General features: G+C 43.9%; 57 protein-coding genes and 9 tRNA genes. 36 read left to right on the top strand and 30 right to left on the bottom strand.

Annotation, left to right across the window (positions count from 1 at the left end; all coding sequences use genetic code 11):
- Positions 1–36: 36 nt before the first annotated feature.
- Positions 37–600, top strand: a complete 564-nt coding sequence (locus tag Q0394_RS10065; protein WP_298947364.1) for a CheB methylesterase domain-containing protein — start codon at positions 37–39, stop codon at positions 598–600.
- Positions 593–1,399, top strand: coding sequence for a protein-glutamate O-methyltransferase CheR (locus Q0394_RS10060; protein ID WP_298947362.1), 807 nt, complete (start codon positions 593–595; stop codon positions 1,397–1,399). Before Q0394_RS10065 ends, Q0394_RS10060 begins: the two co-directional genes overlap by 8 nt.
- Positions 1,400–1,535: 136 nt before the next feature.
- On the opposite strand, the gene Q0394_RS10055 is transcribed toward Q0394_RS10060, so the two are convergent.
- Both Q0394_RS10055 and Q0394_RS10050 read right to left on the bottom strand, forming a co-directional pair.
- The gene (locus Q0394_RS10055; protein WP_298947360.1) at positions 1,536–2,738 is read right to left on the bottom strand and encodes an MFS transporter; all 1,203 of its coding nucleotides are present in this window, start codon (positions 2,736–2,738) and stop codon (positions 1,536–1,538) included.
- A gap of 39 nt (positions 2,739–2,777) precedes the next feature.
- Positions 2,778–3,230 carry a copper resistance protein NlpE N-terminal domain-containing protein gene (locus Q0394_RS10050; protein WP_298947358.1) on the bottom strand — a complete coding sequence of 151 codons (453 nt, stop codon included), beginning with the start codon at positions 3,228–3,230 and terminating at the stop codon, positions 2,778–2,780.
- Positions 3,231–3,337: 107 nt separating this feature from the next.
- Between Q0394_RS10050 and Q0394_RS10045 the strand changes: the two genes are divergently transcribed.
- The 3 genes from Q0394_RS10045 (at position 3,338) to Q0394_RS10035 (ending at position 5,032) form a co-directional block, all read left to right on the top strand.
- Positions 3,338–4,258 carry an SPFH domain-containing protein gene (locus Q0394_RS10045; protein WP_298947356.1) on the top strand — a complete coding sequence of 307 codons (921 nt, stop codon included), beginning with the start codon at positions 3,338–3,340 and terminating at the stop codon, positions 4,256–4,258.
- The gene (locus Q0394_RS10040) at positions 4,255–4,653 is read left to right on the top strand and encodes an NfeD family protein (RefSeq protein WP_298947354.1); all 399 of its coding nucleotides are present in this window, start codon (positions 4,255–4,257) and stop codon (positions 4,651–4,653) included. Before Q0394_RS10045 ends, Q0394_RS10040 begins: the two co-directional genes overlap by 4 nt.
- Before the next feature lie 181 nt (positions 4,654–4,834).
- Complete coding sequence (locus Q0394_RS10035; protein ID WP_298947352.1) at positions 4,835–5,032, top strand: hypothetical protein; 198 nt, start codon at positions 4,835–4,837, stop codon at positions 5,030–5,032.
- A 288-nt stretch (positions 5,033–5,320) separates the two neighbouring features.
- Here Q0394_RS10035 and Q0394_RS10030 read toward each other — a convergent pair whose 3' ends face one another.
- A complete protein-coding gene (locus Q0394_RS10030) occupies positions 5,321–5,692 on the bottom strand; it encodes a hypothetical protein (protein WP_298947350.1) in 372 nt (123 codons plus the stop codon).
- Positions 5,693–6,003: 311 nt separating this feature from the next.
- Between Q0394_RS10030 and Q0394_RS10025 the strand changes: the two genes are divergently transcribed.
- From Q0394_RS10025 to Q0394_RS10015, 3 genes are read left to right on the top strand one after another with little or no spacing between them, the layout of a single operon-like run.
- Positions 6,004–7,053: a dehypoxanthine futalosine cyclase gene (locus Q0394_RS10025; RefSeq protein WP_298947347.1), complete on the top strand. Its 1,050-nt coding sequence runs from the start codon at positions 6,004–6,006 to the stop codon at positions 7,051–7,053.
- Positions 7,053–8,276, top strand: a complete 1,224-nt coding sequence (locus Q0394_RS10020; RefSeq protein ID WP_298947345.1) for a pitrilysin family protein — start codon at positions 7,053–7,055, stop codon at positions 8,274–8,276. Before Q0394_RS10025 ends, Q0394_RS10020 begins: the two co-directional genes overlap by 1 nt.
- Positions 8,266–10,182 carry a DEAD/DEAH box helicase gene (locus Q0394_RS10015; RefSeq protein ID WP_298947512.1) on the top strand — a complete coding sequence of 639 codons (1,917 nt, stop codon included), beginning with the start codon at positions 8,266–8,268 and terminating at the stop codon, positions 10,180–10,182. Before Q0394_RS10020 ends, Q0394_RS10015 begins: the two co-directional genes overlap by 11 nt.
- 1,196 nt (positions 10,183–11,378) lie before the next feature.
- Here the strand turns inward: Q0394_RS10015 and Q0394_RS10010 are convergent.
- The 18 genes from Q0394_RS10010 to Q0394_RS09925 form a co-directional block, all read right to left on the bottom strand.
- Positions 11,379–12,284 (bottom strand): hypothetical protein, encoded by a 906-nt coding sequence (locus Q0394_RS10010; protein WP_298947343.1) that lies wholly within the window; start codon positions 12,282–12,284, stop codon positions 11,379–11,381.
- A gap of 155 nt (positions 12,285–12,439) precedes the next feature.
- The gene (locus Q0394_RS10005; protein WP_298947341.1) at positions 12,440–12,976 is read right to left on the bottom strand and encodes a hypothetical protein; all 537 of its coding nucleotides are present in this window, start codon (positions 12,974–12,976) and stop codon (positions 12,440–12,442) included.
- A 152-nt stretch (positions 12,977–13,128) separates the two neighbouring features.
- Positions 13,129–13,434, bottom strand: coding sequence for a hypothetical protein (locus Q0394_RS10000; protein WP_298947339.1), 306 nt, complete (start codon positions 13,432–13,434; stop codon positions 13,129–13,131).
- A 59-nt stretch (positions 13,435–13,493) separates the two neighbouring features.
- Positions 13,494–14,312, bottom strand: coding sequence for a hypothetical protein (locus Q0394_RS09995; protein ID WP_298947337.1), 819 nt, complete (start codon positions 14,310–14,312; stop codon positions 13,494–13,496).
- Between the two features lie 10 nt (positions 14,313–14,322).
- Positions 14,323–14,850: a hypothetical protein gene (locus Q0394_RS09990; RefSeq protein WP_298947335.1), complete on the bottom strand. Its 528-nt coding sequence runs from the start codon at positions 14,848–14,850 to the stop codon at positions 14,323–14,325.
- A gap of 107 nt (positions 14,851–14,957) precedes the next feature.
- Positions 14,958–15,536 carry a hypothetical protein gene (locus Q0394_RS09985; protein WP_298947333.1) on the bottom strand — a complete coding sequence of 193 codons (579 nt, stop codon included), beginning with the start codon at positions 15,534–15,536 and terminating at the stop codon, positions 14,958–14,960.
- Positions 15,537–15,837: 301 nt separating this feature from the next.
- The gene (locus Q0394_RS09980) at positions 15,838–16,233 is read right to left on the bottom strand and encodes a hypothetical protein (RefSeq protein ID WP_298947331.1); all 396 of its coding nucleotides are present in this window, start codon (positions 16,231–16,233) and stop codon (positions 15,838–15,840) included.
- 157 nt (positions 16,234–16,390) lie between these two features.
- Positions 16,391–16,465, bottom strand: a tRNA-Glu gene (locus tag Q0394_RS09975).
- 20 nt (positions 16,466–16,485) lie between these two features.
- Positions 16,486–16,561 (bottom strand) — tRNA-Lys (locus Q0394_RS09970).
- Positions 16,562–16,564: 3 nt separating this feature from the next.
- Positions 16,565–16,641, bottom strand: a tRNA-Asp gene (locus Q0394_RS09965).
- An 8-nt stretch (positions 16,642–16,649) separates the two neighbouring features.
- A tRNA-Val gene (locus Q0394_RS09960) sits at positions 16,650–16,725 on the bottom strand.
- A 20-nt stretch (positions 16,726–16,745) separates the two neighbouring features.
- A tRNA-Lys gene (locus Q0394_RS09955) sits at positions 16,746–16,821 on the bottom strand.
- 3 nt (positions 16,822–16,824) lie between these two features.
- Positions 16,825–16,901: transfer RNA gene (locus Q0394_RS09950), tRNA-Asp, on the bottom strand.
- Positions 16,902–16,909: 8 nt separating this feature from the next.
- Positions 16,910–16,985, bottom strand: a tRNA-Val gene (locus tag Q0394_RS09945).
- Positions 16,986–17,000: 15 nt separating this feature from the next.
- Positions 17,001–17,076, bottom strand: a tRNA-Glu gene (locus tag Q0394_RS09940).
- 12 nt (positions 17,077–17,088) lie between these two features.
- Positions 17,089–17,164 (bottom strand) — tRNA-Lys (locus tag Q0394_RS09935).
- A 209-nt stretch (positions 17,165–17,373) separates the two neighbouring features.
- The gene (gene glnA, locus Q0394_RS09930) at positions 17,374–18,804 is read right to left on the bottom strand and encodes a type I glutamate--ammonia ligase (protein ID WP_122874147.1); all 1,431 of its coding nucleotides are present in this window, start codon (positions 18,802–18,804) and stop codon (positions 17,374–17,376) included.
- A gap of 85 nt (positions 18,805–18,889) precedes the next feature.
- Positions 18,890–19,669, bottom strand: a complete 780-nt coding sequence (locus Q0394_RS09925; RefSeq protein WP_298947329.1) for a histidinol-phosphatase — start codon at positions 19,667–19,669, stop codon at positions 18,890–18,892.
- A 126-nt stretch (positions 19,670–19,795) separates the two neighbouring features.
- Between Q0394_RS09925 and Q0394_RS09920 the strand changes: the two genes are divergently transcribed.
- The 25 genes from Q0394_RS09920 to Q0394_RS09800 all read left to right on the top strand — a co-directional run bounded on the left by Q0394_RS09920 (position 19,796) and on the right by Q0394_RS09800 (position 42,429).
- Complete coding sequence (locus Q0394_RS09920; RefSeq protein WP_298947327.1) at positions 19,796–20,524, top strand: chemotaxis protein; 729 nt, start codon at positions 19,796–19,798, stop codon at positions 20,522–20,524.
- Positions 20,521–21,780 (top strand): peptidase U32 family protein, encoded by a 1,260-nt coding sequence (locus Q0394_RS09915; RefSeq protein WP_298947325.1) that lies wholly within the window; start codon positions 20,521–20,523, stop codon positions 21,778–21,780. The genes Q0394_RS09920 and Q0394_RS09915 overlap by 4 nt, the downstream gene beginning before the upstream one ends.
- Positions 21,777–22,274: a 5-(carboxyamino)imidazole ribonucleotide mutase gene (gene purE / locus Q0394_RS09910; RefSeq protein ID WP_298947323.1), complete on the top strand. Its 498-nt coding sequence runs from the start codon at positions 21,777–21,779 to the stop codon at positions 22,272–22,274. Before Q0394_RS09915 ends, purE begins: the two co-directional genes overlap by 4 nt.
- 10 nt (positions 22,275–22,284) lie before the next feature.
- The gene (locus Q0394_RS09905; protein WP_009494133.1) at positions 22,285–22,758 is read left to right on the top strand and encodes a DUF3972 domain-containing protein; all 474 of its coding nucleotides are present in this window, start codon (positions 22,285–22,287) and stop codon (positions 22,756–22,758) included.
- A gap of 2 nt (positions 22,759–22,760) precedes the next feature.
- A complete protein-coding gene (locus tag Q0394_RS09900; protein WP_298947320.1) occupies positions 22,761–23,177 on the top strand; it encodes an effector binding domain-containing protein in 417 nt (138 codons plus the stop codon).
- A 6-nt stretch (positions 23,178–23,183) separates the two neighbouring features.
- Entirely contained in the window at positions 23,184–24,722 is a 1,539-nt protein-coding gene (locus Q0394_RS09895; RefSeq protein ID WP_298947318.1) for an AbgT family transporter, read from the top strand.
- 19 nt (positions 24,723–24,741) lie between these two features.
- Positions 24,742–25,626: a glycine--tRNA ligase subunit alpha gene (gene glyQ / locus Q0394_RS09890; protein WP_002946299.1), complete on the top strand. Its 885-nt coding sequence runs from the start codon at positions 24,742–24,744 to the stop codon at positions 25,624–25,626.
- Between the two features lie 6 nt (positions 25,627–25,632).
- Positions 25,633–26,370 carry a Nif3-like dinuclear metal center hexameric protein gene (locus Q0394_RS09885; protein ID WP_002946302.1) on the top strand — a complete coding sequence of 246 codons (738 nt, stop codon included), beginning with the start codon at positions 25,633–25,635 and terminating at the stop codon, positions 26,368–26,370.
- Positions 26,371–26,379: 9 nt separating this feature from the next.
- Complete coding sequence (locus tag Q0394_RS09880; RefSeq protein ID WP_002946305.1) at positions 26,380–27,090, top strand: zinc ribbon domain-containing protein; 711 nt, start codon at positions 26,380–26,382, stop codon at positions 27,088–27,090.
- Positions 27,091–27,099: 9 nt separating this feature from the next.
- The gene (waaA, locus tag Q0394_RS09875) at positions 27,100–28,239 is read left to right on the top strand and encodes a lipid IV(A) 3-deoxy-D-manno-octulosonic acid transferase (protein WP_298947316.1); all 1,140 of its coding nucleotides are present in this window, start codon (positions 27,100–27,102) and stop codon (positions 28,237–28,239) included.
- A complete protein-coding gene (locus tag Q0394_RS09870; RefSeq protein WP_298947315.1) occupies positions 28,236–28,994 on the top strand; it encodes an RluA family pseudouridine synthase in 759 nt (252 codons plus the stop codon). Before waaA ends, Q0394_RS09870 begins: the two co-directional genes overlap by 4 nt.
- Positions 28,995–29,061: 67 nt before the next feature.
- On the top strand, positions 29,062–30,402 hold the full coding sequence (gene ffh / locus Q0394_RS09865; protein WP_298792127.1) for a signal recognition particle protein: 1,341 nt from the start codon (positions 29,062–29,064) through the stop codon (positions 30,400–30,402).
- Positions 30,403–30,470: 68 nt separating this feature from the next.
- Positions 30,471–30,701, top strand: a complete 231-nt coding sequence (rpsP, locus tag Q0394_RS09860) for a 30S ribosomal protein S16 (protein WP_002951203.1) — start codon at positions 30,471–30,473, stop codon at positions 30,699–30,701.
- Between the two features lie 6 nt (positions 30,702–30,707).
- Positions 30,708–30,950, top strand: a complete 243-nt coding sequence (locus Q0394_RS09855; RefSeq protein WP_298792125.1) for a KH domain-containing protein — start codon at positions 30,708–30,710, stop codon at positions 30,948–30,950.
- Complete coding sequence (gene rimM / locus Q0394_RS09850) at positions 30,943–31,470, top strand: ribosome maturation factor RimM (protein ID WP_298792123.1); 528 nt, start codon at positions 30,943–30,945, stop codon at positions 31,468–31,470. Before Q0394_RS09855 ends, rimM begins: the two co-directional genes overlap by 8 nt.
- Positions 31,470–32,174 carry a tRNA (guanosine(37)-N1)-methyltransferase TrmD gene (gene trmD / locus Q0394_RS09845; RefSeq protein ID WP_002946328.1) on the top strand — a complete coding sequence of 235 codons (705 nt, stop codon included), beginning with the start codon at positions 31,470–31,472 and terminating at the stop codon, positions 32,172–32,174. The genes rimM and trmD overlap by 1 nt, the downstream gene beginning before the upstream one ends.
- Entirely contained in the window at positions 32,171–32,527 is a 357-nt protein-coding gene (rplS, locus tag Q0394_RS09840) for a 50S ribosomal protein L19 (RefSeq protein WP_002951216.1), read from the top strand. The genes trmD and rplS overlap by 4 nt, the downstream gene beginning before the upstream one ends.
- 138 nt (positions 32,528–32,665) lie before the next feature.
- Complete coding sequence (locus Q0394_RS09835; protein WP_298947312.1) at positions 32,666–32,998, top strand: cupin domain-containing protein; 333 nt, start codon at positions 32,666–32,668, stop codon at positions 32,996–32,998.
- Between the two features lie 884 nt (positions 32,999–33,882).
- Entirely contained in the window at positions 33,883–35,283 is a 1,401-nt protein-coding gene (locus Q0394_RS09830) for an aspartate ammonia-lyase (protein WP_298793058.1), read from the top strand.
- A 90-nt stretch (positions 35,284–35,373) separates the two neighbouring features.
- Positions 35,374–36,717: an anaerobic C4-dicarboxylate transporter gene (locus Q0394_RS09825; RefSeq protein ID WP_298947310.1), complete on the top strand. Its 1,344-nt coding sequence runs from the start codon at positions 35,374–35,376 to the stop codon at positions 36,715–36,717.
- A 63-nt stretch (positions 36,718–36,780) separates the two neighbouring features.
- On the top strand, positions 36,781–37,464 hold the full coding sequence (locus tag Q0394_RS09820) for an amino acid racemase (RefSeq protein WP_298947308.1): 684 nt from the start codon (positions 36,781–36,783) through the stop codon (positions 37,462–37,464).
- Positions 37,465–37,548: 84 nt separating this feature from the next.
- The gene (locus Q0394_RS09815) at positions 37,549–38,307 is read left to right on the top strand and encodes a hypothetical protein (protein ID WP_298947306.1); all 759 of its coding nucleotides are present in this window, start codon (positions 37,549–37,551) and stop codon (positions 38,305–38,307) included.
- A gap of 318 nt (positions 38,308–38,625) precedes the next feature.
- On the top strand, positions 38,626–40,998 hold the full coding sequence (locus Q0394_RS09810; RefSeq protein WP_298947304.1) for a hypothetical protein: 2,373 nt from the start codon (positions 38,626–38,628) through the stop codon (positions 40,996–40,998).
- Positions 40,999–41,332: 334 nt separating this feature from the next.
- Positions 41,333–42,202: a hypothetical protein gene (locus tag Q0394_RS09805; protein WP_298947302.1), complete on the top strand. Its 870-nt coding sequence runs from the start codon at positions 41,333–41,335 to the stop codon at positions 42,200–42,202.
- 20 nt (positions 42,203–42,222) lie between these two features.
- Positions 42,223–42,429: a hypothetical protein gene (locus Q0394_RS09800; protein ID WP_298947300.1), complete on the top strand. Its 207-nt coding sequence runs from the start codon at positions 42,223–42,225 to the stop codon at positions 42,427–42,429.
- Between the two features lie 408 nt (positions 42,430–42,837).
- Here the strand turns inward: Q0394_RS09800 and Q0394_RS09795 are convergent, their stop codons facing one another.
- From Q0394_RS09795 to alaS, 4 genes are all read right to left on the bottom strand, one after another.
- A complete protein-coding gene (locus tag Q0394_RS09795) occupies positions 42,838–44,763 on the bottom strand; it encodes a PBP1A family penicillin-binding protein (RefSeq protein ID WP_298947298.1) in 1,926 nt (641 codons plus the stop codon).
- Positions 44,760–45,305: a septum formation inhibitor Maf gene (maf, locus tag Q0394_RS09790; protein ID WP_298947296.1), complete on the bottom strand. Its 546-nt coding sequence runs from the start codon at positions 45,303–45,305 to the stop codon at positions 44,760–44,762. Before maf ends, Q0394_RS09795 begins: the two co-directional genes overlap by 4 nt.
- A complete protein-coding gene (locus Q0394_RS09785; protein WP_002952473.1) occupies positions 45,305–45,799 on the bottom strand; it encodes a hypothetical protein in 495 nt (164 codons plus the stop codon). Before Q0394_RS09785 ends, maf begins: the two co-directional genes overlap by 1 nt.
- A gap of 253 nt (positions 45,800–46,052) precedes the next feature.
- Positions 46,053–48,602 (bottom strand): alanine--tRNA ligase, encoded by a 2,550-nt coding sequence (gene alaS / locus Q0394_RS09780; protein ID WP_298947294.1) that lies wholly within the window; start codon positions 48,600–48,602, stop codon positions 46,053–46,055.
- Between the two features lie 180 nt (positions 48,603–48,782).
- On the opposite strand from alaS, the gene Q0394_RS09775 reads away from it, so the two are divergent.
- The 3 genes from Q0394_RS09775 to Q0394_RS09765 are packed head-to-tail and all read left to right on the top strand — an operon-like array spanning position 48,783 to position 51,068.
- Complete coding sequence (locus Q0394_RS09775; RefSeq protein ID WP_298947292.1) at positions 48,783–49,643, top strand: Gfo/Idh/MocA family oxidoreductase; 861 nt, start codon at positions 48,783–48,785, stop codon at positions 49,641–49,643.
- The gene (hemH, locus tag Q0394_RS09770) at positions 49,640–50,572 is read left to right on the top strand and encodes a ferrochelatase (protein ID WP_298947290.1); all 933 of its coding nucleotides are present in this window, start codon (positions 49,640–49,642) and stop codon (positions 50,570–50,572) included. Before Q0394_RS09775 ends, hemH begins: the two co-directional genes overlap by 4 nt.
- Before the next feature lie 40 nt (positions 50,573–50,612).
- Positions 50,613–51,068 (top strand): response regulator, encoded by a 456-nt coding sequence (locus Q0394_RS09765; RefSeq protein ID WP_298947288.1) that lies wholly within the window; start codon positions 50,613–50,615, stop codon positions 51,066–51,068.
- A gap of 361 nt (positions 51,069–51,429) precedes the next feature.
- On the opposite strand, the gene raiA is transcribed toward Q0394_RS09765, so the two are convergent.
- From raiA to Q0394_RS09740, 5 genes are read right to left on the bottom strand one after another with little or no spacing between them, the layout of a single operon-like run.
- Complete coding sequence (gene raiA / locus Q0394_RS09760; protein WP_298947286.1) at positions 51,430–51,963, bottom strand: ribosome-associated translation inhibitor RaiA; 534 nt, start codon at positions 51,961–51,963, stop codon at positions 51,430–51,432.
- Positions 51,964–52,006: 43 nt separating this feature from the next.
- Complete coding sequence (locus tag Q0394_RS09755; RefSeq protein ID WP_298947284.1) at positions 52,007–52,480, bottom strand: hypothetical protein; 474 nt, start codon at positions 52,478–52,480, stop codon at positions 52,007–52,009.
- Complete coding sequence (locus tag Q0394_RS09750) at positions 52,456–53,373, bottom strand: type II secretion system protein (protein ID WP_298947282.1); 918 nt, start codon at positions 53,371–53,373, stop codon at positions 52,456–52,458. Before Q0394_RS09750 ends, Q0394_RS09755 begins: the two co-directional genes overlap by 25 nt.
- Positions 53,373–53,978 carry a type II secretion system protein gene (locus tag Q0394_RS09745; protein WP_298947280.1) on the bottom strand — a complete coding sequence of 202 codons (606 nt, stop codon included), beginning with the start codon at positions 53,976–53,978 and terminating at the stop codon, positions 53,373–53,375. Before Q0394_RS09745 ends, Q0394_RS09750 begins: the two co-directional genes overlap by 1 nt.
- Positions 53,979–53,982: 4 nt before the next feature.
- Positions 53,983–57,330, bottom strand: coding sequence for a hypothetical protein (locus Q0394_RS09740; RefSeq protein ID WP_298947278.1), 3,348 nt, complete (start codon positions 57,328–57,330; stop codon positions 53,983–53,985).
- Positions 57,331–57,430: the final 100 nt, after the last annotated feature.

Here is a 57,430-nt window from a genome sequence, read left to right as displayed (position 1 = left end):
AATAGCCGTAAAATTAACTCAAAAAACGGAATAAATTTGAAACAAAAATTGGTCTTAGTCGGCGCCTCGACAGGCGGTCCGGGACATTTAAAAAGGCTTTTTAAGGGGCTTGATCTAAACGGTGCTAGCGTCGTTATCGCGCAGCATATGAGTTTAGCGTTTATCCCTAGTTTTATCTCGCAGTTTGACAAGGAGTGCGCGGCGGAGGTGGTGATGCTAGGGGCACCCACGCAGCTAAAAAGCGCGATATATATCTGCGAAAAAAACTCCGAGATAATCTCCGCTAGCCCCCTAATGGCGGGCATGTGCTCGCCTATGAAAGAGACCACGTATAACCCCAACGTGGACGTGCTTTTTCACTCGGGCGTTCAGGCTTGTAAATTTGCCGACGTCATGGCTATACTGCTAACTGGCATCGGCGACGACGGCGCGCGCGGACTAAACGAGCTATACAAAGCCGGCGCCAAATGCGTCGCCGAAAACGAGGAGAGCGCGATCGTCTACGGCATGCCAAAACGCGCGAAAGAAATCAATGCAAATTTAAAGTCGCTACCCATCGGCGGTATAAGAGCGGAATTAGAAAGGTTTTTACATGGTTGAAAATGCAAATTTGACGCCCGCTCCTAGCGATGCGGCGGGGCTAAATAAATTCGTCGAAGTCATCAAAAATATGTGCGGCGTGGATCTGGAGTCCAAAAAGGACATGATAAAACAGCGCCTAATAAATTTCTGCCAAGCAAACCGCATCCCAAGCTTTGAAGCTCTAAGCTCAAAAGTCCTCGTAGACCGCTTTATGAGGCAAGAAATCGTAAATTTGATCACCACTAACGAGACTTATTTTTACAGAGAGTTGCCGCAGCTACAAGCCGCGATCTACTACGCCAGAGAGGAGCTTGATAGCGTACGGATACTGTGCGCACCGTGCTCGACGGGCGATGAGGCGTACTCGCTAGGTATGCTAGCGCACTCAAATTTGCTCGACGTAAATCGCGTCAGCATCGTGGGTATAGACATAAACTCCGAGGCTATTGATAGCTGTAAAAAGGGCGTTTATAACGAGCGCTCACTGCACCGCTTAAACGACAATCAAAAAAATATATACTTTACAAAACGCGACGATAAGTACGAAATCAAGCGCGAGATGCTGCCTAGATGCGAGTTTAGCGTGGCAAATATCTTTGACGACGCGATATTTAAACTCGGTAAATTCGACATTATTTTCTCGCGAAATATGATGATTTATTTTAACGAGGAATTTAAGCTAAAAACGGTCGAGCGCTTTCATAAAATTTTGAGCGATCACGGTAGGCTCTACGTAGGACACGCCGATCTGGTGCCGTTTACGACGCTTTATAAAAAGCATATTTCAAATGGAACGACTTATTACGCTAAAGCCTGAGCGGGGTAAATTGCCGTTAAATTTGATTGATAAATTTGACGTGACGAGACGGCTGCATTTTTGACGCGGGCGGCAAATTTATTTGGTCAAATTTGATTAAATTTGCCACTTGCCAAACCAGCGCCGCAAAGCAAATTTACGCTAGCTCGTCTCTGTAAATTTTACGCACGAAGAGCCAATAAATCGCTCCCGCAAAAAACATACAGCCTATTAGAGCCGTGATCAGTGAGAGGCTGAGTCCTAGCTCAAAAAGAAGTCCTATGCCGCTAGAGATCACCGCCGCGACGCCCAGATAAACCATATCGTTATAGGCTATTATACGGCCGTAAAACGCCGGATCGCACTTTTGCTGGATGAGCGTATAGGTGTAGCTCCAAAGCGTCGATGTGAAAAATCCCGCGCAGAAAATCCCGATAAATCCGATATAGAAGTTAAACTGTAGTGCGCTCCACGCGATGACGCCAAGCCCGTGCCCGACGTAGATATAGACTAGGTTGGCGTTTGAGACGAATTTGCTAAGCACGAGCGGGCCGACGATAAGGGCGACGGCGCGGCAGGCGTTGATGTAGCCGATGATGAGAGATGCCGAGAGCAGACCCGCGTACGGGTAGTCGGCTAGCAAAGCCACGAGCGCGTCATAGCTGGTAACACCTACAACCGCGTGTAGCATGATGAGGTGCGCGATGAGGGGATTTTGTTTTACGTATTTTAGGCCGTTTTTTAGCATCTCGCGGACTTTTTCGCCGCCTTTTTTGGCTCGCACGGCGATATCTGTTTTAAGTAGGACTATGAGCGCTACTGCGTAAAGACCGCAGTCTAGCAAAAAGGCGCTTTTTATCCCGAAAAAATGGATATAAATGCCCGCTAGCCCCATGCCCGCGGTGTATGAAAACGCCCAGATGAGCGAGTGGATCTCGTTTGCGGTTTTTATCTCGTCTTTGTTTAAAATTTTGGGAAACAAGCTCATCTCGACCTGAAAATACGTTCCTCCGGCTCCGACTCTGATAAATATTATCACAAATAGTAGCCACATCAAGGAGAGCTTGTTGATAAAAACGAGCATAAAAACCGTCGCCATCTCCACGACCGTGAGCGCTATTAGCATTGGTTTGGGGCTAAATTTATCCACCACGATACCGCTAAAAGGCGATAGTAGAACTCCCGGCACGAAAGCTAGCGCAGCTGCGGCCGTGATCGCCCAAACTGGCGCGTCAAGCTCGATAAGCAGCGTAAAAATGCCCGTGTGCGAGAACCAAACGCCAAAATAACAAATCAGCTGTATGAGCGAGAGGCGCGCGAAAACGGGCTGGGTTTTTAGTAGGTCGATAAATTTACTCATTTTGGGCTTTGGGTTAAATTTGAGCGCTAAATTTGCCGCTTAGTTTGCTTCTAGCTTTTTGTAGATGCGCTCCTGGGCGAAATTTTCTTTGATAAAGCTGTTTTGGTTGCCTATCTGGCGAAGCGTATCGCCGTTAATCTCGAAATTTAGCTTTTCGCGGTACTGATTCGTCGCGTTTAGGGTGTTGCCTGATATCTCGTATTTGCCATTTTGCATCTCTCTTTGCGCGATCTTTTTTTGATAAACGGTGTCGATTTTAAACGTGCCGTCCGCGTTGAGTGTTAGCGTACTTTTTGAGTTTTCGCTACAACCGTCGCAAAACACCTTAGCCTCATAAACTCCGATCAAATTTTCCTTATCTATCTCGGCGCCGCACGTTTCAAAAACCTCCGTGCTGCCGCATTTTTTGCTATTTACCGTGCTTGTGCCGCCGCTTGCCGCACAGCCTGCAAATATCATCGCAGCCGCGGCTAAAAATAAAATATTTTTCATGATTTATCCTTAAAATTTTGGCTAATTATACTAAAAAATTTCCGCTAAAATGGCGATTTTTTAGCAAAAAGCGGCTAAAATGATGAAAAATATTTTAAGGAGTAGTCATGGAAGAGAGCATCCCGTTTATCGTATTTGCCGTGGTTGTGCTGGCCTTTGCAGTCTTGTTTTTAAAAGCCGGTATTAAAATCATCTCGCAGTCTGATATCTACATCGTCGAGCGTTTGGGTAAATTTCACAAGGTGCTTGACGGCGGTTTTCATATCATCATCCCTTTTGTCGATCAGATCCGCGCCGTGATCACCGTGAGAGAGCAGCTAGTAGATATCACGAAACAGCAAGTCATCACAAAAGATAACGTAAACATCAGCGTCGACGGCATCGTGTTTTTAAAGGTCGTGGATGGCAAAATGGCTCTGTATAACGTCGATAGCTACAAGCGCGCGATCGCAAATTTAGCCATGACGACGCTGCGCGGCGAGATAGGCGCTATGAACCTCGATGACACGCTTAGCTCGCGCGACCGCCTAAACTCCGCATTGCAAAGAGCGCTCGGAGACGCCGCCGATAACTGGGGCGTAAAGATCATGCGCGTCGAGATCTCCGAGATCTCCGTGCCTCAAGGCATCGAAGAAGCGATGAATCTACAAATGAAAGCCGAGCGAGAAAAACGTGCGATCGAGCTAAAAGCGCAGGCTGAAAAAGAGGCGCTCATCCGCAACGCCGAGGCGTTAAAGCAAGAAAAAGTATTGCAAGCCGAAGCCATCGAGCGTATGGCCGATGCGAAAAAATACGAGCAAATCGCGCTAGCCACGGCTCAAAAAGAGGCGATGGATATGATAAACGAAAGCATGGCGCAAAACGCAAAAGCCGCCGAGTTCCTGCTCGCGCGCGACCGCGTAGGAGCCTTTAACGAGCTAGCCAAAAACGGCTCGAAAGATAAAATTTTAGTCCCTTACGAAGCGACCGAGCTTATTGGCTCACTAAGCGTTTTAAAGGACTTTTTAGGCGCTAGGGCGGCGAAATGATACCTGCGTACTTGATGCTGGCTGCGGGCATTGGGCTAATCATGCTCGAGTTTATGCTCGGTAGCTTTTTCGTGCTATTTTTCGGGCTTGGATTTTTAGCGGTCGGAGTGCTTGGATTTTTCGTCGATATCGCTTGGGAGTATCAAATTTTACTCATCGCTACCACCTCGTTAGTTCTACTTTTTGCGCTTAGAAAGCCGTTAAAGGCCAAATTTAACCAACACGAAAGCGAAGTCAAAGACGACTTTTTAAACGAGAGCGGCGAGGGCGAGATCAGAGAGGGTATGGTTTATTTTAAAGGCACTTTATGGCGCTACGACGGAAATTTAGCCGAGGGCTCGAAGGTGCGCGTGCTTGGCACGAAGGGGAATAAAGTCGTTTTAGAGCGAGATTAAATTTGACTTTTTAGGGCGGCTTAATGCTTTAATCTAAGCCGCCTTTTTGCTTCGCTCAAATTTAAAAGATATCGATGAAACTTGCCATAGATGCGTATTATGCGGGAAGTAAGGCTAAAGTCGTAGGGTTTTGTTTGAAAACTTTAGCGACGAAAAGCCGCTCAAAATCATCTAGAAAGTAGTGGACGACGTAGCGCCGTATGAGAGCGGAAGTTTTTATAAAAGAGAGCTGCCGTGCATCGTCTCGCTTTTGCAGGATTTGGACGTGCGGGATATCTCGCTCATCGTGATAGACGGTTTCGTTTATCTTGACGACGAGGGCGGATACGGTCTGGGCGAGCATTTATACGAATGCTTAGAGTGCAGATCGTGGGCGTAGCCAAATCACCTTTTAAAGGCAGCTGTAAGCTCGTAAGAGAAATTTGCAGAGGCGACAGCAAGAGGCCGCTTTTTGTTAGCGCGATCTGTATGGACGTACGAAGCGGCGCTGCTAGTAAAGGGGATGAGCGGCGAGTTTAGGATGCCTAGCTTGCTTAAAATTTTAGACAACGAGACTAAAACCGACTTTTAATTACTTTGTTATGAAATTTAACTTGATTTTGATGTTGTTAGCTGGCGTAAATTTGATGGGAAGTGCGATCAAATTTGACCTTGATCGCATTAAATTTTAGTGTTTGTGATGAGGGCAGGCGTGCGCTTTGTCGCTTGCGCTGCTTTTGCCGTGATGGGCGCAGCCTTTATCTTGCGCGCACCCGTGCGCTTTCGCGTCGCATTTTGGGCATGGTTTTGATTTGGCGCAGTCGCCGCTACAGCCAAGACCTTTGTCTGCTCCGTGATTTCCGTGATGAGGGCACTCTTTTATCCCGCCGTGAGCCTGTGCGCAGCTAGCGTTTGCCATGCCGTGATGCGGGTAGCTTGCATCTTTTATCTGCGTAGCGTGGCGATACTCTTGCGCGTTTTGCTGGGCAGGAGCTGGTTTATTTGCCGCACAGCCTGCAAAAACTAGCGCCAAAATCACAGCTAAAACTAAATTTTTCATCTTTTCTCCTTTGATAAAATGTCTCGGGATTTTATCAAATTTAAGCTTTATAAATAGGGCTAAATTTAAAAAGCCGTTGCAAATTTGACTCTAGGTTTTATGCGATCGAGCATCTGTGACGGTGCGGAGCGTCGCAGCTAGCGACAAAAGGCTAAATTTTAGCTCGAGAGCGTCTTTTGCGGATTTTAAAATCATTTCTTTTCCTTTGCGTCGAGGCGCAAAATGATATCCGCAAGAAGTTAAAAAACGCGAATTTATCAAAGATAAAAGCGTTTTTCGCTAAACTCGCGTAAAAAATTTAAAGGAAAAATTTGAATAGACTAAGCGTGGACGAGGCGGTAAATTTGATAGAAAACGCCGAGCTAAACGAGCTTGGAGCGATGGCTCTAGCGCGCAAGCGCGAGCTGCATCCCCAGGGCGTCACGACCTTTATCGTAGATAGAAACATCAACTACACGAACGCGTGCTGGGTGGACTGTAAATTTTGCGCGTTTTACCGCGATCATAAGGACGAGGACGCCTACGTTCTTAGCTTTGACGAGATCGGGCAAAAAATCGAGGAGCTCATCGCTATCGGCGGGACGCAAATTTTATTTCAAGGCGGCGTACATCCGAAACTAAAAATCGAGTGGTACGAGGATCTCGTGGAGTTTATCGCTAAAAAATACCCAAGCATCACGATTCACGGATTTTCCGCGGTCGAGATCGACTATATCGCTAGGATTTCGCGTATCAGCACGAGAGAGGCGCTGCGCCGTCTGCGAGAAAAAGGACTCTACTCGATGCCCGGAGCCGGCGCCGAGATACTCAGCGACCGCGTCCGCGACGTGATCGCGCCTAAAAAATGCGACGTAGAGACCTGGCTACGCATCCACCGCGAGGCGCACGAGGAGGGGCTAAAGACGACTGCTACGATGATGTTTGGCACCGTAGAAACCACGCGCGAGATCGTGGAGCACTGGGGGCATATTAGGAGCTTGCAAGACGTTACGGGCGGCTTTAGAGCGTTTATACTGTGGAGCTTTCAAGGGCTAAACACGCGCCTAGCCGCCGAGCATCCCGAGATCAAAAAGCAAAGCTCGAATCGCTATTTGCGCCTGCTTGCGGTCTCTAGGCTGTTTTTAGACAACGTACCGAATATCCAAAGCAGTTGGGTCACGCAGGGCAGCTACATCGGGCAGCTCGCGTTGCTGTTTGGCGCAAACGACCTAGGCAGCACGATGATGGAGGAAAACGTCGTCAAGGCCGCTGGCGCTAGCTACCGCATGAATCAAGACGAGATGATACGCCTCATCAAAGACATCGGCGAAAAACCCGCCAAACGCAATACCAATTATGATATTTTAGAAAGGTTTTATTGATGAAAATCATAAATTTAAAAGCCGCAAATTTACAAATCCCAGCCGTTTACGAGGCGAGCAAAACCCTGCCCGCGGTGAGCCTAAAGCTTATTTTCAAGGTTGCCGGAGCTTGCGTAGAGGACAAGGCGGGACTAGCTAAATTCGTCGCTAAAATTTTCGACGAAGGTACGCTAAGCAAGGGCGCGGCGGGCTTTGCCAAAGAGCTTGAAACGCGCGCGATTAGCCTTTACGCGAGCGCGGGATTTGAGACCTTTGCGTTTGAGCTAAACTGCCTAAAGGAGCACTTTTCTTTTGCGCTTGCCAAGCTAAAAGAGCTTTTAGAGGAGCCTAATTTAAGCCAAAAAAGCTTTGAAAAGGTGCGAACTCTGACGCTGGGCGAAATTTCTGGCAACGAGAGCGACTACGACTATCTGGCTAGAGTCGCGCTAAACGGGCTGCTGTATCCTGGTACGAATCTAGCAAGGCCAAGCATCGGCACGAAGCAAAGCGTGGAGAGTATAACGCTAGAGGACGTTAAAAACTTCATCTCTAGCAAGCTTGATTTGGCAAATTTATTTGTAGTGCTGGGCGGCGAAGTGACGCCAGAGGAGCTAAATTTGGACGAAATTTTAAGCTCGCTAAAGCAGGGCGAGTCGCGCGAGCTAAAGCTACTAAAAACAGATGAAAAATGCGGCCAAAAGTCCATAATCAAGCCTAGCGAGCAAGCCTATATCTACTTTGGTGCGCCTTTTGACGTTTCCCGCGAGGAGCGGTATAAGGCCAAGGTTGCGACGTTTATTTTGGGCGAGGGTGGCTTTGGCAGTAGGCTGATGGAGGAGATCCGCGTGAAGCGCGGGCTGGCGTATTCGGCGTATGCTAGGAGCGAATTTGCACTGAGCCACTCGCAAATTTGGGGCTACCTGCAAACCAAAAACGAAAGCAGGAGCGAGGCGGTCGCGGTCGTGAAAGACGAATTTTCAAAATTCGTCAAAAACGGCGTGAAAGCCGGCGAGCTAGCGCAGGCTAAAAGATTTTTGCTAGGCTCGCAGCCGCTACGCCAGGAGACGCTTTTTAACCGCTTAAACATCGCTCAGAGCGACTTTTATAACGGCTTTAAGTTAGGAAATTTTAAAGACGATCTAGAAAAAATCTCGAAGCTAAAGCTTGCTGAGCTAAACGCGTTTATCGCGGAGCATGCAGAGATAGAAAAGCTCAGTTTTGCCGTGCTTTACAATGAAATTTGATGAAAAAGACAGAATAAATCTAAAAAAAATCGGCGTAACCACCCTGCTCGACCTAGCGCTAAAGCTTCCTAAAAGCTTTGAAGATACGAGCCTAGCCGCCGCACCAAAAGACGGGCACGTGAGCGTCGCCGTAGAGATAAAAAGTGCGTATCGCCAAGGCGGAATGCTACACGCCGTATGCTGGTGCGAGGCGTGGGAGCAAAGCGTAAAGATCGTGATTTTTAATGCCAAGCCTTGGCATCACGGCGCTTTTAAAGTCGGCAAAAGCGTATTTGTAAGCGGCAAATGCGCCTACACCTACGGCTCGTGGCAGCTAACAAATCCAAAAATCGTCACGAAAATAAACGAAATCATACCCAAATACAAGCTCTCTCTCAGAGATGATTCGTTTAAAAATTTGATCCAAAAATACGTAAATTTGCCCAATTTGATCGAGGCGGGACTCACGCCCAGGGAGGCTGAGTTCTTGCTAGATCTGCACAAGGGAGACGAAAAAAGCGTCGCGATACTAGATGCTCTCGTGCGGGAAAAAGCGGGCGAAGAGGTGCTAAAATTCGTCGAAATTTACAACTACCTAAAAAAGCTAAACGCTAAAAAAACTCACTTTAAGGCGCCTAAAGTCAAGCTTTTTGATATTTCTTCGTGGCTTAAAAATTTGCCGTTTGCGCCGACTTCCGACCAGCTAAACGCTATCTCTGATCTGCGCGCGGACCTTAGCGGCGAGGAGGCGGTGCGACGCGTCGTGATGGGCGACGTGGGCAGCGGCAAGACGCTTGTTATGCTAGCCGCCGCGCTTAGCGTCTATCCCGGCCCTGCGCTCATCATGGCGCCCACGTCGATACTGGCCGAGCAAATTTACGCAGAGGCGGCGCGTTTGTTGCCTGATTTTATGCGAGTTTTGCTAGTTAAAAGCGGCGATAAACCCGAATTTGACGGCGTAAATCTCATTATTGGCACGCACGTTTTGCTGTATCAAAGCTTACCTGCCGTGCCTTTGGTGATGATAGACGAGCAGCACCGTTTCGGTTCAAATCAGCGCGAGAAAATCAACGCTCTAGCTAGCGGGGAGCTTGGGCGAGACCCGCAGCTTGACGAAGCTGACGACGAATTTGAGGTTAAATTTGAGGGCGGTGAGCGGTCAAATTTAACTGAAATCGCGCCCGAAAATCGGCAGGCAAAAAAGGCGGATAAAACTAGGGCTCACGTCGTGCAGTTTTCAGCAACGCCGATCCCACGCACGCTAAGCATGATACAAAGTAGCTTCGCGGAGTTTAGTTTCCTGCGGCAGATGCCTTTTGAAAAACACATACACACGCAAATTTTACAAAGTGCGGACTTTGGCGAGCTGCTAACGCACATCAAGGCACAAATCGCCAAAGGCAAGCAAGTCGCCGTGATCTACCCGCTGGTTGAGAGTAGCGAAAACTCGAACTATCAGGGGCTAGAGGAAGCGCAGGGATTTTGGCGGGCAAATTTTACAAATGTCTACGTCACGCACGGCAAGGACAAAGAAAAAGAGCAGGTGTTGCGCGAATTTCGCGAGCGCGGAGACATGCTACTCTCGACGACGGTTGTTGAGGTCGGCATCTCGCTGCCGCGGCTTAGCACGATCGTAATCGTTGGTGCGGAGAGGCTAGGACTAGCGAGCCTGCATCAGCTGCGCGGGCGCGTAGGGCGAAACGGCGGGAGCGGATTTTGTTTTTTGTTTACAAAGCTTAAAAATCCGCCGTCGCGTTTGAGGGAGTTTTGCCAGACGCTGGACGGCTTTAAGATCGCCGAGATAGACCTAAAAAATCGCCAAAGTGGCGACATCCTAAACGGCGCGTTTCAGCATGGTGCGACGTTTGAATACTACGACTATGAAGAGGAAATCACGCAGGCGGCAAAGGATAGACTAGGGATTTAGCTAAATTTGCCTTTGGGATGGCAAATTTAGCTACTTGCCTGAGTATTTCTCTGTTTATTTTTAAATTTGAAATAAAATCGGTAAAAAGACTGTGCTATAAAGATTTTGTAATTTTCAAAAAATTGATTAAAATGAAATTTGAAGATTATTTTTGGAGCATTTTTGGCCTGATTAAAACCCTGCAAGTGTGTAGTATTTTGATTACTATATAGCTTTGTCTGCATATTATTTGGTGGAATCGGTACAAAACTAAATGCTTGCGGTTATGGCTTTTTGTAAAAACTAGAGATGTATTAATATGAACTCATATTTAAATATGTTTTTTGTATAAGACAATTTTAAAAGTGAACTAATAAATTTAAAAGTGGATTGGTGACCCTTACGAGAACCAACAACGCTTTTTAAAGCCCATAAACTAGGCATTATGCAACAAGCCAGGAAACTTTTTTTAAAAACTTCCCGAGAGTTTAAGTTTTCCCCTAAAAACTCAAGGTTTTGATACAAAGCTTAAGAAAAATATGAGGTTTTTGTAGTAGTTTTTTAAACGTAAGTTAAACGTTTAAGGATACAAACCTTAAATTTTTTTCTTAGTTCTATATTCTATGTCCCTATGTAACGCATCATAGCACAAAATTTTATTTTTTGCAAATTAGCTACAAAAAAAATGCTAATCCATACTTCGGTCAAGCGTAGCCGTATCAGTGAGTGCTTCGAGCTGATCGGCGAAGCGTTAAAAAATACAACTTTGTTTTTCAGAGCAAATGAGACGGCACGGGCGGGCGCTTGATACTCGCTTTGGCTCGTATCGAAAAAATAAGCTAATGCACGCCGCGAACAGCTAACGGCGCGCATAGAGCCTATTTTTTCTCGCTCTGCATTTTCGCTTTTATCGCTAAAATTGTAGCGAGCCGTTTTTATGGCGTCAAGGGCAAAGCAGGTTAATTTTACGGGCTCGAAGCTCGCCACGTAAAATTTAACCCTTGACACTCATAAAAGCCGTTCGCATTCACCGCGAAGCTAGACAAAACAAAAAAACAGCCGCCACCGTGCCTTTTGTGTTGCTTTGCTTTTGCTTGAGTTATTTTTTATGATTGACGCTTTTAGATTCTCGGTTCGCTTAAATTTAAATATATAATACTATTAAGAAACGCCAAAAAAAGCGAGCAAAGCCCCTATTTACCGAGGGGCAAAGAGGATCATCGAGTGTAAGTCAGATCGTTTTTTGGAGTATGGACAGCAGGAGTGTAACTCAGCAATCCGCTTTTTATTCCCTCGAAATAATCCGCAGAATATCCGCCCTTTAAATAATCATCTAAACTATCGACTAAAGGGTACCCTTTCGGTTCGACGTATAGCCGTCCAGAGCGCACAAGCTCGGAGAGCATAGAGGCTTGACCGAAGTAAAAACTATTGTCGTTTTTAGTCAAACCCTCTTGATTCGACTTTTTGAGGGTCTCGATTTCGATATCTTTTTGTTTGACAAGCCCTACAGTATCCTTTAAAGTCTTTTGCAGTAATTCGTTCTGTTTTCGCAATTTGTCGATAGTATCGGTTAGCCCCGCTTTTTCGCGCTTTAGCACAGCGACATCGACATCCATTTTGCTAGCAGTAGCCCCAAGAAAACCGCCCAAAGTCTTATTTTCGCGCAAAGCTGCTAATTGCGCCTTCGTGCTAATTTCTTTTTTAACGGCAAGTTCATGTATGAATGTCTGTGCTTTTTCTAGAGTTTTATTCGCGGCATTATAGCGAGCTACGGATCCCAAAACATAAGCAGATACGCTTTCCTTAGAATAGCCGCCAAAGGTTACAGGTTTTAAGATTGCCTCATTGTTTAAAGTCTGTTCAGCAATTTCTTTAATCTTTGAGTGTTTCATAAACTCCTTAATCTTATCCTCGAAAGATTTTTTAAAATCCTCAATGTGACTGATATCAGGCGCTTTTTTTAGCTCGTCAAGCTCGTTCTTAAGCCGTTTATTTTCGGTCTCAAGCACAGAATAATCCTCGCGTCCGCCCCCTTGTTCTTTGAGTTCGGCGCGGACTTGCTTGTTTGCAGTCTTGAGTTGTTCCTCTAGCGCTTTTATTTGTTTTTTTGCCTCAGCCAAATCTTTTTTGACTTCTCCAAGCTTGACCTACAAAGGCTCTCGCAAGCTCATTGCTTGCCGATATTGACGAGGGGTCAAGTGAGTACGTTTCGTGATTTTATTGCTAAGGCCGCGCTCCATGCCGAGGGCTTGCGCGATTTCCGTTTGAATTTGACTTATGAGGTTTGGTTTCCGTAATTGAGTCTATGCAAACTATTTCCATTGTCATCCAGAGAAAACATAGCGATATGAACGTGATCGTTGTTTATGAAAATTTTATGCTCCAGCGAGTGCGGATCGATTTTCCCCGATTCCCGTAGCTCCTCAATTTCATCCTCGGTTGCCTCGTGCCCTTCATCCCTATGGCGCGTCCAAAAAACAGTGCGATAACCGAGTCGCTTCTCGAGGATTTGCACAACCTTTTCGATATCCTCTTTAGAATGAAAGCCTCGCAAATTCACCGTTGCCTCCCAGTATATAGACTCAGAGTTATAACTCGGTCGCCTTCCCGTCCGCGCCCGATACGCAGCGTCAGCTTCGTCTTTCATTCGCTTAGCCCTAGCCCGAGCTTCCGAAAACGTACAAGAATATTCATTATCTCGGGACTTTTCGCCTTGCACGTTGCTAGCTTGAAGACCTTGCCGGAAATCGTGCCAATATGCGAACTCTTTCATGGGGTCGATATGAAAGCAAGATTTAGCGTTGTTGTCCATTTTTTAAACTTCCTTTGGGTATACTTGTATTATTTTTTTAAAGGGGTCTTGCGCCCCTTTAAAAAACGAACGTTCAGCCTGCTGATTAGTGAGCTCACTAGTCAGCTATACCACAAGGGCATAGCTAAACGTTCGCCCGCAAGGGGGGGGGTTTACGCGGTGGTAGAGTTCGAGAGCTCGAACTTTTTCGCGAGAGCCTCAACCTCAGCACGTTCTTCTTCGATTTTAGCCACAGCGTTTTTAGCAGCTTCCAAAGCGTTTTTCGCCTTAGTTTCGCGCTTGTCGATGCTTTTGAGCTTTGTGACAAGAGCATTTAGGTCTTTGATTAATTTCGCGCGCGGACTAAGCTCTTTTTTCTCTTTTTGTTCTGCAGGTTTTTGCTCTTGCGGTTTTTGATTTTGGCTCGCTTGCACTAGAGCAACATTTGGGATTGGGTTAGGTTTTTGAAAATTTTCCATAATGGACTCCTTTTTTTTGATTTAATTATAAAAAGATCATGTCGGAAATTGGCTAAAAATCAAGTGCAACATACTTCAAAATTTACGCGGTCTACAACAGTAGCAGGTCTATTGTTTTCGTAGGCAAAGTTTTCAAGCAATGCTAGCAATTCCTGAATATCAGGATCAAGAGGTTGTTCTTTTTTTAGTAACGGAACGACATAGCCAAACCGAGAGCGGATATCGTAGCGAGCGGTTATTAATTCGCGGTCGTATTCGCTAAGGTTTTGCGGGGCGAAATCTAGCATTCGCAAGGGGTCTTTACCACCGACCTTTTTACCACTAAAAAGCGTGTGGCAAAGCGTCACCAAATCATTTTTGTTTTTGCACTTTTTGCCCCAAAGCTTTAGATTTTTGATTTGACGAGGGCTTAAGTAAACTTGCTTTAGATTCACATGATAACGTTCGATGTTATCACGGCACCAAAGAGTTACATCGAGCTGTTGCAAGTCGTCGTTGGATTCGGTTTTTAATCGGCAATGCGGGTCACGACCGAAAACCCCGAGACTAGGCTGCATTATTACGTATTTGTCGACTTCGAAAGGTTTAGGCTCGCCTTCGTATTCTCGCTCAATGAGCCTTTTAGGTTTCGTTACGCCTAAAGCTTCATCCTCTAGCTTTTCTTGACGCGTGCGGCAATGAGTAAATTTCCAGTGTCGCCAAAGCTCGCCGAATAAATTACTTAAAATTAAATCGGCGCTAGGGTATTTTTTGCGAAGCTTTGCGTTAAATACGCTATGCAATTCTTTCGTTTTTTGAACGTCACGAACGACGGCAACGTTACGGCGAGTTAATTTATTCTCTCGCTCATTGATTTCGAGAGCAGTGCGAGCAAGCAAGCGCGAGCAGCTAGCTGCAAGAAAGTCGTCCTCTTTTTTCGACTAGAGCCCATTCCCACTTTTCATTTTTGAAAATGTAAGAGGGACTTAAAACGTTTATACGCACAGCGTCCTCGTTATATACGGCTTTGCATTTTTGGATAGCTTGAACTAAATCGCGCATTGGAACGAAAAGCAAAGCGTGAATATGCGGGCTCCCGTTTCGGTGCCGCTCAAAAACCCAAGCGCACCAAACGGGGATCGTCGAGAGTAGCTTTTTGACGAGCTCGTTTAGTTTTCGCTCTAGCTCTTTTGCGGCTTTTGCGTTAGGTATGCGGCCAGATGTGCCGTTGCGATGAATGCCCGTATTGTCGAGTGTCAAGGTCACGCCGAGAGCGGTAAAGCCGAGATTTTGAAAATCTTTTGAAATATCCCATAAAGCTATTTCGATATCTCGACCGCTTGAGGTTTCCTTTGTTTCTCGTTTGAGTAGTTTTTTATCGAGGTGAAGCTCGCGAGGATTAAATTTAGAGTCGAAAACAGAGCGAAAATTACTCATTTTGCACTCATTTCAGGCGTTTTTAAGCCAAAGGTGCGTATAATTACAGCAATCAGAGACCTTAACGTTTTTCTTAAGTGTTCTCTGTCCCCCCCCTTTTTTTATTCTCATAATTTTAACCCCAACGTTTCAAGATACGACAACCACCAGGTAAAGACCTTACGACTAGCACCAATAGCGCCAGATTTGTCATATACGCCCGAGACACCCTTAACATGGTGACTTAATGCACGCTCGACGTCATAGTTGTTAAGCCCGTTTTCGACGTTCTGATTTACAAATGTCGAGAGAATCTTTCTAAAACTGTGGAATACAATCTTACCTCTCGGATTCAACGGGGCAAAGTTTTCCAAACCCTTCGAAAATGCGGCGTCTGAAAAAGGTTTCCCCGTGGAAGTCGGAAAATACAGATCGGCGGCGCCCAAGCTCTCCAGCCAAAAACCAAGTTTCCGCGGAAACCCCAACAATTCATCGCCGTTGCTAGAGATTTTCATTTCGTCGGCGGCAAAATCAAGAAAATACTCGCCATTATTGTCTTTCTTGAGGTTTTTGACACTTAAAAACCTAACATTTTTGGCTCGTAATGCGGTGCAAAGCCCGAAAATAAGGGCGTTCTTTACACTCCTAGAATGCCTATAATTTTGAATGTAGGAAATTAAAAATTTTAAATCTTGCTCGTCTTTCAAGTAGCCGAAGCCGCTACTCTTAGGGCGCTTATAGATTTTTAACAGCCGACGACCGTTTAGGGGGTCAATTTTTAAAACGTTCGTGTCTAGGGCATAATCTAAAATTGCTCGAATATCTACACAAAGAGCTCGCAAAAGCAAATATTTTTCATCGTTATATACGTTATCGCATATAGCTCTTAGTTGTTCGAATTTTATTCGGCGAATATCGGTTTTTCCTAAATGCGAGAGATACTTATAAATTTTTTCTTTTTTGCGATTGTTGCAGATTTCCAGCCCTTGCAGCTATTTTTCATATAATCTAAAAACACGGCTTCAAGAGTATTTTTAGAAAGTTTTTCGTCAGATAGATAGTCACGTTTTTAACCTCCGCGACCATCGCGAGGGCTTGTCGGAACGTGAGCTTATAGGCGTCGCCTAGCTTTTCTTTTATATCACCGCCTTTGGCAAAATAATAGTCTTTACGGACTATGCCGGTTTTTGGGTCTAGTTTTATTTTTAAGGCCAAACCGCTTTTATCGACCACGGGGCGAGTTTCTTTTTTCCCCGCGGGTAATTTATATTCCCGAATTGCTAAATCGGGGTCAATGCGAAATTTAGGCGTAGAAGTTAATTTTTGTTCTTTTCGTTCTCGCATGTTTTTCCTTTTCGTCTGTTGATATGGGGACATGCTAGCCAGAATCAAAATCAGAGTCAAGGAAAAAAGCTTACCGCAAAAATAGCGGGTAAGCTTCTTAGGAAGTTTTTTTACATGAATTCGATAAAAATCGCATTCGTGAGCATTGTTTCTTTTTGTAGCAAAGCGGCCTAGGAACGCATTCGTAAAGAAAGTTATGGGATTTTAAAAAGTGGATTGGTGACCCTTACGAGAATCGAACTCGTGTTACCAACGTGAGAGGCTGGTGTCCTAACCGCTAGACGAAAGGGCCAACAATAATAAAATAAATCGTGGTGCCCCGTGTAGGGCTCGAACCTACGACCCCATCATTAAGAGTGATATGCTCTACCAACTGAGCTAACGAGGCAAATGGCGCAGCGGACGGGGCTCGAACCCGCGACCTCCGCCGTGACAGGGCGGCATTCTAACCATCTGAACTACCGCTGCACCTAAAATGGTGGTCGCTATAAGACTCGAACTTATGACATCCACCTTGTAAGGGTGGCGCTCTACCAACTGAGCTAAGCGACCCAAATTTAACAAAAAATAAATGGTGTCCTGTGCTGGACTCGAACCAGCGACCCCTTCATTAAAAGTGAAATGCTCTACCGACTGAGCTAACAAGACAAATGGCGCAGCGGACGGGGCTCGAACCCGCGACCTCCGCCGTGACAGGGCGGCATTCTAACCATCTGAACTACCGCTGCACCTAAAATGGTGGTCGCTATAAGACTCGAACTTATGACATCCACCTTGTAAGGGTGGCGCTCTACCAACTGAGCTAAGCGACCAAAAAGACTAAATCGTGGCGACCCTTAAAGGATTTGAACCTCTGTTGCTACACTGAGAGAGTAGAGTCCTGGGCCACTAGACGAAAGGGTCTATGTAAAAAAATGGTGTCCTGTGCTGGACTCGAACCAGCGACCCCTTCATTAAAAGTGAAATGCTCTACCGACTGAGCTAACAAGACATTTTTCAAAAAACGAAACGTGATTATATATAAAAAAGGCTGATTTGTCAAGACAAAAAGCCGTTGTTTTTCAAATTTGGCCTCAAATTTGATTTATTTTGACAAATTTTACGTTCGTCAAAAACGCATAAAAAGTCAAATTTGGCCCAAAATTTAAAAAGGTCAAATTTGACTGAAAAACTAAAAAGGGATTTTAGCGTCCCTTAAATTTAGCAAGAAAAGCAAGTCTTAAACTCATACGGAGTAGGTCGCGCTTCGTACGGCCACACTTGACTCTCGAATTTATAATGCTGATACGCGTTTATAAACGTTGGAGTCATGATCGGGTGCAGATATTCGTTATCGCGAATCAATGCTTCTAGGCTACCCCTTAACGTATGAGGGAGCTGCTCGATACCGCGCTCGCGGATTTCATCTAGGTGCAGTTTAAATAAATTTTCATCCATCGGGCCGACCGGCTCCATCTTGTGTTTTACGCCGTCAAGTCCCGCCATGAGCATCGCTGAAAAGGCCAAATACGGGTTTGCAGTTCCGTCAGGGAAGCGCATTTCGGCGCGGACTGATTTTTCTCCGGAGCCGTACGGGATACGGATCGAGGCGGAGCGGTTTTGGCTAGAATACGTTAGGATAGAAGGCGCTTCAAAGCCAGGGATTAGGCGTTTGTAGCTGTTTGTGCTCGGGTTTGTAAAGGCCGCTACGCTCCTTGCGTGCTTTAGGATTCCGCCGATGTACCAGCGCGCAAAATCACTTAAATTTGCGTATTTTCCCTCGCCGTAGAACAAGTTTTTGCCGTCTTTCCACACCGACTGATGCACGTGCATGCCGCTGCCGTTGTCGCCGTAGAGCGGTTTTGGCATAAACGTCGCAGTTTTTCCGTTTAGGTGAGCGACCATTTTGACGACGTATTTGTAAATTTGTACGTTGTCGGCGGCCTCGAGAAGCGTACCAAATTTAACGCCAAGCTCGCCTTGACCTTGCGCGACCTCGTGGTGTCCTAGCATGACTTCGAGGCCAACTTGTTCTAAAACCTGCATCATCTCGGCACGCAGATCGACCATGCTATCGGTCGGTTGCGTCATCAGATAGCCACCTTTTCTTCTTGGGCGGTGACCGGTGTTGTAGCTATCTTTAAAGTCTCTAGCGTCGTTCCACTCGCCTTCTTCGCTATCTACTTCAAACATCGCGCAGTTTGGGCTGTCTACTATTTTTACGTTATCAAATATAAAAAACTCATTTTCCGGCCCAAAATACGCCACGTCGCCCATGCCGCTCTCTTTTACGTAGGCCATGGCTTTTTTGGCTATCGAGCGCGGGCACTTTTCGTAAATTTGACCCTTGTAAATGTCGTAAATATCGGCAAAAACCACGACCGTAACGTCAGCGGTGAAAGGATCTAAAAAGGCGCTGGTCGCCTCAGGACACATCAACATGTCGCTTCTTTCGATCGGTTGCCACCCTCCTAGCGAGCTCGCGTCCATCGGTATTCCGTTTACGAAATGATCTTTTTCTACGAATTTTATGTTATAAGATATGCTGTGCCAAGCGCCGTTCATATCGGTAAATCTAAAATCCACGAATTTAACCTCGTGTTCTTTGCAAAAATCAAAAAAATGATCGACGCTTTTTACAAATTTTCCCATTTTTCGCTCCTGTGTTTATTGATTTCGTAATTTTATCATAAAATTTTACTTTTAAGATTAATTTAAATAATTTTTTCTACCCGATCTAAAATTTTAGAAATTCTCTATCACGGTTTTTAAATATCGCGCACTTGCCAAATCCCAAATTTCTAGCGATTTGCTCGCATTTTTCGCCGTTTAGACCGACTTGATCTTTTGCGTGTGCGTCCGAGCCAAACGTGATAGGTATGTCTTTTTCGGCGATCATTTCTAGTAAATTTACGCTCGGATACTGCTCGCCTATGGGCTTTCTAAAGCCCGCGGCATTTATTTCTACCGTCAAATTTGCCTTTTTTATAGCGTCGATCGCATCTTTGGCGAGGAGTCTAACGTCGGTTTTTGGCATAAATTTAAATACTTTTAGCAAATCAAAATGCCCGACGATGTCAAATTTGCCCGATTTTGCCATTTTCTCGATACAGTAAAAATAATCCCGCCAAATTTGATCTATGTCGCGCTTTTTATATTCGCCGATAAATTCGGGATTATCAAAGCCCCAGCCGCCTAAAAAATGCACCGAACCGATAAGGTAATCAACCTTGCGCGCTAAAACCCGCTCGTCGATAAAGCCCTCTAAAAAATCGACTTCGTAGCCGAGCAGGATTTTGATCTGTTCGTCAAATTCGTCTCCGAGGCGTAAAATCTCGCTCTCGTAAAACCCCATCTGTGAAAACTCCATGCGGTACGCTTCGTCAAATTTCATCGGCGCGTGATCGCTAAAACCAAAATACTCGCAGCCCGAATTTATCGCGCTTAAAACATACTCTCTGGGCTCGTCTACGGCGTGTTTGCAAAGTGGCGTGTGGTTGTGTAGATCGACTCTCATTTTTGTCCTTAAATATTTTGCAAATGCTACCTAAAATTTAATAAATTTAAGGATAAAGTTTGGGTTTTTAAACTTATATTTCGTTAATTTTCTATATAATCAGCCCAAATTTAAATAGGAGTTTTTATGACGCAAGAAGAACTTGACGCCTTGATGGCGGGCGATCTGGATGACGTCGTCGCTGCAGACGAGAGCGACGCGCAAGCTAGCGGAGATGAAAATTTAGACCTAAATGCTGCCGATAAAGAAGTAGCGGAGCGCAAAGATGATGGCGTTAAATTTGACGGCGACTATAGAGCATCCTCAAACATATCGTGGCCTCCGCCTCCACCGACGGATGATCACAAGATGGTTCATCAGCTAGACGACGTCACGAAGGACAGCGAGGAAAAAGCCACGCAGATGTTTGATAAACTTGACGCGATCAATAACTTCTCTATGGACGCCGAAAGCGGGCTTAGCGAGATTATCAGCGGTATAGAGGCTAATATCGAAATTTTTACCAAACTACACGAAAAATTCCCAAATATCGCCGCTTTTTCCGAGGCGCTAGAAAAAAATAACGCACTAAAAAGCTCCGCCGAAATGACGCTAGATAACGTCAGAATGGCCGAGGATGAGATAATGATGGCGATGGATATGATGCAGTATCAAGACATCCACCGTCAAAAGATCGAGCGCGTAATTAACGTCATGCGCGCGCTTAGCAAGTATATGAGCAGCCTGTTTGAGGGCAAGATCGACGACGAGAAGCGCGTAGCCTCGGCCGTACATATCGCGGGCGATACGCACACCGAAAATCTCGTCAGTAACGACGATATCGAGGCTCTAATCGAAAGCTTGGGCAAAAAGTGAAAAAGCCCGAGCTTTTATCTCCCGCGGGAAATTTAACCAAGCTAAAAATAGCTCTAGAGTACGGCGCGGACGCGGTTTATGCATCGGTGGCGAGCTTTTCGCTTCGCACCCGTTCGGCTCGCGAATTTAACCTTGAAAGCTTTAAAGAAGCGATCGAATATACACACGCAAAGGGTAAGAAATTTTATGCGACGGTGAACGCGTTTCCTTTTAATTCGCAAATAGAGCCGCTAAAACGCCACTTGCAAACGATTTCTGCAATGAAGCCAGATGCCTTTATCATCGCGACTCCCGGCGTCATGAGCCTGGCAAAAGAGATCGCGCCCGACATCGAGATCCACCTCTCGACGCAGGCAAACGTCATGAACGCGCTCGACGCTAAAATCTACCACGAAATGGGTGCGAAACGCATCGTCGTAGCGCGCGAAATGAGCCTAAAAGATGTCGTAAAAATAAAAGAGCAAATCCCGACGCTAGATATAGAAATTTTCGTGCACGGCTCGATGTGTTTTGCATACTCGGGGCGCTGTTTGGTTAGCGCAGTGCAAAGCGGCCGCCAATCAAACCGCGGCAGCTGCGCCAACGACTGCAGGTTTAAATACGAACTCTACGCCAAAAATCCCGAAAGCGGAACGCTGTTTCGCCTGGAAGAGGACGAAGGCGGCACGCACGTGATGAACTCGAAGGATTTAAATTTATCCGCACACATCAAGGATATCATCGAAAGCGGCGCGGTCGATAGCCTAAAAATCGAAGGCCGCACGAAAAGCGAATACTACACCGCCTGTGCGACTAGAGCCTACCGCATGGCCGTAGATGACGCAGCGGCCGGCAAATTTGACGCGCAAATTTACGCGAGCGAGCTAAATACGCTAAAAAATCGCGGTTTTACCGACGGCTACCTGGTAAATCGCCCGTTTGAAAAGGCTGATACGCAAAATCACGCTAGCAGCCTAGAGGAGGGCACCCATCAGGTAAACGCTATGACTTTAGACGGCGAGTTTTTTAAATGCAAATATAAAATTTTTCCTGGCAACGAGTACGAGATCGTAGCTCCACTGGGCGCCCAGATAGATGAGTGCGAGAACGAAATATCTCAAATTTTCGCTCGTGACGGCAAGAAATTTATCAAATTTAAAAAGCTCGTAACCAAAAAAGGCAAGGAAATAGCAGAAATCCACAGCGGCAACGAAAACGAAGTAAATTTGGGCGCGAAGTTGCCTAAATTTAGCTTTTTAAGAGAGGAAATAAAATGAAATTCGTATCTATAATAATGGGAAGCAAGAGCGACTACGACGTAGTTAGCGAGGCAGCGAAAACGCTTGAGAAATTTAACGTCCCTTACGAGCTGATCATCAGTTCCGCGCACAGAAGCCCGAAGCGAACGAGCGAATACGTCGCCGCGGCCGAGGAAAAGGGCGCGCAGGTATTTATCGCGGCAGCCGGCATGGCGGCGCATTTAGCGGGCGCTATCGCGGCAAACACCACTCGCCCGGTGATCGGCATACCGATGGCAGGCTCCGCGCTTAGCGGCGTGGATGCGCTTTATTCGACCGTGCAGATGCCCGGCGGCATGCCTGTGGGCACCGTGGCTATCGGTAAGGCCGGCGCAGTAAATGCAGCCTATCTGGCACTGCAAATTTTGGCTCTAAACGACCAAAATCTAGACGAAATGCTAAAAGCCGACCGAGCGACGAAAGCCAAGCAGGTAGAAGAGGACTCGGCGAAGGTGGAAGTTTTACTCGCCTAAAGGAGCAAAGATGCAGACATACTTAAGCATAGACGAATTTTGCAAGCTCGTGCACCTAGAGCGCGAGGTGATCGAGGGGATGATAAACCGCGGCGTGCTAAATACGAAAGAAGAAGGCGGCGAAATCCTCATAGAAGCTAGCCAAGGCACGATGAGCGTGGTGCCTAGCGTCGTGGCCGTACCTGCGCCCCAGATCGGCGCGGATGGCTTTAGCTTCGTGGAAAAGACGATCGGCACGATATTAAATTTACACGAAAAGGTGCTTGATGCCAAAGACGAGACGCTAGAGACCCTGCGCAACGAAAATAAATTTTTAAAAGAGGCGCTAATCTCGATGCAAGAGCTTTACGACGAGGATAGAAAAACGGTCGAGACGCTAACGTCGCAGCTAAAAAATTCGCAAGACGAAGTCGAGTTTTTAAAGCGAAAATACAAGCTCATGTGGAACAAAGCGGTTGAAAATTTCAAAGGCGATAAGGAGTAGTCATGGAAATTTTAGAGATAGAGGGCTTTAAAATTTACGGACTAAAAACTCGCACTAAAAATGCCGACGAGATAAACGGCGACGGTAAAATCCCGACCTTGTGGGCTAAATTTACAAAAGAGTTTTATGACGGTAAAAGCGAAATTTACGGCGTTTATTGTAGTTACGAAAACGTCGTAAGCGGGCTTTATGATTTATTTATCGGTACGAAATCGCTTTGCCCTGGCGGCGAAATTTTAGAGATAAAAAGCGGCAAATACGCCGTTTTTAACTTTCCAAACGAGCCGCAAAACGTAGCAAAATTCTGGGGAGAAATTTGGAAATATTTTGAAAGCTCAAAGCTAAAAAGAGCCTACGAAACGGACTTTGAGTTTTACGGTAGCGATGAGATAAAAATTTATATCTCGGTTTTAGATTAGGACAAAATGGACAACAAAAATAGCGGATCGATCTTAAGTTTTATCGAAAAATTCGGCAACAAGCTACCAAATCCCACTATGCTTTTCGTCCATCTTTCGATTATTACGATTTTGCTGTCATTTGTGCTAGAGAGGCTTGGCGTCGGAGTTAGCTATCAGGCTATCAAAGACGGTCAGATCTCGCAGCTAAGCGCAAACGTCGTAAATTTACTCTCGGCTGATAGTATCAGAACCTTTGTTTCATCCGTGCTTAAAAACTTCACCGGTTTTTATCCTCTTGGTGTGGTTTTTGCGATCATTTTAGGTATCGGCGTGGCGGATAAGGCCGGGCTTTTATCGGCGCTGGTTAAAAAAATCGCTCTAAAATCGTCTAAAAAATGGGTAACTCCTATCGTGATCTTTTTGGGCGTAATGTCAAATGTCGCCTCCTCAGTCGGCTACGTCGTACTGATACCGCTCGGGGCTATTTTGTTTGCGGGCTTTGGACGCCATCCTATCGCGGGGCTGGCGGCGGCTTTTGCGGGCGTTAGCGGTGGCTGGTCGGCAAATCTGCTAATCGGCACGAACGATCCGATGTTTGCGGCGTTTTCTACGCAGGCAGCTAGCGTGCTAAATCCCGACTATGTCGTTTTGGCTACGGCAAATTGGTACTTTATGATAGCTTCTACCTTTTTGATCGTGATCGTGGGCTCTTTCGTGACCGATAGGATCGTCGAGCCTAGGCTGGGTAAATTTAGCTTTGAGGGCGCGTTAAATTTAAGCGAGCGCGACCAGATCAGCGCGGAGCAAAAATGCGGGCTAAAATTTGCACTCATCGCGACGGTTGTTTTCTCGGTCCTTTTGTTGGCGGCGCTTTTACCGTCAAATTCGCTCTTTGGTGCAAAAGAGGGCGAGAGCTTTACGAAGTCCGTTTTCATGCACTCTATCATCATTTTTATGATGCTATTTTTTATAGTAGCGGGCGCAGCATACGGCGCAGGAGCCGGGACGATAAAAAACAGCGGCGACGCGGTCAAATTTATGGAGCAAGCCGTCGCCGAGCTATCGGGATTTTTAGTTTTGATATTTTTTGCGGCTCAGTTTACATATCTCTTTAACGCCTCAAACATCGGGCTGGTGCTATCGATAAAAGGCTCGGTTTTCTTAAAAGATATTGGCTTAACAGGGCTTAGCCTCATTATCGTTTTTATAGTCGTGATTGCATTTATAAATTTATTTATCGCCGTGGATTCGGCCAAATGGGCCATGATGGCGCCTATTTTCGTGCCGATGTTTATGAATCTAGGCCTCTCGCCCGAGCTAACGCAGGCTGCGTTTAGGATAGGCGACTCGACGACAAATATCATCACGCCTTTGATGCCGTTTTTCGTGCTGATAGTGGCGTTTATGCAGCGCTACGACAGGGGGCTAAAAATCGGCTCGGTAGTCTCGATCATGCTGCCTTATACGGTCGCATTTTTACTCTCGTGGGCGGCGCTGATGTCGGTTTGGTATGCTTTTGACCTACCTTTGGGGCCGGGCGCGGTTATACATTATCTAAAATAAATTTTAAAAAGGAAGAAAAATGACGTTTTCAGAGATTATTTTGACGTTACAAAACTACTGGCGCGAGCAGGGTTGCGTGATACTGCAACCATACGATATGCCTGCGGGTGCTGGCACCTATCATCAGGCGACATTTTTAAGGAGCCTCGGACCAAAGCCGTGGGCGACTGCCTACGTAGCCCCGTCTCGCCGTCCGACCGATGGTAGATACGGCGAAAACCCAAACCGCCTAGGCGCTTATTATCAGTTTCAGGTGCTCATTAAACCGAGCCCCGAAAATATACAGGAGCTTTATCTAAAAAGCCTTGAAAAGCTCGGGTTAAATTTGAAAAATCATGACATTCGCTTCGTCGAGGATAACTGGGAGAGCCCGACGCTGGGCGCTTGGGGGCTAGGCTGGGAGGTCTGGCTAGACGGCATGGAGGTGACGCAGTTTACGTATTTTCAGCAAGTAGGTGGCATCGCATGCGAGCTGGTTTCTGCCGAGATCACCTACGGCCTCGAGCGCTTAGCTATGTATCTACAAGACGTAAATAGTGTCTACGACATCGTTTGGGACGATAGGGGCGGCAACATCGTTACCTACGCCGACGTGCATAAGCAGGGTGAATTTGAGTGGAGCAAATATAACTTTGAAATCGCCGATGTAGATATGCTGTTTCGCCAGTTTGAAAATGCATTCGGCGAGTGTAAACGCTGCTTGGAGGCTAAAATTTCGCTACCGGCGTATGATTATTGCATGCTTGCAGCGCATACGTTTAACGTCCTTGACGCGCGCGGAGCGATCAGTGTAACGCAAAGACAAGACTACATCCTAAAAATCCGCGAGCTAGCCAAAGAGTGCGCGCTGACGTATAAAGCTAGTATCGACGCTGCCGCCCAAAACGACGCGAAGGGCGAATAAAATTTGATGAAAATCGGCGAAATTTATAAAATTTTAGACGAGATTAGCCCGTTTGCGAGTCAAGAGGAGTGGGATAACAGCGGACTGCTCGTGGGCTCGTTTGAGACGGATGTGGAGCGCGTTTACCTTAGCCTTGACGTCGATGACAAGCTTTTAGACGAGGTGCAGCCAAACTCGCTCATCATCGCGCATCATCCGCTGATTTTTAAGGGGCTAAAGTCGTTAAATTTTGACACATATCCAAGTAGCCTAATCGCAAAAATGATGGCTAAAAATTTAAGTTTAATCGCTATGCATACGAACTATGATCTAAGCCATCTAAATGAGTACGTGCTAAGCGAAATTTTGGGCTTTACGCCAAAGGAGCGCGATGGATTCGTACTTTATGCGGACGTAAATTTGAGCTTTGACGAGCTTTGCGAGAGGGTAAAAACAAAGCTAAATTTGAGCCATTTAAGGGTTTGTAAGGGGCGAAAATTTGATCATAATGCGCCTATAAAATGCCTTGCATTTTGTACGGGAAGTGGCGGTGATTTGATTGATATCGTTAAAGCGGACCTGTTTTTAACCGGGGATCTGAAGTACCATCAAGCCATGAGCGCCGTGCAAAATAATCTTACTATGCTAGACATCGGACACTTTGAGAGTGAGCGGTATTTTGGGGAGTCGCTTGCAAAATATTTGCAAATTTTGCCGATTCCTACTATAATATCCAACTCAAAAAACCCGTTTTCATACAGTTAAAGGAAAAAGATGAATAAATATTTAGAACAGCTAGTCGAGCTTTCAAGCATCGATAAAGACATCGACGATTTTACTCCGCGCCTTGAGAAAGTTCAAAGCGTTTTAAAAGCGACTAAAGACGAGCAGGCGGTAATTTTAGCACAGATCGAGGATGCGACCACGAGCGTGACCGAGCTAAAAAATCAAAAATCTCAAACCAACGCGCACATAGCCGAATTTAGCGCGAAAATAAAAGACGTCGCCAAAAAAAGCGGCGCTGCAAAAACAGAAAAAGAGATAAAGGCGCTTCAGCTAGAAGACGAGCTAGCTAAAGAGCAGCTAGAAGCCGCAAACGAAGAGGTCGAAAGACTAGAAAAAATCATAGATAGCAAAAATGCGCTTAAAAGCGAGCTTGAGGCGAAGGCCGCGGAGCTTGGCGAAAATTTGACAAAAATCGAGAGTGAAATCTCGGCCGAAGTCAGCGCTATCGAGCAGCAAAGAGATGAAATATACGCTAAGAAAAATAAGCTAGTGGGCGAGATGAATCAAAAAATCTTGACATTTTACGAGAAGATCCGCAAATGGGCGCACAACACCGCCGTCGTGCCGGTCAAAAAGCAGGCCTGCTACGGTTGCTTTATGCAGATAAACGACAAGACTTATTCTGCCGTCATCAAGGGCGAAGACATCGTGACCTGCCCTCATTGCGGCCGAATTTTATACAAAGAAGCGGCGAACTAGCCTTTAAATTTGATAATAATTTATTACGTTTTAGTCCTCGCGGCGTTTGCCCTGGGGGCTTTACCGCTTGCGATTTTAGCTTTTAAGAAAAAGTACAGAGCCTCAATCCCCGCTAGATTTTTTTTGTTTAAAAATCCCAAATTTGACGCCTCGCGCGTGCATTTTCACGCGTGCAGTTTTGGCGAGGTGCGTTCTATCGCGCCGCTAGTTAGCAAATTTAAAGACGCGGCCGCAGTCTCGGTCGTAACCAAAACCGGCTTTGACGAGGCGAAAAAGATCACGCAAAATACGCGCTTTTTACCGTTTGAGATATTTTTACCGTTTTGGCTAAAGCCTGCTAAAATAACGGTTATTTTTGAGGCCGAGCTTTGGCTGGGGCTTGTTTTTTGGGCTAAATTTAAAGGCTCGCGCGTCATTTTGATAAACGCTAGGATTTCTGATAGGAGCTACAAAAGTTATCTCAAATTTGGCTTTTTTTACAGGTATTTGTTTAAATTTATAGATAAAATTTACGCTCAAAGCGATCTGGATAAACAGCGTCTAGAGCGGCTCGGCGCTAAAAATATCGTCGTTAATGGCAATGTAAAATCAGCCTTTTTGCTAAATCCGAGTAAAATTTATGCTAAGCCAAAAGAGCGCGTGATCGTGCTGGCTAGCACTCATGCAGGGGAAGAGGAGCTGATTTTGCGCGGGTTAAATTTGAGTGCAAACGATAAGTTGATTTTAGTGCCGCGTCATCCGGAAAGATTTGGCGAAGTAGGCGAGATTTTGGCTAAATTTGCTGCTAAAAATGGACTTAGTTTTTCTAAATTTAGCGAAACTAAAAACTTTGACGCGCAGTGCGTGCTGGTCGATGCGATGGGCGAGCTGGTAAATATTTATAAATTTAGCGACGTCGTAGTGCTCGGCGGTAGCTTCGTGCCAAACGTCGGCGGACACAATCCGATCGAGGCGGCGCAGTTTGAAAACGCGGTGATAAGCGGGGAGTTTATATTTAATCAAAAAGCCTTGTATAGCGCGGTTGACGGCATAAAATTTGCAAAAGCGGGCAAGATAAATGTACTTTTACGGCAAGATTTACCAAAAGCAAAAATCGTCGCCAAAGGCGATGCAAGCGAGATTTTAAAAGATATTGAGGAAAATTTATGAAAGAAGAAAAAGCCTATAAATTACTGGCGATCCAGGAGGGCATCTCAAACAGCGAGGCAAAGGAGCTGATTGACGCAGGCTTAGTTAGCGCCAAAGGACAGAGGATCGCCGTGGCGCGCGCTATGATGAGCGCGGCGACTAAATTTAACGTACAAAAACTGCCGCGCCCAAGCGTGATTTTTGAAGACGAAAACCTGATCGCGGTTGATAAACCGGCATTTTTAACGTCGGAAAAAGTGAGCGAAATTTATAAATTTCCGCTACTTCACAGACTTGATAAGGAAACAAGCGGAGTGCTTTTGCTTGTAAAAAACGAGGAATTTCAAAAAAAAGCGATCGAGGAGTTTAAAAACTGCCGCGTAAAAAAAGAGTACGTCGCGGCAGTAAAAGGCATCGTGAGTGAGGAATTTAGCGTAAACGAACCTATAATCACGTTAAAAAACAAAGGCGGCGCGTTTTCTAAAATCTCGCCAAACGGCAAAGAGGCCTTTTCGCACGTAACTCCAGTGATGGTCGCTGGCAAAAAAAGTCTCGTAAAAGTCGAGATAAAAACCGGTAGAACGCACCAAATCAGAGTGCACCTAAATCACGCTGGATACGGGATCGTCGGCGATGAAAAATACGCTAAAAATAAATCCGCAAGAATGTATCTGCACGCTTATAAAATCGAGCTTTTAGGCTATAAATTAAGGTCAAATTTGAGCAGCGATTTTAACAAGCTCGGTTTTGAAATTTCAAGAAATTTTGAGATTTAAAGAGCGATAAAGCTTAAATTTAATAAAATACGCGCTTTAGCTATACAATGTAAATAAAAGGTAGAATGTGTTTGAACAAATCAGCGAGTCGTTTCGTTTAGCCGTTAGTAAAATTCGTTTCGTAGACGATGAAAAAGCGCTAAATAACGCGCTTGACGTGCTTAAAAAAGCACTGCTAAAAGCCGATGTTCATCACAAAGTTACCAAAGAGTTGCTATCTCTCATCGAGGCTGATCTAAAGCAAGGCGGAATAGGTCAAAAGCAATTTTTAGACGCTATAAAGTCAAATTTGACGAAGGTTTTAACCGCGCCGGGCAATCAAGGCTTTGTCTTTGCGTCCGTGGCTCCTACGATCGTGCTAATGGCTGGCTTGCAAGGTAGCGGAAAAACCACTACAACGATAAAGCTAGCTAATTATCTAAAGCTTAGAAAGAAAAAAGTTTTGGTCGCGGCGTGCGATTTGCAACGCTTGGCAGCCGTAGAGCAGCTTCGTCAGCTTTGCGAAGCAAACGAGATAGAGCTTTTTAGCATAGATAATGAAACCGATCCGCTAAATGTAGCTAAGCAGGCGCTAGCTAAAGCAAAAAGCGGGCTTTACGACGTACTTTTAGTGGATACTGCAGGACGCCTAGCTATAGATGAAGCTTTGATGAAGCAGATAAAAGATATCAAGTCTACGCTCGAGCCGCATGAAATTTTTTACGTAGTCGACGCTATGAGTGGACAAGACGGCGTAAAAACCGCAAGCACGTTTAACGACGCGCTAAAAATAAGCGGCGTGGTGCTAAGTAAATTTGACTCGGATAGCAAAGGCGGCGTAGCTATCGGCATAGCAAAACAGCTAAATATACCGCTTAGATTCGTAGGTATCGGCGAAAAAGTTGGCGATATGGAGAGCTTTATTCCTGAGCGAATCGTGAGCCGCATAATGGGTGAGGGTGACTTGGCGACGTTGGTTGAGAAAACTAGCGCCGTGATAGATGAGCAAGAAGCAAAAAGAATAAATAAAAAGATCAAAAAAGGACAGTTTAACTTTAACGACTTTTTATCGCAAATGGAAAGCGTCAAAAAGCTTGGAAATATGAAAAGCCTTATCGGGATGATACCGGGTCTCTCGAGCGTGGCAAATCAGATAAAAGATATCGACCTTGATAACTCGAAGGAAATTTTGCATATCAAAGCTATGATAAATTCGATGACGCAAAAAGAGCGCGAGAATCCGGACCTACTAAACAACAGCCGAAAAAGACGTTTGGCTGCTGGATCTGGGCTATCTCAAGTAGAGGTAAATCGCTTTTTGAAACAGTTTGAAAACGCATCAAAAATAGCAAAGAGATTTTCCGGCAAAGAAGGCTTAAAAGGGCTTGGTAATTTACTAAACCAAGCTAAAAATACTCGTGCTAATTAAAGGGCTTAAATTTGGCTACGAAGCGTGGCTAAATTTAAGCCTATTTAAAAAACAGAAGGAGAAGTATAATGGCAACAGTAGTAAGACTAACGAGAATGGGACGCAAGAAAAAACCTTTTTATCGTATAGTCGTAACGGATAGCAGAAAAAGAAGAGACGGAGGCTGGATAGAGTCGATCGGTTACTACAACCCGATGGTTGAGCCCGAGGTGGTAAAATTTGACGCTGAGCGCTTGGCTTATTGGAAAGGCGTCGGTGCGAAACTTAGCGATAGGGTTGCAAAAATAACTAGCAAATAATTAAAAATGGTAGAAAATTTTTTACTTGAATATGCTAAGCTCATCGCTGATTTTCCAGATAAAGTGAAACTCGAGCGAGTCGAGCTTGGCGAAAATTTTGTCGAGCTGATAATTTACGCCGATAAAGTCGATACAGGCAAGCTTATCGGCAAAGACGGCAGGATGATAAACGCGATAAAGACTGTAATCGTGGGCTATAAAGCCAAAGATGCGACATCATACCGCGTTACGGTAAAGCCTCTTGAGTGAGCTTGTAGAAGTCGCATTGCTTGGCAAAACAGTAGGATTAAAGGGATTTGTCAAGCTTCATAATAAGGGCAACTTTCCTAACCAGTTTAAAAAAAATGCTATATTTTGCGATAAAGACGGTAAAGAACTTGTCGTAAAAAGCTACAATCACGCAAACGATACGATCTCTTTTTACGGTTTTGAAGATATAGACAGCGCAAAAACTCTCACAAATAAAACAATCTACACTACAAAAGAAGAAACTAGAAAAAACTGCAAACTAAAAAAGGGTGAATTTTTCTATTTTGATGTCATCGGTTGCGAAATTTACGAAAATAATCAAAGGCTGGGTGAAGTAGAGGATATAGACGAGGTTGGGGCGAATCATCTTTTTTTGGTAAAAACAGATGAAAATTTGATTTCCAAAGGGTTGGAAAAAAGTTTTTACATTCCGTATATCGACGTTTATATAGAAAAAGTAGATGTAGAAAATAAAAAAATTTACACCAAAAACGCTATCTTGATTTTGGAAAATTCCTAATGAAATTTACCTTTGTTACGCTTTTTGAAAGCCTTGTACGGCCTTATTTTGAAGATAGTATTTTAGGTCGCGCCAAAAAAGAGAAGCTTATTTCGGTTGATTTTTTAAATCCTCGTAATTTTAGCGTAGATAAGCATAAAAAGGTAGATGACTATATGGTTGGAGGCGGCGCAGGGTTACTCATGACGTGTCAGCCTATTGATGATACTTTAAAATTTTTACTAAAAAATAAGCCAAACCCCCATACTATTTTTCTTGTACCCGCCGGGAAAAAATTTACTCAAAACGACGCTAGACGTTTGGCAAAAAAAGAGCATATTTGCTTAGTTTGCGGTAGATATGAGGGTATAGACGAGCGTATAATTGAAAAATATGCAGATGAAATTTTTTGTATTGGCGACTTTGTGATGACGGGTGGCGAGCTGGGGGCGCTTTGTATTTCTGATGCGATTTCTCGCAATATAGTCGGCGTTTTAGGAAACAATGAAAGTCTTGAAGTTGAGAGTTTTGAAGGGAATTTACTTGAGGCTCCGTCTTTTACAAAACCCAGTGATTACAAAGGCTCTGGTGTGGTTTCAGCGTTTTTAAAGGGAGACCATGCTAAAATCAGAGCTTTGAAAAATAATATGGCGTTCTTAAAAACTAGGTTTTTTCGTCCGGATTTATACCGAAAATTTGAGCCGCCGACTAAGGAAAAAATATGAGAAACAAGTATATTGAGGCGTTTGAACAAACTCAAATAGCCCAAAAGTCTGTGCCTGATTTTCGCGCTGGAGATACTTTGCGTATAGCTATCCGCATTAAAGAGGGTGATAAAACGAGGATCCAAAATTTTGAAGGTATCTGTATAGCAAGACGCGGAAGCGGAACTGGCGAAACATTTATCATCAGAAAAATCGGTGCAAATAGCGTAGGCGTAGAGAGAATTTTCCCTATCTATAGCGAAAGCCTAGAGAGTATAACTGTTCTAAGACAAGGTCGCGTTCGCCGCGCTAAGCTATTTTACCTACGCGATAGACGTGGTAAAGCCGCTCGCATTAAAGAGCTTAAAAAATAATTTTGCTCTTTGCAAAAGTCTAGTTTTAGGCTTTTGCTCTCCCTTTTTTTAAATTTCAAAATTAGTTTAATTAAAATCAATTCTTTTATCTAAAATTATAGTTACAATACTGTTATTATTTTATAATAAAGATTGTAAATGGAAAAAATCGTATGGCAAAATAATGTATTTAACGGCGTTACTATAGCTAAGCTTTTTGATGGGCTGAACAGTAAAGAAATACGCATAAATTTAGAAAAAGGTGCCCAAATGAAGGAACATAAGGCTCCTGGCGCTATCATGGTTCAGGTTTTAAGCGGCAAGATAGATTTCAGCGTTGGAGAAAATAGTGTTATCTTGGATACACTAGACATGATTACGCTCGAGCCAAACGTCACTCATGCTTTGACTGCTTTGGAAAATAGCATCGTAAGACTTAGCTTGAGTAAAAATGACGATGTAAGTAGGGTTTTTAGAGTCTTAAAACCTTAGTCTCTGTTCTTGTGGTTTTTGCTATAAAGTTACCAATAAATAATTAGTCTATAGAATAGCTGTAGTGACGCTATGTAAGAATAAATGCTTAATTTTTTAGCACCAAAAATATAATAATAAAAAAGAGCTTAAGATGGGCGATTCTGCTAAGGGAGGCTTTGTCAGGTTGCCTATTGTGGTAATTCAAATTTTACTGTGCTGGCATCGTTTCATAAGGTGTTTTAAACCTTTTTAATATATGATTTTGTATATAGTTTACCTCTAAGTGGCAGTGTGAAGTCATTAATCCCCATAAGGTTTTATGCGTATAAGGTTTAACTTTAAATTTTATAAAATTTAGATAATAGCGCGTAACTAGAAACGTTTTTATCTAAATTTATTAGCATAGGCCTAAAAAACAAAGCAAAAACTAACTGTATAAAATAAGCGGGTTTAAATTTAATGCCCAAATTTTTAAGCTATAAAAACTAAATTTTTGTCAGCCTTCAATAAAAATACAAATTTAAAACCATATAAAATTTATAGCCGTCAAATCACTCAAAAAATCAAAATTTAAACCATTAAGCTCTTTCAAGAAAAATTAATATAACATTTTAAGTTAAGCTTTATTATAAGTATAAAATAATAAAACAAAAAGTTAATAATTTAAAATTTAGAAATACTATCTCATACATTTACCACTCGTGTTTAAAAAATATATAATATTTAAAAGCAATAGGTATTGCGTTATTTAGGCTATTTTAAAGATAAATTAAGTTCACACGGATATATAAAAATAACAAAAGAGTAATAAAAAAATAAATAGAAAATTAAACTTTTAATTTAAATATCAGTTTAATTGCGCTATAGTTTCACTATTCAATTTCATCACAAGGAGTACCATTATGGGAACCAGAAGAGAACACGACTTCATAGGTGAGCTAGAGATAGCTGATAACGTATATTACGGCGTACAAACATTTAGGGCGCTTGAGAATTTCCACATGAGCGGACGACAGCTCAAAGACTATCCGTATTTTGTAAAAGCATTTGCCCAAATCAAAAAAGCCGCAGCTCTGGCAAACAAAGAAGTTGGCGTTCTAGACGCGCAAAAAGCCGACGCAATCGCAAAAGCGTGCGACGAGATAATTGCGGGTAAATATTTAGATCAATTCGTAGTAGACATGATTCAAGGCGGTGCGGGCACTAGCACCAATATGAACTCAAACGAAGTCATCACAAATATCGCGCTTGAGAGCCTAGGACACAAAAAAGGCGAGTATCAGTACCTACATCCAAACGACCACACAAACCTCGGTCAAAGCACCAACGACTCTTATCCAAGCTCGATTAAAGTCGCTGCTTATGCGAAATTAACCGACCTTCTAAAGGCTATGGAGCTACTAAAAAGCGAGCTAGAGGCTAAAGCAAAAGACTTCAAAGATATCATCAAAATGGGTAGAACCGAGCTAGAGGATGCCGTGCCTACCACTCTTGGCAACACATTTAACGCATTTGCAAGCTACATCAAAAGCGATATCGAAAAAATCACCGCAGCAAGAGAGACTATGGCTGTGCTAAATATGGGTGCAACTGCGATCGGAACGGGCATCAACTGCCATCCTGATTATAAAGCGGCTATTCATAAAATTTTGAGCCAAATCACCGGTGTAAATTTCAAACCTGCCGATGACTTCATCGCAGCTACTCAAGACACTGCAGATTTCGTTCACGTTAGCGGCGCGCTAAAAACAGCTGCCGTTCGCCTAAGCAAGATCGCAAACGACTTAAGACTAATGAACTCAGGCCCAAGATGCGGTCTTGGCGAGATAAATTTACCTCAGATGCAGCCTGGTAGCTCCATCATGCCTGGTAAAGTAAACCCGGTCATCGCAGAGGTCGTAGGCGAGGCGTGCTACGAGGTAATGGGTAACGACGTAACTATCATGCTTTGCAGTGAGAGAGGCGAATTTGAACTAAATGCGTTTGAGCCTGGCATCGCTTATGCGCTATTTAACTCTATCTTTATCCTTGAAAACGCGATGAAAACTCTAGCTGAAAAAGCTATCAGAAAACTAACTGCAAACCCTGAAGCATGCTTAAAATCAGTGCTCGGCTCAGTCGGTATCGTAACTGCGTTTAACCCGTACATCGGCTACGAAAAATCTGCAAGCATCGCTAAAGAAGCGTTGCAAACAGGCAAAGCCGTAGGCGATATCTGCTTAGAGCGCGGATATTTGAAAAAAGAGGAGATAGACAAGATCCTAGAACCTAAAAATATGTTAAACCCTCACATGGGTAAATAATTGAGCAAAAGTCTTAAAGCGCCGAGGTAAAATTCGGCGCTTTCTAAATTTAGTAAGTAAAAAACAAAATCTAATACAAGGAGTTTTCCTATGGATATAATGCTGATTTTACAGATTATAGTCCTACTCGGAGGTATCTACCTGGGCGTTAGGCTAGGTGGTATGGGCGTCGGATATGCCGGCGGTCTTGGCGTCGTTATTTTGGCGATGCTTGGTATGAAAGTGGATATGAAAGATATCCCGATGGACGTTATTTTAATCATCGCGTCCGTTATTTCAGCCATCACTGCGATGCAAGTCGCGGGCGGACTTGATTATTTGGTTCAGGTTGCATCTAAAATTTTGCGCAAAAACCCAAAACAAATCAACTACCTAGCGCCTATCGTTACGTATCTTCTTACGATACTAGCGGGTACGGGTCACACCGCGTTTTCTATGATTCCGGTTATCGTAGAGGTTGCTAAAACGCAAAACATCAAACCTAGCGCGCCTCTTGCGCTTTCGGTCGTTTCATCTCAAGTAGCGATCACCGCTAGCCCTATATCTGCGGCTTTTGTTGCTATGACCGGCGTTTGCGAGCCTCTTGGTGTTAGCTATCCGATGCTGCTTTTCATCTGCATATCTACTACTTTTGTAGCTATGATCGTTACAGCCTTCATCGTAAATAAATTTTATGATCTTGACCTCTCAAAAGACCCTATCTATCAAGACAGGCTTGCTAGAGGCGCTGTTTCTGAGATAAAAGAGGTAGAGTATCAAGCTCTAAAACCTTATGCAAAAAGATCGGTTGCGATATTTGCCGTCGGCGTTTTAGTCGTCGTTTGCTATGCGCTCGTTATTTCAAAGAGCCTTGGTATCGTGGAAAAACCTATCCTTTCTAGAGACGCTGCTATCATCAGCTTTATGCTTACTATCGGCTTCCTTATCGCTACGCTTTGTAAGGTCGACACTAGCAAATTGCTTTCAACCAGCACTTTCCAAAGCGGTATGAACGCATGCATATGCGTCATCGGTATCGCATGGCTTGGCACTACTTTCGTTAACGGCCACATCGATAGCATCAAAGAAGTAGCTAAAAACGTCGTTACGCAGTATCCGTTTATACTAGCCGTCGCGCTATATTTCCTAAGTTGCTTGCTATACTCTCAAGCTGCAACCACTCGCGTTATGATGCCTGCGGTCGCTGCTGCGCTAGGTATGACTACGCCTGAAAACTCAGGTCAAATTTGGATCCTAGTCGCTTCATTTGCCGCTGTTTCAGGACTATTTGTACTTCCTACGTATCCTACGACTTTGGGCGCTATCGCTATGGACGATACCGGTACGACTAGAGTCGGTAAATTTGTATTTAACCACTCATTCTTCGTACCTGGCACCATCATGGTTGCTCTTTCGGTTGCGTTAGCATTCCTCATCGCTCCTGTTCTTCTCTAAGAATTTTGAGCCAAATTTAGCCGAGACTTCGCTCTCGGCTTTTTTAAATTTAAGGACTTTTTCATGAAACGAATCGGAATTTTAGGCGGCATGGGGCCGCTAGCTACGATAGATCTGTACGCCAAGATCGTAGAACTCACAAACGCCGCAAAAGATCAGGATAATATCCCCATCGTAATCGACAACCATCCGCAGATCCCCGACCGCACGGCGTATATCCTGCACGGAGGCGAGGATCCGTTTCCTTTTATGAAAGAGTCCGCGACGAGGCTCAAAAACGCGGGCTGTGAGGCTATCTGCATAGCTTGCAACACGGCTCACTATTTTGCCAAGCGTCTAACCGACGAGTGCGGCGTAAATATCCTGCACATAGCTAAAATTGCGACCGCGTCGATAAAGTCGAATTTCCCGCACGCTAAAAAGATCGCCGTCATCGCCACTACCGGCACGACCGCGGCTAAAATTTACGAAAACGAGCTAATCGCCGCGGGCCTAGAGTGCGTAAAAATCCCCGAAAATTTGATGAGCAACATCATGGACTGCATCTACAAGGGCGCGAAGGCAAACAAGCTAAAAGAGTACGTGGGTCTCTTTAACGACACGATCGCGGCTATCGAGGCTGATGCGTATATCGCGGCTTGCACGGAGATACCGCTATTTTTGCCGCATGCGACGAAAAAAGATAAATTTGTAGACGCTACTCTCGAGCTTGCTAAAGCAGCCGTCAAATTCGGCCTAGAAAAATAATCAAATTTGCGTCTAATCGGCGCAAATTTACCCCCTCTTAAAACAAATTTTTATAAAATCCAAGCTAAATTTAAAGGATAAACGATGAAATTTGGTGAATTTAAAAATGCAAAAACCTTGAGCCTGGCAAGCCTGCTTTGCGAGCAAAACCCGCAGCTAGCAAAGCAGATAAAGCAAAACGAATTTTTATATATTTCTTGCTTTGAGGATAAAATTTTAGGCACTGAAAATCTCGTTCGTTGCGAGATCGGCTCGGCTAGCTACGTGCTGGCTTTGCTTTGTAAGTACTCTCTTGACGCGGCTAAATTTGACGAGCAAACGCGCGAATATTTTGAGGGGCTAGACGAAGGGTACTTAAGCGGCGAGTGCAACGTCGGTGAGGAGGAGTTTGAGCAGATCGCGGAGTTTTTAGAGGGGTGCGAAAATATCGTGATCGATAGCTCATTTTTGGCGCATGCTGACGCGAAAAATATATTCGAGTTTTTGCAAATGCTCGGTAAAAACGTCGTTTTGGCTGACGCAGAGCAGGGTGAGTTTAAAACGGACGGCAAGCTAACGCCGTTAAAAGAACCTGAGAGCTTTGACGGTAGCGTCGTGTTTTTTATGGATGAGGCGGGCGGTTCAAATTTGAGCGATGAAACGAAAGAACTAATCGGCTCGGCGTCGTTTGCCGCGGCTGCAAAAGTAAAAGACGGCGATATAGTAAGCGTGCAGGCTAAGGGCGTAGAAGTAAAGGCTAAAATTAGGCTAGAGCCACAGATGAAGGGCACGGTTGCGCTTTGTAGGGCGAAATTTAGCGGATACGCCTTTAAGCTGGTTAAAATCGTAAAAATGGCGCAGTAACTAGCAATTTGGCGGATGGATTTATCCGCCGAGGCACGCTACACTAAATTTAATCTCAAAACTCGGTGTCATAACGTCAAATTTGACTCGGCAAGTATGGCTTTTTTGGATGGGCGGGTAAAATTTGGCTGCCGAACTAAAAAAATTAGCCCGCCAACCGCGCTCTTTAAAATCAAAATTCTATCGGTATGCCAAAGTTAAATTTAGGCTAAATAAAATTTTATCCTAATGCGCGAAATTTAGTAAAAAAATTGCCTCAAAAGCGCGTAATATTCGCTTTTATAGCGCTTTTTAAACGAAAAAGGGTATAATGGTCGCATGAGAAAATATTTTTTGCTTTTTTTACCGATTTTGGCGTTTTCTTTTAGCCTGAGCGTAAATTCGGGCGCAGAGGACGGCAGGCCCTACACAGTGATAAACATCAGCGACGAGAAGGAATTCGTCTGCAAAGAGGAGATCCTTGCCTACGACCGCAAGCTTTATTTTTGCGACATCGCTAGCGGCGCACTGCCAAAGGTCGACGATAAAATTTTAGCCCTGGCTGAAGTTAGATTTCGCGAGGAAAAAGGCGGTATGCGCGTCTATGTCGTACCGCGCGCGAGCTCGCGTTTGATCTCGTCTAGCGAGCCTCTTTACGGCGCATCCGCAGTGCCGTTTAGCAAAAACGGCGGCGCAGCCAAACGCCACGCCATCGTGATAGATCAAAATTTAAGCGAATTTAAAAAGCAAACAAACGCGGGGATAAATTTTGCCCCGATATTTGAGCAGATGACCGCGCCTAGCGTCGGACCGCTTGATCTCAACAAAGCCCCGATAGAAAGCGGCGATAGCAACGACATAAATATGTACCTGGATGTGAAAAAAAGCTACGACGCCAAGCGCTACGACGATACGATAGCCACGATCCAGACGGCGCTAAGGCGCTATCCAAACAGCATCTTTGCCAGCGAGTTTTTGCTATATAGGCTGCGCGCTTTGGATAAAATTTTAGACTCGCAAAATAGCTTCGAAGGGCTCGGCGCGGCGGACGTCGCGAGCGAAGGGCGCGCATGGATGAGGCGGTTCGTGTCGGACGAAAACTACCCCGAGGTGCTATATCTCGTGACCAAAGCCTACCTCAGGCAGGAGCTCGTTAGCGACGCGAACTACACGCTAGATATCCTCATGAACGAGCATCCAAACTCAAATTTTACCAAGCTAGCCGTTCTTGAGTTTGCCGACAGGCTCTACGTCACGGGCAGGCAGGATGAGGCGGTAAAGATGTACGAGGACGTGCTATACTCGGCGCAGACGCTAGATGTCGCTAGCCGTGCGGCTCTGAGCCTCGTGCAGGGCAGCATCGACAAGGCTAAATTTGACCGCGCCAAGGACTTTATGCTCAAAATTTTAAACAAAAATCAAGAGTACCTGCTAAACGACGCGTCCAAGCTAACGACGCTGGCTGGGGTATTTCACGAGAAAAATATGGACGATATCGCCGCGAGAATTTATGAAATTTTACTCGCTCGTCTAAATAAAAACGACGACGAGTACGAAACCGTGCTAAAAAATCTAGGAATCGCACTAACAGGCACGCCTGACACGCAAAAAGCCTACGAATACCTAAAAAGGTACCAAAACGAGTTTGCAGACGGGCAGTACGCCGCTATCGTGCAAAATGCGCTAGATAAGCTATTTTTCGCCAGAAACGACGAGAGCAACGCGACAAAGCTACACGATCACTACGACGCGCTCATCGAAAAATACGGCAAAACGGACGTCGGCGCCAAGGCGCTAAAAGAGCAGGTCGCGCTCTATCTAAAAGAGCGTAAATTTGACTCCGTCCTGCGCTATACCCAGGTCGTGCGCGATCTAAACGATACGGACGCTAGTGCGGTATTGGATCAGGCGGCATTAAATTTAGCGAGTGAAGCCATCCGTCAAAACGACTGTGTTACGGCTGTAAATTTGACCGAAAACTACGGCGTGGGCGAGAAAATCGGGGCTAAATTTAAGCTCTTTGACTGCTATATGCGCCTCTCTCGTTTCGCCGCCGCGCACGATCTCGCCTCGCAAAATATCCTTGCGCCCGACATGCTCGACCGCGTGGAGTGGCTCATCAAACTAGCCTCCGTTTTGATAAAGACGCAGAAGTATAACGACGCCTTGCGCGTAGCCGACGAGGCGCTGGCTATCGCGTCTAGGCAGGAGTATGCCGACGTCTCGCCCGTGCTTTTTTATAGATTTGAGGCGCTGATGGGGCTAGGCAGGCTCACTGACGCCGCCGCGACGATAACGGCCGTCGAGACGCTGCGCAAAAACGACTTTAAGGTCATCGAGCTCTACGACCGCATGGCCGAGGCGACGTATGGCGCGAACGACTTTTTAAACGCGTCGGTTTACGCTAAAAAGGCGATCGACCTACAAAAACGCCTACATATCGCCACATTTAGCCCAAAAATCGACTTTGAGTACATCGGCTCGCTAAGCAAGCTGGATAGACTGGACGAGGCTTTGCAAGCTGCGCAGGGGCTCGTAGATACGCGCCTAGATCCCGAAAACAGGCTGCGCGCGCTAGCTCAGATCTCGGAAATCTACATCAAGCTAAAACGCGAAAGCGAAGCAAAGCCGTATCTGAAGGAGTGCGTCGGCTCAAATTTGCAAAGCTCGTGGAAGGCTATCTGCGCCGAGCAGATGAAGCTCGTGGAGTAATTTATCCTTTTGCTTTTTAAACCCAGCTCAAATTTAGCCGGGAAACTCAGGTTAAATTTGAGTTTGCTTGCTGTGTTTTGGCTTTGCGCTGGACCTTGGCTCATGCTGGACGCGGCGCTATCTTTTTATCCGCAGATATTTTAGGGCAAACGGGTCAAATTTAAGTTGATTTTCTTTTTCTTTGCTTGATTAAATTTGCCAAGCGGCGGTAAAACGTAAAATTTTCAAAACGTAGCTACGTTTTTGCTATCAAATTTAATCCCCAAATTTAGGCGCTTTACTACGTCAAATTTGATATAATTTCTAAAATAAGCGCTTGTAAAAGGAGCTAGCCGTGAACGTAAAATTTCAAGCCGAGATGAAAGAGCTGGATGAGAAATTTGCCGCAATCTCTGAGGATGATAAAAGGCAGTACGATAGGCATAGATTTATCAGGCGGGCGACTATGACGTACTGGTCGTCGACGTTTGCCGTTTTTTATCTTTTTGCGATGTTAGCGCCGTATTTGAAATCATTTTTTGTAAACAATGGCATAGAATTGCCACCTGAAATTTTTAGCTATATTCGGGGCACTGTGATGATAGTTGCGCCTATTTTCTGGACGATTTATGTTTTAAGGCGAGATAAAACCAAACGATACAGCTATCTTTTTGTGAGGGACCAGTGGGATAGCTTCCTAGCCTTTAGGATAGAAAATTTTGCCAGCATAGTCTTGATTTTATATCCGATTTTACTTATTATCGGGTCGTTTTTCGTGAAGGATAGCGGCGGCGAATACGGCGATTATGCGTTTTTATACGGCCTTGTCGTAGTTCCGATTTGCTTGCTTGTTTTTGCCGTATGCTACTCTTTGAACATAAGCTCATATGAGCCCGCACCCGAGGGTGCAGATCTGCGCAGAGAGTCCGGTCTAGCTCAAAGCGCGAAATCAGTAGAGGAAAGACTCTGCGAGCTAAACGACCTGGACGCGGAATTTGATCAAATACCTTGGCATCTAAAAAACCGTTACGACGTGCATAGACTTATCAGGCGCGCTAGTATGGCATTTATCGGGTTTGGGCTTATGGTCTCTTATTTTGCATATTTTTTAGGCAATGTTCTATACGGGCTCGTTTCTCTTGCTGCGATACTGATTTTGCCGTATTTTTTCACGAAAATTTATCTAAAAAGCTACCCTACGAAAAATACAGCAAATTTTTTATAAAAAATCAGCGACTTTGCTTGGTGATTTTTACGGTTGAAAATTTAGCTAGCATTGCTTTGATCTTGTATCCGATTGCACTCATAATAGCGGCTCTAATCGCCAGGAATAACGAAAAGACGGCGAGCTTGCTTTTGGGCGGCTCAAACGTATTATCGGCTTGTCTGGTTATCTTTGCGGCATGCTATCTGTTTAACCGAAGTACGTATATCCCGAAAGATGAAGCGTAATTTAAAATTTGAGCATGCTTGACGCAGTTTTTGCGCCTGGCGCGGCGGTAAATTTAAGCGGCACGGACACGGCTTGTTTTTGAGGCTTGGTTAAATTTGCCGTGCAAGATAAATTTGATAAGTTTTGTAAAATTTAGACCGTTTAAATTTGGCTTCAAATTTTACCGTGTCTTTGGTTTTGGGCTTGCGGGCAAGCTTAAATTTGACGAGAGTAGAATCAACAAGCAAATCTATAAGTGCTTTTAAAATTGGATTTTAACCGTGCGAGATCAAATTTGACCGTAAAGTCCGAGCATAAATTTTAAGCAAGAGTAAAATGCGGATTAGCAAGCGGGGTTAAATTTGACGAATCAGCGGCTAAATTTGCATAGTAAATCGCTCAAATTTAGCCGACTTTATTTACGAAATTTAAAAAATCAGCCCCTCGTCATCTTGTTTTATGAGCATATCCTGGGCGTCCGGTTTAGGCACGGGCGAGATCTTCGTATATATCTCCGCTAAGCCCTCGTGCGCGGTATGAAAGACGCCTTCTGGCTCGATGAAGGTTTTTTGTTTTAGCGGGTACTCCTTCATATAGCTTTCCATAAATCTCTTAAACACCGGAGCCGCCGTACGTCCGCCGCCCTCGACCTTTCTCATCGGCGTATTATCGTCGTTGCCGTACCACACTAGCACCTCGACTTCGGGCGTAAATCCGCAAAACCACGCATCGACGTTATTATTCGTCGTGCCCGTTTTACCCGCGACTTGCACGCCGTTTAGCCTGGCGCTTTGTCCCGTGCCGCGCTCTACTACCGTCCTCATCATATCAGTCATCAGATATGCCTGCTCGGGTTCCGTAACAAATACCCGCGCAGGCTCGAAAACAGCTTCTAGATTTTGATAGTTTATGATGCGTTTTATGAGGCTTGGCTCTACTATCTCGCCGCCGTTTGGAAACATCGAGTAAAATTTAGCAAACTCTAACGGCGAGATACCGAAGCTGCCAAGCGCGATGGAGAGGTTTTTAGGTATATTTTTAAAGCCCATTTCGGTTAGTTTTTTATAAGCTGTATCAAGCCCGATCTCGTCGAGTAAATTTATCGTGGCGAGGTTGCGCGACTGGCGCAGTGCCTCTCGCAGCGTGATATAGCCCTGAAAACCGCCGCTGTAGTTTTTCGGTCGCCACTCGTACTGGCTGCCTTCGTTAAAGACCCTTGATATGTCGGCAGCCTTGCTCATCGGCGAGTAGCCCATGTCTAGGGCGATCTGATAGATAAAGGGCTTAAAGCTAGAGCCCGGCTGACGCATACTCTGCGTGGCGCGGTTGTAGCTACTTTTGGCGTAGTCTATGCCGCCTACTAGCGCGAGGATCTCACCCGTTTTAGGTAGCGTAACGACGATAGCGCCGTTTAGGATGCTAGCGTTTGCGTCTTTGTTACGTTTTAGTATCTCGTTGTAGCCGTATTTTAGCGCCTCGGACGCCATATCTTGTACCTTTAAATCGACGCTGGTTTCGATGACGTAGCCGCCGGTTTTTATATCCTCAAAGCGCTTTGAGGCCTCTTTTAGCACCTCGTCCACGATGTACGGGGCTTTATTTTGCGTGAGCGTATCGTCAAAGACTACGGGCTGCTCGACTAGCGCGGCCTTGTACTCTGCGTCGCTGATCCAGCCTAGCGCGTTCATCCTTGAGATAACGTTGTTTGCGCGGCTAAGCGATAGATCTAGGTGGCGGGTCGGGTCGTAGGTGCTGGGCGCTTTTGGTAAGCCCACTAGGATAGCAATCTCTTTTAGCGTGAGCTCGTCAAGCTCCTTTCTAAAGTATCCCTTTGCTGCGGTTTTTATGCCGTGATAGCCGTGTCCTAGATAGACGTGGTTTAGGTAGCGCTCTAGGATTTGCTCTTTGGTTAGCTCGTTTTCCAGCTTCATCGAGATGATCATCTCTTTTAGCTTACGGGTTAGCTTTTTTTCTCTGGTTAATACCATGTTTTTAACTAACTGCTGCGTTAGCGTGCTAGCGCCCTCGACTAGTTTGCCCGCCTTTATGTCTTTAACGATAGCCCGCGTGATAGCCTCGGGATTTACGCCGCCGTGTTCAAAAAAGCTCGTATCCTCGATCGCCACGAGCGCCTCGATGACGCGCGGTGGAATGTCTTCGTACTTGACGTAGACCCTATTTTCGTCAAAGATATTTGCGATGAGTTCGCCGTTTCTATCGTAAATTTGAGTCGTGAGCTTTGGCTTAAAATCAATAATATTTGACGCATCAAAGGTAACTTGCGAATAAAGATAAACAAACGCCGCGCTCAGCGAAACAAAGATAATAAACAAAATCGAAGCTAAAATTCTCATAAAAAGGCCTTTAAAATTTTCACGTTTAGCCCCATTGCGGTGCTAGTTTCACCGTTTTGGCTTAGGATGTATTTTTTGTTGAAATTTTCTATCGTCATGGCTCCTGCTTTACCCTGCCAAAGATCGCCCGATAGGTAGTTTTGTAGGTCGGCTTCGTCAAATTTAGCAAATTTATACTCGGCAAAGCTTACGTTAATAAGCTCGAATTTCTCGCCCAAAAATATCATCGCGGTTACGATCCTGGCGGTACTCCCGCTTTGCATTTGCAGCATTTTAAAAGCTTCTTTTTGGTCCTTTGCTTTGCCTAAAATTTTACCGTCGCACACGACGATGCTATCGGCAAAAACGACGTTTTTTACTCCACTGTTTGCCTTTAAAAATTGCTCTTTTTTTGCCGCGACGATCTTTTGAACGTAAACGTGCGGCGGTAAATTTTTATCTACGCCGCTCTCGTCGTAGTCGAAAAAAACCTGCTCAAATTTAACACCGTGATCTCGTAAAACCTTAGCTCTCGTAACCGAGCTCGAAGCCAAAATAATCATCAAAACTCCCTATAAGATACGCCAAGATATGCCGCCAGCAGCGCAAACGCCACGTTTAGCGGGATGAAGTAGTAAATCGTAACTATGAGATTCTCGTGAAGCTCGACGTATTCGCTATTTTGCAGGGATTTTGAGGCTTTATTTAGGCGGTACGTGACGTAAATAACGTTTAAAAATAAAAATCCCCAGATCGCCCATTTCGTCGTTAAAATCGTGTTTAGCATCGGATCGGCGTTTTTGATCGCGTTTTGCTTGGCTAGTATCGCGCCCGTCACGCCCATTACGGCGATCGAGCCGTAGATCGCGTAGCCTAGGCGCTTTAGCATGGAGATTATCGTTTGGTATTTTTGCGTGTCGCCTTCGATATTTTTCATAAAAAATTTAGCGATGAGTAAAAAATTTGCTTGAAATCCGATAAAAACGACCACGGAGAGGATGTGGATAAAGGGTAGGGCGCTGCTAATCTTTGCAAAAGCTATGTTAAATTCGGGCATTTGTCCCCTTTGATCTAAAATTTTCTCGCGCTAAAGTAAATTTGACGGCGGTAAAACTCGGCGCCAAAATGCGCGAATAAAATAAACTCATAAACTTATATTTTCCTTTAAATTTTATATTGGCTCGTAAAACGCAAATTTCGGATTTGCTTTGCGGCGTTAAATTTAGTTTTGCAAAAATTTGCTCAAATTTTACGCCACAAAAACCGCGGTCAAATTTAAGCGATTTTCTTAAATTTGACCGACGCCAAGCTTATTTTTCCAGCTTGATTTTAGCAAACTCAAACGCCTGCCTGATCGCATCCTCTATCGCTAGTACGTTTTTACCGCCCGCGGTGGCGAAATCATCCTTGCCCCCGCCGTTTCCGCCTAAAATTTGAGCCGTAAATTTGACCCACTCGCCCGCTCTTAAAGCCGCATTTTTCACGCCGGCGGCCAGAGCGATCTTGCCCTCCTCGTTTACTTGCACGAGCAGGATCGCCGCCTTTTCGTTCTCGTTTTTAAACTCGTCTATCGTGGCTTTTATGTCGCCGCCGTCAAGCACAGCGACGCAAAGCTTTGTCTCGTTTACGTTCACTACCGCCAGCGCGTGCGCGTCTTTGGCTTGCTTGGTCTTGTCTTTTAGGTTTTTTATTTCGGCTTTTAGTTTTTTTACCGCATTCATCGGCTCGGCGCTTTTTAGCTCGGTTTTTAGCTCTTCGATCTCGCCGCGCCAGGCTTTTGCTAGATTTAGCGCGGCCTTAGAGCACACCGCTTCGATCCTACGTACGCCCGCGCTCACGCCGCCTTCTTTAGTGATGAAAAACGCTCCGATTTGGCTTAAATTTGCTACGTGTGTACCGCCGCAAAGCTCCTTGCTAACCTCGCCGAAGCTTAGCACGCGCACCTTGTCGGCGTATTTTTCGCCAAATAGCGCGATTGCGCCGCTATTTTTGGCTTCCTCGATGTCCATTATCTCTGTTTTTGCCGCGATACTTTCGGCGATTGCGCTATTGACGAAATTTTCGATCTTTGTTAGCTCTTCCGCCGTCACTGCCTTTGGATGCGAGAAGTCAAACCTGAGCCTGCTAGCCTCGACGCTAGATCCGGCCTGCGCGATATGCGTTCCCAGAACGCTTCTAAGCGCGGCATGGAGTAGGTGCGTGGCGCTGTGGTGGCGCGCGATCTCGGCTCTTTGCTCGCTTACTTTTAGCTTCACGGTATCGCCGATTTTAAGCTCTTTTTTAACCGCAACGTTTGATAAATTTAGCCCGAAAAACTTCTGCGTATCTAGTACATCGGCCACGCCCTCTATCTCGCCGCTGTCGCCTGCCTGGCCGCCGCTTTGCGCGTAAAAAGGCGTCACGTCAAACATCGCCCAGCCTTGTTCGCCCGCTTTTAAAATTTGAGTTTCTTTAAAATCCTCGTCGAGCAGTGCTAAAACCCTGCTCGTGCGCTCAAGCTCCTCGTAACCGCTAAATTTATTTTCGCCGAATTTCTCTAAAAGCGCCTTAAAATCGCCCTTTGCGCTCTTGTCACCGCTGCCTTTCCAAGCAGCCTTAGCGCGCGCTTTTTGCTCGCTCATTAACTCGTCAAATTTAGCTTCATCGACTTTGAGTCCTTTTTCGCGTAGCATATCGGCCGTGAGGTCTAGCGGGAAGCCGAACGTGTCGTAAAGCTTAAACGCTGCCTCGCCGCTAAAAATATCTTTCGTGCGCGCTAGCTCGCTCTCAAAAAGCTCGAGTCCGCTTGCGATCGTAGCTAAAAATCTCTCTTCTTCGAGCCTGATTTGCTCCTTTACCGCCGCTTTTTTCTCGTTTAGGTAGGCGTAGTGGCCGCCCATTAGCTCGCAGACTTTATCGACGAGGCGGTACATAAACGGTTCTTTTATACCTAGCAAATATCCGTGCCTGATCGCGCGGCGCAGGATACGGCGAAGCACATAGCCGCGGCCCTCTTTGTCAAATGTAGTACCCTGAGCTAGCAGGAAAGTCACTGAGCGGATGTGGTCGCTGATGACGCGGTAGCTAGCGCCACTCTCGTAAGCATAAGGTTTACCGCAAAGCGCGGCTACTTCGTTTATAAGAGGCATAAAAAGCGAACTGTCGTAGTTGCTAAATTTGCCTTCCATTATCGCCGTGACGCGCTCAAGGCCCATGCCCGTGTCTATACTTGGTTTTGGTAGCGGAGTCAGCTTGCCGTCGCTACTGCGCTCGTACTGCATAAAGACTAGGTTCCAAATTTCAAGAAATCTATCGCCGTCGCCGCCCATGTAGTCCTCAGGCGTGTTAAAGTGCTCGCTGCCTTGGTCGTAGAAGATCTCCGAGCACGGTCCGCATGGCCCAGTATCGCCCATCTGCCAGAAGTTATCGTGATCGCCGAATCTATAAATGCGCTCCTTTGCTATGTGCTGCTCCCATAGCGCAAACGCCTCATCGTCGCTCTCGTGAACGGTCACGTAGAGGCGGTCTTTTGGTAGTTTTAGCACCTGCGTTACAAACTCCCACGCGTACGCGATCGCGTCTTTTTTGAAGTACTCGCCGAAGCTAAAGTTTCCAAGCATCTCAAAAAACGTGTGGTGGCGCGCGGTGTAGCCGACGTTGTCTAGGTCGTTGTGCTTGCCGCCTGCGCGGATGCAGGTCTGACAGCTTGTGCGGATCGGCGGAGTAGGGCGCGGCACTTCGCCGGTGAAAATGCTCTTAAACGGCACCATGCCGGCATTTGTAAAAAGTAGCGTAGCATCGTTTGGCACTAGCGGTGCAGACGGGATGATCTCATGACCTTTGCTTGCGAAAAAATTTAAATAAGCCTCTCTAATATCCATCGTTTTATTCCTGATTAAAGTTTTAAAATAGGGCTGATTTTAGCATAAATTTAATAAAACTTGTTTGAGGCCCGCTATAAAAAGGCGTCGGTAAAATTTAAAAATCGCTCGCATTATCCGTTTAATTACTATTTTTTACTATAATTGCCTAAAAAACATTAAATTTTGGAAAAAAAGATTATGAAAAAACGAGTTGCGATAATAGGATTTGGAAACGACGCAAAGCACTACTATAACGAGCTTCGCCGCTCGGAGCACTTTGAACTGGCGGCGATTTTTGACGGCGTTAAAAATAGCGAAATTTGCGGACGAATTCCTGTTTACGATAATATAAACGACCTTTTGGACTCCGTACGGATCGACGCTCTCATTGTAACTGATACGCATAAATATCTAAATTTGATACCAAAATGCCTAAATTTTATAAAATTTATCATGCTTGATCCTTGGCTTTGCAAATCAGGCGAAATAAGGGAGCTAAAATACTGCTTTAAATCCCAAAATATAGGCGCTTACGTGGCTTTTATAGATAGATTTAATCCCATTATCGCCTCTATAAAAAAAGAACTCGCCAAAGAAAAAGATATTTTTTCGATAAATATCGCTCGAGGGTTTAGTAGGGGCGTAAATTTGCAGCTTGAAATTTTACAAAACATCGATGTTGCAAGGTTTATAACGGGTAGCGAGATAATCTTTAGCAATAAAGTTTCAATCCAAAACGACGACAAAAGAAGCGAAACAGACTCGCTTTTCCAGCTTAAATTTAAAAACCAGACGCTAGCTAGTATCCACAACTCAAAGCGCTTTAAAGCAGAACGCTTTACGATCGAATTTGCCGCGAACGGGGGTGTGTATTTCGGCGATATGCTGGGCCTTAAGCTAAACAAATACACGCTTGACGGGCAGCAAAATTTAAAGGTTTATGGCGACGTTTCGCCGATTAAAGCGTTACTAAACGAGTTTTATCAGGCATGTTGCGGCGCAAAAAGCGATCTAAGTACGCTCGAAGACACACTAAAGGCTCAGGAGGTTTGCGAATGAGGCTAATTTTACTGCTAAATATGGGTGGACCAAACGACCTTAGCGAGGTTGAGGTATTCTTAAAAAATATGTTTAACGACCCGTATATCCTGGGGATAAAAAGCCCGTTTTTGCGCAAATTTGTTGCGTTTATGATAACCAAATCGCGCCTAAAAACCGCGCAAAATAACTACCGTCAAATCGGCAGCAAGTCGCCTATCTGCGAGCTTACGGCGAAACTATGCGGTAAAATTTCGCATTTTTTAGACGATGATACGGCGGTAGCTTTTGCGATGAACTACACGCCGCCTTTTGCGAAGGATGTTTTAGCTGAGTTTACGGAGGCTTCGGAGATCGTCGTTTTTCCTCTCTATCCGCACCATTCGTTTACGACCGTAACGTCTAGTATAAGCGACTTTGAAAAGGCGCGGGCCGAGCTAAATTTAAAGGCGAAAGTAAAAATCGTGGAGCCTTTTTTTGAGGACGAGAGATATAACGAGATCATCGCAGACGGTATCGAAAAAGCTGCAAGTAATCTAAACTCAGGCGAGATAACGCTGGTGTTTTCGGCGCACTCTTTGCCGCAAAAGATGGTCGATGCGGGCGATATATATGAGGAGCACGTCAAGCGTCATGTTCAAATTTTAACCGAAATTTTGGAAAAGCGAGGAGTTAAATTTAAGCAAATTTTGCTCGCATACCAGTCAAAGCTAGGCCCCGTAAAGTGGCTCAAACCCTCGCTAAATCAGGCATTAGCCGAGATAAAAGATAAAAAAGCGCTTGTTTATCCGATCTCCTTTTGTATCGACAACTCCGAAACCGTTTTTGAGCTATCAAAGGAATTTCGCCATATCGCAGACGAGCTAAAATTTAATTTTTACGACGTCGTAGCCTGCCCAAACGACGACGATAAATTTGCTAAATTTATCGCAGATAGAGCTAAGGAATAAAATTTGCTTGCGATAACGTATCTTTTATAAAGGATGCGAAATGACGATCGAAGAGCAAAAATTTATCCAAAAGATTTTGGCCGAGCTTGCGCAAAAAGCCATAGAAAAGAGCGCAAAAGCGGCAAAAGAGGGCGACTTTGAACAGGAGCTCAAAAAAGCTACCGTACAGGTAAAAACCTCTAAAGAGCCTGATGTAGATGGATTTAAAAGGACTCTTACCGAGCTTGGAGCGGCTGGATTTTTATCGCAGATGAACGAACAAAAAATCCAGGAAAAATTAAGGGTCAAAAAAGAGGAGCTGATGGAGGCTTTAGGGCTAAATACCGATATGAAAAAAAGCCTAAGAGATGAGCTTGAAGCCGTGCTAGATGATCTTTTGACTAAATATGAAAAAGAGCTCCGAGCTAGTTTACAAAGCAACTCCTTGCTAGAAAAACAGCAATCTTTACAAAATAAAAATCCGTCGATGCTGGGGTCGGTTTTGGGTATCGTATAAATTTGGCGTAGTTTTAAGTCGCGGCGAGTCGGCGGTAAAATTTGAGTTTGATGCTTAGTGATTAAAGCCTTAAAAGCTTGACGAGGCTAAATTTGCATGTTTTGAGTGTGGTTGCCTATAGGGTTTTTGGTTGATGAAAAAAATTTCACATAAAGTGGCTATTTTCTTTTACAATCATCAAATTTAAAAATAGCTTTTCAAACTTGTATTTAAAACTACCTATCGGTGTTACACAAATTTGCTTATCATTAAAATTTAAGCAATGCGTCGCAAAGTCGGTAATAAATGATTGAAATTTGACTGGTAGTTTTTGTGTATTTGAAAAAGTAAAAAGGCGAGAGTTTATCTCGCCTAAATTTGATTAATAAAGTCCAAATTTGCCGTCAGAGCGCTTGTAGATCACGCGCATTTTGGCGTCCATATCGTTAAATACGTAAAACTGTGCATCACTATCTTTTAGCTTTTGCATAGCCTCCTCTATCTCTAGTGGTTTATATAGCTCAAGCTCCATAGGGATTATCTCATCTACCTCGCCGTCGTTCATATGTTCGTCGGCAATCGCAGCTCTAACAGCTTTGCCATCGTCTTTATTTTTGACGGTTGTGTTTTTGTCGTGCTCGCGGCGAAGCACCTTTGATGCGCGCTCAAGTGCAAGATCAACTGCGGCGTATAAATCTTTGTCTTTTTGACATATTACGATTGTGTCTTTTCTCGCTAAATTTATCGCAAATTCGACCGTAAAACCCTTTTTGCCATTTTTTTCATCTGCCGAGATGACGCAACGCCCTGAAATGATGTCTAGATTATATTTTCCAAGAGCATCAAATGCATTCTCTACATAACCTTTTATAGAGTCTGTTAGCTCAAATTGTTTACCTACAATGCTTGTGTTCATTATATGGCTCCTTTATTAGAAATGTGCCATATTATAGCACATATTAGAGCTTTTGGATAGTACGTCTATGGAATCTAATGGGAGTATTTATGATAGTTTTATTTGCATCTACTGTAACATCAAGTATTACGGTACCTTTGGATGCATCTGTGGATATGGTGGTACCACAGCCGTTAATGTCGCCAAAAATTTGGACTACATCGACAGTAACCTTAAATAAAGAAGCACTGCCTCCATCTGGTGTAAAATTTGTATCTACAATTCTTCTATTACCGTTGGAATCAGGGCAGTTTGCCGCACTAAAAGTCATGCCTAGCAAATTTTGCACCGCTATCTCTGTGGCGCCTTGTGCCAGAAGTTCTGCTTGCTCCCTTAAAAAGATGTCGGTAGTGTGTTTTGCAGTAGCGGAAGATAGACTAAGCGCAAATGTACCAAGAGTGGCTACTAAAACCATAAAAAAGATTGCCATGACCATTGTAAATCCGCGTCTCATTAGTATATAGCCTTTGTTTTGCATACGGTAGTTTCCTCTTCACCATTGCCAAGCGATCTGCCAGCATCTCTCATGCATAGTTTAAGTACCATCATGCCATTTACTTCTGTGAAGTTAAATCTAGTAACATTTGTGGCAATTATAGAACCATTTGAATTTTTACCATTATATTGATTGTCGGCTCCTAATAACCATGGACGATAGTTATAACGCAATACTAAATTAGAGTCGCCATTGGCAGAAGGGATTCCGGGAACAATAGCATAAGCTGTATGGAGTAGATAGTAATACTCTGATATATCGGTTCCTTTATATGTAGGCATAGTCAAATTTGTAGTGCTACCTGTTGTAGTATTGACTATCCCTATTGATTTTGCATTTGTTTTGTCATATCCAAATGATGTATTTACGTTTGCACCAAGGCCTCTAAAGTATATTCCGACAGTGCTGTTATCAAGTGTGGCTTTTTTGTTTGTCAGATCCGATATTGTATTGTTTGCTATAGTTAAGTTGCTACCCGGTGTTTCTATCTTTCCGCCGCCACCACCTGGTGTAGCTGGTGGAGTAGTATTTGCATTTTGAAGATCTGTAAAGCCACTCCATCCCCCATCTTGAAAACTTTCATAACTATAACTTATCCACTCTAGGATAGTGTAGTCTTGATTAAGCCCTGCATCAGAGGTGGACACGAATTCTCCTGTAGGCTTTCTGCCTATCGTAGATTCTTTTATGCGAAACATAAGTCTTTTAGAAATTTGTTCTAATACTATTTCTGTTTGAGCCTCAAGAGTATTTATTGCTCTGCTCTGTAAATAGCCTTTATATACATTTAGTATTATATCTGTGCTTAGAATGGATAAAATTCCAGTGATAATCAAAACAACTGTTAGTTCAAGAAGTGTAAAGGCTTTTTTCATTACCATGATCTTTTCTGTATAATAGGACTATCGCCTATATTTGATGAATAGGCTCTAAGTATTATATTTATATCTGGACTAGCGTGTGCGGTTGTTGTTATTTCTATAACTTTGATATTATTCTTTGCCGCTCCTGTCATGTCTTGTGTTTCAACTTTTGTCTTCATTGTTGCACTAAGTATATTATCTCTGTTGTAAGTTGTAGATTCTGGATTAACGGTAAATTCTAATTCTTTTTTATTAAACCAGCTTATGCTTTTTTCCCCTTGAGAAGTTGCAGTTGGAGGTAGGCAGCTATTACCCGATGCAGCTGAAAACGTCCTTCTATCGGTTTCCGAAATTCCGTTTTTTGTATAGAAATTATCCGTAGGATTACCATTAAAAATAGGAGTAGGTTTACCTATAAGAGAAGTGTCGTTTACGCAACCCCATGGTGCTTTAAGTATAAGAGCTATACGTGTTTTAGTGTCCATTACGCTTTGTTGAATTATAGCTGATGTATTGTTTTTTGCATTTTGTATTATTATTGTGGGAATAGATAAAAAAACTATCCCCATAACTACAATAGAAACTACAAGCTCAAGCAAAGAAAAACCGCGCCTCATATTATCACCACTCTAGTCTTCTATTTGTTTGACTTGGTATGTCTTCTAGCTTACTTCCGCCTACCACAGAACCTACTCCGGCTTTGTTTTTGCCTTCTTTGTTTAGGGATTGTCCTCCCCATACAGTACCATCTGTAAATTCTACTATAAAATCATTCGTCTTTGCGTTTTTATCAACTTGGTTAAATAAAAGCCAAGAAGAGGCTTCCATTTTTATAGTATCAGAACCAGGAATTGAGCTTGATAAAAATATTTTTTCAATACCATCTTGTACGGATTTTTTTACAGATACATTCGTAGAAGGAGAATTTGGCTTATAGCTTTTAACTTGACCCATATCGGTGCCGTCATGTTCTGCATTGACAAACCAGTTTGCTTGATCCGGAAATAAATCGGCGGTTTTTGCTATAATATATTTGTCTGTATCGCAAAGATTGCAGTATACGCCAAAGTATACATTGTGATCAAAACCTTTTTTAGGACCAGATTTTTTAGGAGCATATACTCTTCCGTAATAAAAATTAGCATTTGTTTCATTTGCGGCATTGGGTTTTTTGTAAGTTGCTCCCGCTACCGAATCCGCATCACTTATATTTTTAAATTCAAAAATTTTACTATTTACGGTAAAAGGGTTTCTAGGCGCAGTAATATTTTTATCAAAATTAAACCTCACTTCTCCACTTGCGATTGCTGTGGCATCACTAAAGACTGTATTTAATATTTGATATTGGCCGATGTTACCAGTGCCTCTTGTTGTTTTTTTAATGTTTAAATTGGTTGCATTATCAAAAAACAAAAGATCGTTTCTTAATTGGGCTACATCTGTTATATTATTTCCATTATTATCTATTGTGTATTCAGGTATTAACTGGTCTATATCTAGTGTAAAATTTACATTTTTAGCATAACAATTTTTTGTATATAGTCTAGCTATGCTTCTTCCCGCATCATCAATTCTTGCTTGAGCATTAAACAATACTTTAGCATACATTCCTGGATCGCTTGAAGTATATGTCATATTGTTTGCAAAATTTGAAACGGTTACATTGTCTATTAATATATCATTAGGCAAGAAAGTGAAGTCAAAAGTTGATTTAATATCACAACCTATCTTTCCTTCCGTGTTCGGTGTGATGGAATCGCTACCAGCTATACAATCGCTAGAGGCTCGGTCTACAAGCGTAAAAGATGAGTCTTGTAGTGTAAGTTTTGCAGGGCCTATATCTGGGTAAGAGAAATTGATTGCACCGGATTTATAAAAATTTGCTTTTCCCATATTAAAATCAGCGCTTATTTTGTGACCTGCTATTTCTGATAATACACTCGAGCTTATGTTATCTTTGCATATTTCACTTGGAGTTGATTCAAATTGAACTATATCTAATGCAGGATCCTTTCCTGGTGCTATTTCAGTAGATTTGGTTTCTAAAATTCTAGTATATCCGGTGGCTATATTATTTTTATTAAATACCGCTACGGCTCCTTTTTCGGCATAGTTTCTTCCCCCTATTAAATTCTGTAAATCGGAATCGCCTAAAAAGCTGCCAGATGAAGTGTTATACATCATAAATTTTTCAGGTCTTATGGAGAATCTGTCTGAAAAACAGTTTACTATAGTCCTTTTTTTAGGCGGTGCAGTAGGATTTTGAGGGTCTATAACAGGATCTTGAGCTGGATCTATATAGGATAACCTAAATGTTAATGATGGATAAGCATTATTTATCAATAGCTTATCTTTTGGTATTTCTATAATTCCTGTACTCTTGTTAAATTTCAGACCTTCTATTTTAGGTATTATGGATCCTCCACCACAATCCTCAACTATCTCAACGCTTACATCTAAATTCTCGGATGGACCTTTAGGGGTTTCGTTGTTTTTTAAGTTTTCGTCCATATAGACGATCTTTGTATTAAATCCTTTTCCTGCAAGCTGAGTATAAAGGTTTTCTGAATCACCTTTTTTGGCAAAATTATGATTGACTGCCTTAAATCCCGCTATATTAAAAATAGACAAGAAATAATCTTTCTTCTCACATTTTTTTATAATTATGCCATCATTATATTTTAAATTTAATGCTTCATTGGAGAATGTGGCTTTATAAGTACTCTCTTTAAAATTTTCATTTAATGATATATCGTATTGAACAAAAGCACTGTCTGTAGGATTGAGTCTACCACCGTTTCCACTATCGGCGCCTTGTCCTATATTAACTTTAATACCATTTGTAATCTTTTTTTGAAGATCTTTATTGTCTTTGTTGTGAGAGCCGAGTATGAAATTGGAGTTTCCTGCATTATACTTATGAATATATGTGCTATTGTCTTTATATGTTCCGCTTGTCGGATCTATATTTGCAATTATTGATAGCTTTTCTACTCTTTCATTTGTTTTGTTTTTTATGCTAAGCTGAACTCTTAAAATATCATCCTTTTTTAAAACAGTTTTTGCTCCGTTGATTGTGCTAACTTCTTTAAAGGTCGCATTGTTATCGTTTTTTCTTTTATAAAGTAGCTTTTCTTCATAGCAAACATTTGGTACATATAAGTCTGTAGAAAATGCCACTAGCCCAACTGTAGCTTCATCTCCCATTGAAGAGCCGCCGTTTGTAACAACTTTTGCACTCAATTTAGCATAGGCATTTGTTTGGCCATGGCTCATTAACTCAGAAATATCATATATATCCAAATCCATACTTGCGTTGTATATCTTGTTTGGATTCATATGTTTGTTAAATCTAGCAATGGTACTATTAAACTGAGAGCCTTTTGGGTTGATTGAATCTGCGCCGGAAACAAATACTGAATTATTATCCGAGTATTGGTCGCTTTTGTTTTTTTTCAGCTGGATATCTTCGGCTAATACCTCTTTTGCTGCACCAAATGATAAAATTGTTAAAGATGCATCAAATTTGCCGCTTATTGGGGTATAGAAGTCTTTAAATTCCATTTCTGTGCTAGCATCACCATATAGAGGGGTTAAGGGTTTTATGCCATCATATATATTGATACCTTTTGGTTTCATATTATGATTTTCTGTGGTTCCAAAATCATAAACTATAACCAAAGCCCATCCTCCATAGGTAGGGGAGGCCACATTTCTATACCATACACCGTCTAAAGGGTTGCTTGGATTATATAACGATACAAAGCCTGGAACACGCGGTGGAGTGCCAGCAAAAACTTTTATGTCTCCTGCGCTAAAGGTTCTTCCTGGCGATGTTGTGCCTAATGCTTTCTTAACTATATCTGTTACATCATAGCTTGCTTGATATTGAAATCTAAAGCCTAAATTTGTAAGTGAGCCAAACCATTTTGTATCTTTTTCTAAGGCTTGTAGGGTTTTATAACTCATACCTCCGGTACTATTAGGATACCCAAATTTTATCTGATTAAATCCTTGTATGATACACCCTACGAAACACCCCGAGCTTATCCAAAGCTGGTCTCTCAAA

The sequence above is a fragment of the uncultured Campylobacter sp. genome (assembly GCF_938039205.1).
Lineage (GTDB): Bacteria > Campylobacterota > Campylobacteria > Campylobacterales > Campylobacteraceae > Campylobacter_A.
This window is presented reverse-complemented; position numbering and strand designations above follow the sequence as displayed.

Bases quoted from the DNA above. Each gene is read 5' to 3' on its own strand.
- Q0394_RS10060 (WP_298947362.1), top strand. From the start codon at position 593: ATGGTTGAAAATGCAAATTTGACGCCCGCTCCTAGCGATGCGGCGGGG.
- Q0394_RS10055 (WP_298947360.1), bottom strand. From the start codon at position 2,738: ATGAGTAAATTTATCGACCTACTAAAAACCCAGCCCGTTTTCGCGCGC.
- Q0394_RS10050 (WP_298947358.1), bottom strand. From the start codon at position 3,230: ATGAAAAATATTTTATTTTTAGCCGCGGCTGCGATGATATTTGCAGGC.
- Q0394_RS10045 (WP_298947356.1), top strand. From the start codon at position 3,338: ATGGAAGAGAGCATCCCGTTTATCGTATTTGCCGTGGTTGTGCTGGCC.
- Q0394_RS10040 (WP_298947354.1), top strand. From the start codon at position 4,255: ATGATACCTGCGTACTTGATGCTGGCTGCGGGCATTGGGCTAATCATG.
- Q0394_RS10030 (WP_298947350.1), bottom strand. From the start codon at position 5,692: ATGAAAAATTTAGTTTTAGCTGTGATTTTGGCGCTAGTTTTTGCAGGC.
- Q0394_RS10020 (WP_298947345.1), top strand. From the start codon at position 7,053: ATGAAAATCATAAATTTAAAAGCCGCAAATTTACAAATCCCAGCCGTT.
- Q0394_RS10015 (WP_298947512.1), top strand. From the start codon at position 8,266: ATGAAATTTGATGAAAAAGACAGAATAAATCTAAAAAAAATCGGCGTA.
- Q0394_RS10005 (WP_298947341.1), bottom strand. From the start codon at position 12,976: ATGGACAACAACGCTAAATCTTGCTTTCATATCGACCCCATGAAAGAG.
- Q0394_RS10000 (WP_298947339.1), bottom strand. From the start codon at position 13,434: ATGGAAAATTTTCAAAAACCTAACCCAATCCCAAATGTTGCTCTAGTG.
- Q0394_RS09990 (WP_298947335.1), bottom strand. From the start codon at position 14,850: ATGAGTAATTTTCGCTCTGTTTTCGACTCTAAATTTAATCCTCGCGAG.
- glnA (WP_122874147.1), bottom strand. From the start codon at position 18,804: ATGGGAAAATTTGTAAAAAGCGTCGATCATTTTTTTGATTTTTGCAAA.
- Q0394_RS09925 (WP_298947329.1), bottom strand. From the start codon at position 19,669: ATGAGAGTCGATCTACACAACCACACGCCACTTTGCAAACACGCCGTA.
- Q0394_RS09920 (WP_298947327.1), top strand. From the start codon at position 19,796: ATGACGCAAGAAGAACTTGACGCCTTGATGGCGGGCGATCTGGATGAC.
- purE (WP_298947323.1), top strand. From the start codon at position 21,777: ATGAAATTCGTATCTATAATAATGGGAAGCAAGAGCGACTACGACGTA.
- Q0394_RS09905 (WP_009494133.1), top strand. From the start codon at position 22,285: ATGCAGACATACTTAAGCATAGACGAATTTTGCAAGCTCGTGCACCTA.
- Q0394_RS09900 (WP_298947320.1), top strand. From the start codon at position 22,761: ATGGAAATTTTAGAGATAGAGGGCTTTAAAATTTACGGACTAAAAACT.
- Q0394_RS09895 (WP_298947318.1), top strand. From the start codon at position 23,184: ATGGACAACAAAAATAGCGGATCGATCTTAAGTTTTATCGAAAAATTC.
- glyQ (WP_002946299.1), top strand. From the start codon at position 24,742: ATGACGTTTTCAGAGATTATTTTGACGTTACAAAACTACTGGCGCGAG.
- Q0394_RS09885 (WP_002946302.1), top strand. From the start codon at position 25,633: ATGAAAATCGGCGAAATTTATAAAATTTTAGACGAGATTAGCCCGTTT.
- Q0394_RS09880 (WP_002946305.1), top strand. From the start codon at position 26,380: ATGAATAAATATTTAGAACAGCTAGTCGAGCTTTCAAGCATCGATAAA.
- Q0394_RS09870 (WP_298947315.1), top strand. From the start codon at position 28,236: ATGAAAGAAGAAAAAGCCTATAAATTACTGGCGATCCAGGAGGGCATC.
- rpsP (WP_002951203.1), top strand. From the start codon at position 30,471: ATGGCAACAGTAGTAAGACTAACGAGAATGGGACGCAAGAAAAAACCT.
- Q0394_RS09855 (WP_298792125.1), top strand. From the start codon at position 30,708: ATGGTAGAAAATTTTTTACTTGAATATGCTAAGCTCATCGCTGATTTT.
- trmD (WP_002946328.1), top strand. From the start codon at position 31,470: ATGAAATTTACCTTTGTTACGCTTTTTGAAAGCCTTGTACGGCCTTAT.
- rplS (WP_002951216.1), top strand. From the start codon at position 32,171: ATGAGAAACAAGTATATTGAGGCGTTTGAACAAACTCAAATAGCCCAA.
- Q0394_RS09835 (WP_298947312.1), top strand. From the start codon at position 32,666: ATGGAAAAAATCGTATGGCAAAATAATGTATTTAACGGCGTTACTATA.
- Q0394_RS09830 (WP_298793058.1), top strand. From the start codon at position 33,883: ATGGGAACCAGAAGAGAACACGACTTCATAGGTGAGCTAGAGATAGCT.
- Q0394_RS09825 (WP_298947310.1), top strand. From the start codon at position 35,374: ATGGATATAATGCTGATTTTACAGATTATAGTCCTACTCGGAGGTATC.
- Q0394_RS09820 (WP_298947308.1), top strand. From the start codon at position 36,781: ATGAAACGAATCGGAATTTTAGGCGGCATGGGGCCGCTAGCTACGATA.
- Q0394_RS09815 (WP_298947306.1), top strand. From the start codon at position 37,549: ATGAAATTTGGTGAATTTAAAAATGCAAAAACCTTGAGCCTGGCAAGC.
- Q0394_RS09810 (WP_298947304.1), top strand. From the start codon at position 38,626: ATGAGAAAATATTTTTTGCTTTTTTTACCGATTTTGGCGTTTTCTTTT.
- Q0394_RS09795 (WP_298947298.1), bottom strand. From the start codon at position 44,763: ATGAGAATTTTAGCTTCGATTTTGTTTATTATCTTTGTTTCGCTGAGC.
- maf (WP_298947296.1), bottom strand. From the start codon at position 45,305: ATGATTATTTTGGCTTCGAGCTCGGTTACGAGAGCTAAGGTTTTACGA.
- Q0394_RS09785 (WP_002952473.1), bottom strand. From the start codon at position 45,799: ATGCCCGAATTTAACATAGCTTTTGCAAAGATTAGCAGCGCCCTACCC.
- alaS (WP_298947294.1), bottom strand. From the start codon at position 48,602: ATGGATATTAGAGAGGCTTATTTAAATTTTTTCGCAAGCAAAGGTCAT.
- Q0394_RS09775 (WP_298947292.1), top strand. From the start codon at position 48,783: ATGAAAAAACGAGTTGCGATAATAGGATTTGGAAACGACGCAAAGCAC.
- hemH (WP_298947290.1), top strand. From the start codon at position 49,640: ATGAGGCTAATTTTACTGCTAAATATGGGTGGACCAAACGACCTTAGC.
- Q0394_RS09765 (WP_298947288.1), top strand. From the start codon at position 50,613: ATGACGATCGAAGAGCAAAAATTTATCCAAAAGATTTTGGCCGAGCTT.
- raiA (WP_298947286.1), bottom strand. From the start codon at position 51,963: ATGAACACAAGCATTGTAGGTAAACAATTTGAGCTAACAGACTCTATA.
- Q0394_RS09755 (WP_298947284.1), bottom strand. From the start codon at position 52,480: ATGCAAAACAAAGGCTATATACTAATGAGACGCGGATTTACAATGGTC.
- Q0394_RS09750 (WP_298947282.1), bottom strand. From the start codon at position 53,373: ATGAAAAAAGCCTTTACACTTCTTGAACTAACAGTTGTTTTGATTATC.
- Q0394_RS09745 (WP_298947280.1), bottom strand. From the start codon at position 53,978: ATGAGGCGCGGTTTTTCTTTGCTTGAGCTTGTAGTTTCTATTGTAGTT.
- Q0394_RS09740 (WP_298947278.1), bottom strand. From the start codon at position 57,330: ATGAGTTATAAAACCCTACAAGCCTTAGAAAAAGATACAAAATGGTTT.